We start from the raw sequence: 40,714 nt of genomic DNA on the forward strand, positions 1-40,714 counted from the left end.
CCAGGCTCTGCAGTGCAGACGGCACAAGCCGCTCCCAAGGTTGTTGTCAGCAAACCGATTGTGCATAAGGTAAGAAGCGGTGAGTCTTTATCGCTTATTGCCTCAAAATACGACAGCACAACCAGTGAACTGAAAAGCTACAATAAGCTGCGCTCGACTTCGCTGCGTATCGGTCAAAAAATCCGTATTCCCGGCGGTAGTGAAACGGCTAAGCAGACGGTTAAAAGCAAACCGCAAGTTCATAAAGTTCGAAGCGGTGAGTCACTTTCTGTGATTGCCAAACGTTATGAGAAAAGCACCAGTGAGTTAAAAAGCTATAATAATCTGCGCTCGACTTCTCTGCGCATCGGTCAGAAAATTAAAATCCCCGGATCAGGTTATGCCGCTGTCAAAAAGCAGCCGCCTAAGGTACATCTGGTTAAAAGCGGCGAGTCACTGTCGGTCATTGCCAGTCGTTATGGAACAACCAGCCGTGTGTTGAAAAATTATAATAAGCTGCGTTCGACCTCCCTTGCCATCGGCCAGAAAATTAAAATTCCTGCTTCAGGTATTTCGCTTACTAAACATAAAGTGCGCAGCGGTGAATCACTATCGGTGATCGCTAAGCGTTACGGAACAACCACGAGTGCCATTAAAATAAGCAATAAACTAAGTTCAAACTCGCTGGCGATTGGACAAGTTTTAACTATTCCTGTTACTTAATCATTTTTTGGATAACTTCATCTAATGCCAATTCAAATTTTACCTGCCCGCCTCGCTAACCAGATAGCGGCCGGAGAAGTAGTCGAACGCCCTGCATCTGTTGTTAAAGAGTTAGTTGAAAACAGCTTAGATGCAGGTGCAACACGTATTGAAATCGAGATTGAAAAGGGCGGTGCAAAATGTATCCGTATTAAAGATAACGGTAAAGGTGTCTGTAAAGAGCAGTTAACCTTAGCGTTAAGCCGTCATGCAACCAGTAAAATAAGTCATTTAGATGATCTGGAAGCGATTGTCAGCCTGGGTTTTCGTGGTGAAGCGTTAGCCAGTGTCAGTTCGGTTTCAAGACTTACTTTTACTTCTAAACCTACTGATCAGGAACAGGCATGGCAGGCAGTGGCCGAAGGGCGTGATATGAAAGTGGATATTCAGCCGGCTGCTCATCCGCAGGGCACCACGGTGGAAGTCCTGGACCTGTTTTTCAATACTCCGGCGCGCCGTCGCTTTTTAAAAACAGAGAAAACAGAATTTCAGCATATCGATGAACTGATCCGCCGTATCGCGTTAAGCCGTTTTGAGATCTCTTTTATTTTAAAACATAATGGTAAAATAATTCGTCAGTACCGGGCCGCACAAACACAAATCCAACAGGAAAAACGCCTTGCATCTATCTGCAGCGAAAGTTTTGTTAAAGGCGCGCTGCACTTTCAAGGTAGTGATAATGAACTGAAAATCTCCGGCTGGATTTCAGACAGCTTATCGGCCAGAGTTTTGAGTGATGTTCAGTATTGTTATATCAACGGCCGTATGATCCGCGACAAGCTTATTAATCATGCGATTAAGCAGGTGTATGCCTATACTCTGCCGCCGGGGAAATTCCCCGGTTACGTTATATATATTGAATGTAATCCCGATCAGGTTGATGTCAATGTGCATCCTTCAAAACATGAAGTACGTTTTCATGAGGCGCGCTGGGTACATGATTTTATTGTCAGTACCCTGAGCAGCACTTTAAATGAAGGGCCTCTGCTCAACCCGGATGAAGCTGGCAGCGTGCAGACTAAACCCGCGGAGCATTTTTATCAGCCGCCGCAACAGTCTGAAACCGGTACGCTGCAGGAAACTTACACTGCGCCGCCTACAAGCGCCTCTGCTCCCTCTTATTCCCCGAGTTATAGCCCGGGTTATACAAAAACGCCGCTTGATGAGGCGCAGGTAAATGCTTATTGTGACTTTGTTGCTGAAGCACATTTAAGCAGTCCGTCTGCACTGCCCTTAGCACCTGAACAACAGGTTAGAGCTCCTCATACGAGTGTTTCAGCAGGTGCGCAGTTTGCACAAACATTATGCTTAGTTAAAAATGAATATTTGCTGCTTAAAATAAACCCTTCTCAACAGATACTGCAGACGACTTCACCGCTGCTGGTACTGTCTTTAAAGCAGGCTGAAGCCGTCGTTAAACAGTTTCAGTTATTTGACGCCTGGACAAACGGTGAAGTCATTTCACAGCCTTTATTACTGCCGGTGCGTGTGCAGCTTGACGCTGCTTTATTACAAATATGTGAAGATTTTCAGGAGCTGTTTAAACGTTTAGGTTTTGCTTTTAAAGTCCAGGGAAGTAAGTTGATTATCAGCAAAGTACCTGCATTACTTCGCCAGGCGCCGGTTGCTAAAATATTACCTGATTTATTAACTTACTTAACTTCTCTGGATAAGACGTTAAATGAGTCTCAGGTAAATGATTTTTGTGCTTTTTTAGTAAAAACGCAGCAGAAGTATCAGCTTGAAAGCTGCCAGTGGACAGAAAAAACAGCTTTATCACAGTTAGATTTATTACTGTCTCTTTTTTCCGGGAATATGAGTTTGTATCAGGATATTCTCTTTCATGAACCCGATTTATCACTCTTAGTACAAGGTTTTTCAGATGAGTAAACAAGCGACTGCTATTTTTTTAATGGGCCCTACCGCTTCAGGGAAAACCGATTTAGCGATTCGACTTGCACAGGAGTGCCGTTGTGAAATTATCAGTGTAGATTCTGCATTAATATATAAAGGCATGGATATCGGCACCGCAAAACCGACACAACAGGAACAGGCACTTGCACCGCACTCCTTAGTGGATATTATTGATCCGCTTGAATCTTATTCTGCCGGGGATTTTCGTGATGATGCGCTGCGTTTGATGAAAGAGATAACAGACCGCGGCAATACACCGTTATTAGTCGGCGGCACCATGCTTTATTACAAAGCATTGCTGGACGGCTTGTCTCCTCTGCCTAGCGCAGATCCTGAGATTCGCGCACAAATTGAAAAACAAGCCGCCGAGAAGGGCTGGCAGGCCATGCACGATTTACTGCAGGAGATCGATCCGGTTTCTGCAAAGCGTATTCATGTTAACGATCCGCAGCGTTTATCACGTGCGCTTGAGGTTTACCGTATTTCCGGTAAAAGCATGACGGAATTAACGCAGGTGAAAAGCGATCCTATTCCCTATGATGTAAAACAGTTTGCTATCGCACCGGCTGAAAAGACCGTTCTGCATGAGCGCATTGAACGCCGTTTTCAGTTAATGCTGCAGGGCGGATTTGAACAGGAAGTGCAGGCACTGCACGATCGAGGCGATCTGCACCTGGATCTTCCCTCAATGCGCTGTGTTGGTTACCGCCAGATGTGGGAGTATTTAGACGGCAGCATGGATTACGATGAGATGGTTTTTCGTGGTGTTGTTGCAACCCGGCAGCTGGCTAAAAGGCAAATGACTTGGCTTCGAGGCTGGAAAGATGTAACTTGGCTGGAAAGTGGCTGCGAACAGAATTTTGATCTTATCAAATCGGTTTTATAAAAACGCCAAAACATTTGCCTGCGGCAAAGCTTTTTATCAAAGGATTGGGGCTTTGAGGCTGGAAAGATGTAACTTGGCTGGAAAGCGGCATTTCTAATACGGACACGATTTTACTAAAAAGCTATTGTTAACCTGTTTTTTAGCTGATTATCGTGTTTTGGTAGTGTCTGTTATAAGCTGTAAATACAGTTACTTGTTTAGAAAGTGTTATGGATCAAAATTTTGAGTATTGAAATCGGTTTTTATTTAACCATTGTTTATACTGGTTTCGCTTTAAAATAACTAATAACAATAATAAGGAACAATGATGGCTAAAGGACAATCATTACAAGATCCGTTTTTAAATACGCTGCGTAAAGAACGAATTCCAGTGGCTATTTATTTAGTAAACGGCATTAAGCTGCAGGGACAGATTGAATCGTTTGATCAGTTTGTTATTCTGCTAAAGAATACTGTAAGCCAGATGGTTTACAAACATGCTATTTCGACGGTTGTTCCTGCGCGGTCCGTACCAACTATCCCGCATGTTGAAACACATGATTAGCCTGTTCTCAGGTTTTTAATTATTTATTCTGGCTTGCCTTTGTGCAGGCCATTTTTTTATCTAATCCTCAGCATGGTTATGTTAGGATTAACAATTCGTTATTTTCCCCCATTTTCTTCTTAATTGGAGCTTTATTTGTTTGATCGTTACGAAGCCGGTGAACAGGCTGTATTAGTTCACATTTCTTTTTCTGATGACAATAACAAAGAAGACCTAGATGAACTAAAGTTACTGGTTAGTTCTGCTGGTGTTAATGCACTGGACACAGTCACAGGTCCGCGAAAATCACCACATGCCCGTTATTTTGTCGGTACTGGTAAAGCCCAGGAAATTGCAGATGCCGTACAGACTCTGCAGGCTGATGTGGTTATATTTAACCATGCTTTAAGTCCGGCTCAGCAGCGTAATTTAGAAGCGTTGTGTGAATGTTTAGTGTTAGACCGAACTGCGCTTATCCTGGATATATTTGCTCAGCGGGCACGTACCTATGAAGGGAAATTACAGGTTGAGCTTGCGCAGCTGCGTCATCTGTCAACGCGTCTTATTCGCGGCTGGACGCATTTAGAACGCCAGAAAGGCGGGATAGGTTTACGTGGTCCGGGTGAAACACAGTTAGAAACAGACCGACGCTTATTACGGGCGCGTATCAGCACCATTAAATCCCGTCTTGCAAAAGTAGAAAAACAACGGGAGCAGGGGCGCCGTTCACGGCAGCGTAACGAAGTGCCGACTATTTCATTAGTGGGTTATACCAATGCCGGTAAATCTACCCTGTTTAATCAGATTACTGATGCTGATGTTTATGCCGCCGATCAGTTATTTGCAACGCTGGATCCGACACTGCGTAAAATTGATGTTGAGGATGTGGGTAACTGTATTTTAGCGGATACTGTTGGTTTTATTCGCCACCTGCCGCATGATTTAGTGGCCGCCTTTAAAGCGACACTGCAGGAAACGCGTGAGGCGACGCTGCTGCTCCATGTTGTTGACTGTGCTGATGAGTGCTATCACGATAATATCAATGCCGTTGAAAATGTGCTGGCAGAAATTGACGCCGGAGAAGTGCCGCAGTTGATGGTGATGAATAAGATTGATGCGCTTGAAGATGTTCGTCCCCACGTTGATTACGACGATCAGGGCAAACCGGTGCGTGTCTGGTTGTCAGCACAAAGCGGTGCTGGTATTGAGCTGTTGTTTGAAGCATTAACTGAACTTTTAAAAGGGCAGATTCGTTCCCTGCGTCTGGCGATTCCGCCGGCACAGGGTAAATTACGTGCATTATTTTACCAGCTGGACTGTATCGAGCATGAATCTTATGCTGAAAATGGTGATTGTATACTGGATATTCGTTTGAATAATATTGACTGGTCACGCTTGATAAAACAGCAGGGCGCCTCAATAGAAGAGTATATCGTTAACATTAATTAACATGCTGCCTACATAATATGTCATGTTCGCTTTATTATTACAGTGAACATTGCTACATTGCAGTTAACAATTTGTTTGTATTACTTAATCGGGAGCTAAATATGGCTTGGAACGAACCGGGTAAAGATGATAAAAAAGATCAAGACCCGTGGAAAAACAATGATAAAAAGAACGATCAGGGACCGCCGGATTTAGATGTCGTTTTCCAGAAACTAGCAGACTTATTTGGTGGTTTATTTGGTAAGAAACCATCTTCAGGCAGCGGCGGCAGTAATAGTAATGGTGGTAAATTTGCCGTGATCACAGTATTTGCTGTGCTTGCTATTGTCTGGTTTGTCAGCGGCTGGTATACGATAAAAGAATCAGATCGCGGCGTAGTTTTACGTTTTGGTGCTTACAATTCGCAAGTTGAACCTGGACTGCACTGGAATCCTAAATTTATTGATCAGATAATCCCGATTAACGTCGAAGCATTCCGTACCATGCCGACAACTGGTTTCATGCTGACTGAAGATGAAAACATTGTTAATGTGGCGATGGAAGTACAGTATCGAATTATTGCTCCTGAAAAATACCTGTTCAGTGTAACTAATGCTGATGACAGCTTACTACAGGCGCTTGACAGTTCATTACGTTTTGTTATCGGTCATTCAACCATGGATGACGCATTAACAACAGGTCGTGAAACGGTACGTCAACAAAGTTGGGAAATGCTGGATAAAATTATCGAACCTTATGATCTGGGTATCGAAATTGTCGATGTCAACTTACAGCAGACACGTCCGCCTGAAGAGGTAAAAGACGCCTTTGATGATGCGATAGCCGCACAGGAAGATGAAGAGCGTTTTGTACGGGAAGCTGAAGCTTATGAGCGGGAAAGAGAACCGATTGCTCGTGGTCAGGTGAAACGTATTGAACAGCAGGCACAGGCTTATAAAGAAGGTATTATCCTAAAAGCGCAGGGTGAAGTTGCCCGCTTTAATAAATTATTACCTGAATATAAAGCTAGCCCGGAAGTTACGCGTCAGCGTCTTTATCTTGAAACCATGGAGTCAGTGTTAAATAACAGCTCTAAGGTGTTAATTGATAATAAGGCCGGCGGTAATTTAACCTTCCTGCCTCTGGATAAATTAATGAGCAAGCAGAACACGACTCAGAGTAACGCTGTTTCTGAGATTGAAACACGCTCTCGAGCTGATGAGAAAGCAGATAAAGATGAACGTTTATCCGGCAGTGACCGATTCTCTCGTAACAGCAGTCGTACAGGGAGAGATTACTAATGAAAAGATTCTTAATAATACCTATCGCGCTGGTTCTGATCTTTATGAGCAGTGCATTTGTTGTTACTGAAGGGCATCACGGTATCGTAATGCAGTTCAGCAAGGTTAAACGTGATGCTGAAGGTCTGCCGGTTGCCTACCCTCCAGGTTTACATTTTAAAGTACCGTTTATTGATTCTGTTCGCATTATGGATACACGTATCCAGACACTTGATGATCAGGCTGACCGTTTTGTAACATCGGAGAAAAAAGATTTGATTATCGACTCCTATGTTAAATGGCAGATTGATGACTTAGCTGTTTATTACCTGGCAACCGGTGGTAATAAGATGCAGGCTGAAGCGTTACTTAAGCGTAAAATCAATAATGGACTGCGTAGTGAGATTGGTTCGCATACCATTAAAGATATTGTTTCGGGTAAACGCGGTGAAGTAATGGAAACGGCACTTAAACGTATGGCCCGTTCATCAGAGCTGGGGATTCAAGTTGTTGATGTACGTATCAAGAAAATAAACCTGCCTGATGAAGTCAGCAGCAGTATTTACAAGCGTATGCGTGCTGAACGATTAGCGGTGGCTAAAGAGCACCGTTCTCAAGGTCAGGAAAAATCAGAAGTGATCCGCGCAAATATCGACCGTAAGATTTCGATTATGCTGGCGACAGCAAATAAAGAGTCTTCAGAGGTTCGTGGTGCCGGTGATGCACAGTCTTCGAAAATATTTGCAGACTCATATACTCAGGATCCAGAGTTCTTTGCCTTCCTGCGTAGTATGAAAGCTTATCAGAAGAGTTTTTCTGATAAAGATGATGTGATGGTCTTAAGTCCTGACTCTGACTTCTTTAAATATATGAATAGTAAAGGTTAATATTTATTATCCTGGTTTTTAAAGGGGCGGTTTACCGCCCTTTTTTGTGCCTGTAATAAAGACAGCTGCGATTTGTTTATTAAAGATATTGAAATACAGGATTAATGTTTGCTAAAATCCTTTCTCAATTCGCTAGAGAAATGTGATTCTGATGGGAAAAAACGTAGTAATTCTTGGCACTCAATGGGGTGACGAAGGTAAAGGTAAGGTTGTAGACCTACTGACAGACAAAGCGCAATGGGTAGTTCGCTATCAAGGTGGACACAATGCGGGTCATACACTTGTAATTGATGGAGAGAAAACAGTTCTTCATCTGATTCCATCAGGCATCCTGCGTGAAAACGTAAAATGCGTTATCGGTAACGGTGTTGTTTTAGCACCTGATGCTTTGTTCAAAGAGATGAACATGCTTATCGAACGCGGCATTCCTGCAAAAGAACGTCTTTCAATCAGTGAAGGCTGTCCTCTTATTCTTCCATACCATGTTGCACTAGATGTAGCGCGCGAAAAAGCACGCGGCAATAAAGCAATCGGTACTACCGGTCGTGGTATTGGTCCGGCATACGAAGATAAAGTTGCCCGCCGCGGTTTACGTGTTGATGATCTATTCGACATGGCATCATTTGCAGTGAAACTTAAAGAAGTAATGGAATACCATAACTTCCAGCTGGTTAATTACTACAAAGAAGAAGCGGTTAGTTACGAAGATGTGCTTGCACAGATGACTGAAATGGCTCCTTTATTAATCAGCATGGTTATCGATGTAACTGATGAGTTAGATAAAGCCCGTTTACGTGGTGATAATATCTTATTCGAAGGCGCTCAAGGTACGTTACTTGATATCGACCACGGTACATACCCGTACGTAACTTCTTCAAATACAACTGCCGGCGGCGTAGCTACGGGCAGTGGTTTTGGTCCAACACACCTTGATTATGTGTTAGGTATTGTTAAAGCTTACACAACACGTGTTGGCTCCGGTCCATTCCCGACTGAATTATATGACGGTATCGACAAACTTGATCCTGCCGGTAAACATCTTGGTACTGTAGGTCATGAATTTGGTGCTACAACGGGTCGTTTACGCCGTACAGGCTGGTTTGATGCTGTTGCAATTAAACGTGCCGTGCAGCTGAATAGTATTACTGGTTTCTGTTTAACAAAACTAGACGTATTAGACGGTATGGAAGAGATTAAAATCTGTACTGGTTATACAATGCCGGACGGTAAAGTGGTTGATGTACCGCCTATGTCTGCAGACGGTTACGAAGTCGCTGTTCCTGTTTACGAATCTATGCCGGGCTGGACTGAAAGTTCATACGGCGTAACTTCTTACGATGCATTACCAGAAAATGCGAAAGCATACATCAAACGTTTAGAAGAAGTTACCGGTGTACCAATGGATATTATCTCTACTGGTCCTGACCGTAACGAAACAATGATTCAGGTTAACCCGTTTAACTAATCATCTGTCTAAAGCTTAATAAAAAAGCCCTTATCACTGCAAAGTGATAAGGGCTTTTTTTATCTCAATTTCTCCCCTCCGTTGAGTATGTCTTTTCTAATTTATCTTCTAATCTATTGTAATTAATAGGAGCTTTGTTGTTCTGTGTATTAAGTATATCTTTCAGCGAGAGCGTTCCTGCGGCTGACAAACAAGGGATAGTGATATGAGTAAGATTGATCGTAAACAAGTTGTGTCTTTAATTGAGCTGATTGGAGGGCAGGATAATATCGCCAGTGTCAGTCACTGCCTGACACGCTTACGTTTTGCCTTAATTGATCCGGAACTAGCAGATCTGAAAAAGATTGAAAAGATTGCCATGGTCAAAGGCTGTTTTACCAATGCCGGACAGTTCCAGGTGGTCATTGGCACTGAAGTTGATCAAGTCCATAAAATATTAACCGAGATAACAGGCGGCAAAGGGGCCGATAAAGAAGCAACAAAGCTGGCTGCACGACAGAATATGAATCTTCTTGAGCGTTCTATCTCGCATATGGCGGAAATTTTTGTACCGCTTTTACCGGCCATTATAACCGGCGGTTTAATCCTTGGTTTTCGTAATGTGATCGGTGATATCCGCATGTTCGACGGCAAAACCCTGGTTGAAATAAGCCAGTTCTGGGCGTCGCTTCACTCTTTCCTATGGCTGCTTGGTGAAGCTATTTTCCACTTTCTACCGGTTGGTGTCTGCTGGGCGACGGTAAGAAAACTGGGAGGAACACCGATTCTGGGTATTGTACTGGGTATTACGCTGGTTTCGCCGCAGTTAATGAATGCTTACGGTATTGGTTCGGGAACCCCGGAGGTCTGGGACTTTGGTTTCTTTGCTATGGAAAAAGTAGGTTATCAGGCGCAGGTTATCCCGGCAATATTAGCAGGCATGGCACTCGCAATGATTGAAACCAATCTTAAGCGCATTATTCCAGCGTACTTGTATTTAGTGGTTGTACCCTTTGTATCGCTGCTTACCGCCGTTGTATTAGCACACTCTATTATCGGCCCCTTAGGCCGTGAAATCGGTGACGGCGTAGGTTATGTTGCTAAGGCCGCGATGACCGGGGATTTTGCTGTTTTAGGCTCGATGGTTTTTGCTTTCTTTTATGCTCCTTTAGTTATTACCGGTATTCACCATACGACTAATGCAGTTGATCTGCAGTTAATGCAGGATCTTGGAGGTACTCCAATCTGGCCGCTGATTGCATTGTCTAATATTGCCCAGGCATCTTCTGTAGTGGGTATTATCTGGATCAGTAAAAAACATAATGAGCGTGAAATATCTGTGCCTGCCGCTATATCTGCTTATTTAGGTGTTACTGAACCCGCTATGTACGGCATTAATTTAAAATATAAATTCCCTATGTTATGCGCAATGGCCGGCTCTGCACTGGCTGCCGGCATCTGCGGTTTCGCCGGGGTAATGGCTAATGGTATCGGTGTCGGCGGGTTACCCGGTATATTATCAATCCAGCCGCAGTATTGGGGGGTGTATGCCCTGGCTATGCTGGTCGCTGTAGTCGTGCCGATAATACTAACACTGCTGCTGTATAAACGCGCTCAAAAAAGAGGGGATCTTGAAGATCTTGAGTTAATTGAAGATGAATTAGAAGCTGTAATTCGTTAACTGTTGATGCAGATGTTATCCCGTGAGTGTGAAGTTGTAATCAGGGGAGAGCAGACTAAGAATAAACCTGAGAGTGAATATATGAAAACACAACAGAAACAGTGGTGGCATACAGCGGTTGTTTATCAGATTTATCCTAAAAGCTTTTGTGACAGCGGCGCTAAAGGCACTGGTGATATTAAAGGTATTATCTCTAAACTTGATTATCTTAAAACTCTGGGGGTTGATGCGCTCTGGCTTACTCCTGTCTACCAGTCACCAATGATTGATAATGGTTATGATATTTCTGATTATTACACTATTAACCCTGATTTCGGCTCTATGGATGATTTTGATCTGCTCTTGAAAAATGCTCATTATAAAGGGATGCGTATTATCCTGGATATTGTGGTTAATCATACCTCGACCGAGCATAAATGGTTTAAATCTGCGCTTGCCGATAAAAACAGTCAATACCGTGATTATTATATCTGGAAAGATCCGGTCAACGGCCGGGAGCCGACTAACTGGCAGTCAAAGTTCGGCGGCAGCGCATGGGCGTTAGACAAGAAAAGCGGGCAGTATTACCTGCATCTTTTCGCCCGAGAGCAGGCTGATTTAAACTGGGAAAACCCCAAAGTGCGTGATCAGGTAAAAGGTATAATCAGCTTCTGGGCCGAAAAAGGAGTGGACGGTTTCCGCCTTGATGTTATTAACCTGATCTCGAAACAGCAGGAGTACCCTGACGATCGGCACGGGGATGGACGTCGTTTCTATACCGACGGTCCGCGAGTACATGAATTTCTGCGTGAAATAAGTGATGCGGTATTTAATAAATACGGCTCTGTGACGGTGGGAGAAATGTCTTCGACGTCACTTGAACAGTGCCGCCGCTATTCGGCACAGGATGGCAAAGAGCTGTCTATGGTGTTTAATTTCCATCATTTAAAAGTCGATTATGTTGACGGTGAAAAATGGACGTTGGCACCTTTTGATTTTTTACAGCTGAAAAGTATTTTTAACCACTGGCAGCAGGGTATGTATGAAAGGGGCTGGAGTGCACTTTTCTGGTGTAATCATGATCAGCCTCGTATTGTCAGCCGTTTAGGCAATGCTCAAACGTACCGGCTTGAGTCTGCAAAAATGCTGGCTGCTTCAATTCATATGATGCAGGGAACACCGTATATCTATCAGGGAGAAGAGATTGCAATGACCAATCCTGGCTACAGCTCAATTGAGCAGTACCGGGATCTTGAAAGTACTAATATGTACGATATTATGCTTAACCGCCAGGGGAAAAGTAAACAAGAGGCCCTGGCTATTCTTGCTCAGAAATCACGTGACAACTCCAGAGCGCCGATGCAGTGGAACAGAGAGGCTCACAGCGGCTTCACAAAAGGTATACCGTGGCTAGGGGTCGCAGATAATTATAAGCAGATAAATGCACAGCAGGCGCTTGCTGATAAAAATTCAGTTTTTTATTTCTACCAGCGCCTGATACAGCTGCGTAAAGAAGTTGAAGTGATTACTAGCGGGGATTATCTCGATTTAGCACCAGATCATGCGCAGATCTTTTGTTATCAGCGCCGTAGTGAGCATCAGATACTTATCTGCGTTAATAATTATTACCCTGAAAGAGTTGAATACGAACTGCCGTTAAATTTAGCTGTCAGCACAGGAAAATATATACTGGCCAATTACCCGAAGGTATTAACAGAAAAACCTATGCGTCTGCTGAAACTCAGACCTTATGAATGCCGTGTGCTGCTGATTGAATAATAAAAAAAGCCCCGGGCAGTTTTAAATTACCAGGGGCTTTTATTTTTTCTGTCGCAGATAGTTATGCGGTACGGGCTGCTGCCAGGTGCGCCAGGCTGATTAGTGCCTGTTTGTATTCATTGTCTGGCAGAATACTTAAGGCTTCGATTGCTTTATCCGCTTCTTCCATGGCGCGCTGTTTTGTATACTGCAGTGCGTTTGTTTCATGCAGTGCCTGCATTATCTCATCAAAGTGTTCCATGCCGTTGGCTTTTTCTATGGCCTCTCTAATTAAGCTTACCTGTTTTTCACTGCCGTGCTTAATAGCATATAAAAGAGGCAGTGTTGGTTTGCCTTCAGCGAGATCATCACCGGTATTTTTTCCCATCTCCTGCGCGTCTGAGCTGTAATCCATGACATCGTCGGTCAGCTGGAAAGCTGTACCTAAGTATTTTCCGTAATTAAGCAGCGCTGTTTCAATCTCTGCCGGCTGCTCGCTTAATACTGCAACCAGCTGGCTGGCCGCTTCAAACAGTTTTGCTGTTTTATAATAAATAACGTCCATATAACTTTCTTCTGTTGTATCCGGATCGTTACAGTTCATTAACTGCAGTACTTCGCCTTCAGCAATGATATTGGTTGCTGATGATAAAATAGTTAATACTTTTAAATTCTGTAGTTCAGTCATCATCTGAAAAGAACGTGTATGCAGGAAGTCTCCGACCAGTACGCTGGCCGCATTGCCGAATAAAGCATTGGCAGTTTTTTCGCCGCGGCGCAGGTCGGATTCATCAACAACATCATCGTGCAATAATGTCGCGGTATGAATAAATTCGATGATTCCTGCAAGTTTTGTGGTTTTATGATCATGGACATTCAGGGCTTTGGCCGCTAAAACGGTAATCAGAGGACGGATGCGTTTTCCGCCGCTGTTAATGATATAAAACCCAAGCTGGTTGATTAATGCAACATCAGAGCTTAATTGTGCCATGATCAGTTCATTGACTTGATTCATTTCAGTTAAAGAAATTTGCTGAATTTGTTTAATATTCATGGTCTTGATGTTCCGAATTTTAACACTTAAAAAATAGTGCATATTATTGCCCTTTATTGTCATTATCACAACTCCGTTAAGTGCGATTTATATAACTAAATTTTTGCTCCTATTATCCTTTGCAAAGCTTGAAACTGGCTTTGTAAGTTGTTGATTTTAGTTGAAAATTTGTATTGTTTGTTTTTTGTTCGATGAACCGTGAGGCAGTTGTTAATTTTTTTACTGTATTTTTCCTAAATATGATTGCCAAAAGATGTACTTTGCCGTAGACTCCGCCTCCATTGTGATTAATAAGTGTGCTCTCGAAGCTTGGTTTCTTAATGAAACAGCACGAGACGCCTGAACGGAGTAATAAACATGTACGCTGTTATCCAGAGTGGTGGCAAGCAACACCGTGTTGCTGTTGAACAAACTCTTCGTTTGGAAAAACTAGACGTAGAAGCCGGTGCAACTGTAGAATTTGATAAAGTTCTTCTAGTAGCTAACGCTGAAGACGTTAAAGTTGGTGTTCCATACGTAGACGGCTGTAAAGTAACTGCTGAAGTAGTTTCTCACGGTCGTGGTAAAAAAGTAAAAATCGTTAAGTTCCGCCGTCGTAAGCATTCGCGTACTCAAGCGGGTCATCGTCAGTGGTTTACTGAAGTTAAAATTACTGCAATTAACGCTTAATTAGGAGTTATTAAAAATGGCACATAAAAAAGCTGGTGGTAGTACTAATAACGGTCGCGATTCAGAAAGTAAACGCCTAGGTGTTAAACGTTTTGGTGGCGAATCAGTATTAGCGGGTAACATTCTTGTTCGTCAACGTGGTACTAAATTCCACGCTGGAACTAACGTAGGTCTTGGTAAAGACCACACTTTATTCGCTAAAGCGACTGGTGTAGTTAAGTTCGAACAGAAAGGTCCTCAAAACCGCAAATTTGTAAGTATCGTAGCTGAATAATCAGTTTCGATTTAGCATTCGAAAAGCCTCGCTGATGCGGGGCTTTTTTTTTATTTATAATTTTATATAAATAAAGTATTTATTTCTATTTCTACATAAATATGTGATCTATGTTGAATAGAAATGAGTATAATTATTCGCATTAAAGGTTTGCCTGTTTAAGGTAGGCATATTGTTTTTGGAGATTGTAATGAAGTTTGTTGATGAAGCAAAAATAAAGGTTGACGCTGGAGACGGCGGCAATGGCGTTATCGGCTTCCGTACAGAAAAATATATCCCTCGCGGCGGCCCGAACGGCGGTGACGGTGGTGATGGCGGCGATGTTTACCTGCAGGCAGATGAAAATCTGAATACGCTGGTTGATTTCCGTTTTGTGCGTTTTTACAATGCCGAGCGTGGAGAAAACGGCCAGACCCGTGATTGTACCGGGTCACGTGGTAAAGATAAAATTATTACCGTGCCTATTGGAACACGTTGTCGCGATGATGATACCGGAGAAATCCTTGGTGATTTAACCACGAACGGACAAAAACTAATGGTTGCTAAAGGCGGCTTCCACGGTTTAGGTAACGCGCGCTTTAAAACTAGTACTAACCGTGCTCCTCGCCAGAAAACTGATGGTACGCCGGGTGAAGTTCGTAATCTGCTTTTAGAGTTATTATTACTTGCTGATGTGGGTATGTTAGGTCTTCCTAATGCCGGTAAGTCTACTTTTATCCGCAGTGTTTCAGCTGCAAAACCAAAAGTAGCTGATTACCCGTTTACAACATTAATCCCGAATCTGGGTGTTGTAAGTATGGGTTATGGAAAAAGCTTTGTTATTGCCGATATTCCGGGGTTAATTGAAGGCGCTTCTGATGGTGCTGGTCTAGGAACACGTTTCCTGCGTCATTTAGAGCGCTGCCGTGTTTTACTGCATATGATTGACTTATTGCCAGCAGACGGCAGCTGCCCTGCTGAAAATGCACTGGTTATCATTGAAGAGTTAAAAAAACACAGTCCGAAACTGGCAAGCAAACCACGCTGGTTAGTGTTCAACAAAACGGACCTTCTATTAGAAGATGAAGCTGAAGAAGTTATGCAGCGTGTTAAGGATGCGCTTGAATGGGACGGCCCGGTTTATAAAACAGCCGCTATTTCTAAAACGGGTACAAATGATGTCTGCCAGAGTGTTGTTAGTTACTTAGAAGAGTTACCAGCTGAGTTTACGCCGGAAGAAGAGCGTGCACAGGTTGAATTCCAGTGGGATGATTACCATGAAACTGCGATGGATGATGCTAACGCTGACTACGATGATGACGACTGGGATGATGATGACGAAGAGATGATGGAAGTTATCTACGTTAAGGAATAGCAGGTTATTAGATAACCTTGTAATTCTTCATCTAAGTATATAAAAATGCCGTTTAGATTATTTCTAAACGGCATTTTTTTGAACTGTCTATTACAAAAGTATTTTTAGTTCTCTTAGGTAGTGTGTAAAAGCTTCCGCAGGTTTAATGCCGAAGTCATGTACGTCGCCTTGTTTTTTCATCAATGCTTGATAGCCGCCTTTACCACTGGACATATAACCGGTAGTGACGATGGAATAGAGTTTATCCATGTGCAGATCTGATAACTCTCCCTGTGCATTGTGCTGGTATACTTTACTGACACCATCGCTTAACTCTGTGCTGTGCAGTTTCATAGACAGATTTGAAAAATAAGGGTAGCTTCCCGTACTTCCTGCAGGATCTACGCTGCTTTTCACTGCGCTGTTAATCGCTTCAAATAAAGCTTTTCCGCTGATCTGATAAGACTGTACTGAAATTGCAAAGGGCAGTAGTTTACCGGAAATATCTGCTGCGCTTACCGCTGACTGTAGTAGGTGAGTTCGTACAGCACCTGCATTAATAATAGCAAAATCAACATGCTTATTATTTTTTCTGGCGTAATGCAGAAAAGACTGCGCGACGATAGGCGCAACTTGACTGCCGCCTTGCGCATCGGGAATTCTCAGGTGTCGTTTGCTGGTTAATACATGACCGACAATATCATTTTTAAAATGCTCTATTTCAGGGCGAAAATGAGTGTCTAATAATTTTTCAACCCGGTCACTGCGGTTTTCAAAGCTGATATTTTCCTGCTGTGCAAGATAGTGCTCCGCTGCCTTTAAGTTATATTGTTGTGCAGGGCAGTTAATCGTCAGGCTGTTTTTCTCCAGGAGCAGTTTATTACCGCCGCTGATGGAGATTATTGTTCCTGAGGCAGTCAGTGTAAGCTCTGCACATCCGGCTGCCATAGCATTGTGTCCTGCCTGCACGATATAGCAGTTATTGACCGCTTGTGCATAGGCTGTTTCCTGAGCCAGACCGACATTGGAAAAATCACCCTGCAGGGTGTGACTGTGTCCGCCGATAATTAAACTGATACCGTCGACGGCTTCTGCTAAGCGCTTATCTTGAGCATAACCAAGGTGGCTGATAACAATAATGCAGTTAATGCCTGCGCCTTGAATTTCACTGACCATAGACTGAGCACAGCTGATATGATCGCTAAAATCAACAGCGGGTCCCGGGCTGGCAATAGTATCCATGTCCGTAATACTTAAAGCAAAAACAGCAATCGATAAGCCGCTAATAACCTTGATTATGTAGGCGGGGCCTTTGTGATCATTAGACGAGCACAGCAGCCTGCCGGAGCATTTCTCCAGTGCTGAACCGCCGTCTTTTTTTAAGCTCATATTAGCTGACAGTAACGGAAAGTCGGCCTGATCAATAAATCGGGCCAGCAGCTTGTCACCCGTATCAAGTTCGTGATTGCCGACAGCCATTGCATCAAGCTGCATTGTATTGAGTACTGCCGCATTAGCCCTTCCTTTAAAGCATGTGAAGTACACGCTGCCTTCAAAAGAATCCCCTGCATGAACAAATAGAAAGCCGGCTTCCTGCTTCTGCGCTTTGTTTCTTTCTTTACGGGCAAACGAATCGATCAGTGAGTAACCACCGCAGGCAGCTGTTAACTCTGTCTTGTGTCTATTGAGCGGAATGTGCATCTGTAAAGGAGAGGGTTCAAAATGTGAATGGGTATCATTGATATGAACTATCTTAAGCTTTATTTCACTATTGTTTTTGTGCAATGTCACCTCTGGTTGTCTGCTTTGATATTGAATCATTTTAACCTGTTTTTAACCTTGATGGTAAATATACTTTATGGCAGTTGTAATGACGGGGCTCCGCTGCTGCTTATCTTTTTGTTATACCCGTTATCATTCAAGATGCAAAAATCAGCAAGTCGTAAGGTAAACAGATTCTAGGCGTGAAGGTGAAGATCTAACGGGTTAAATCGAGACATCACAATAACGAAGATGATTATCTTACGGCTTGCCCTGCGGGTCGCCAGCTCGAAAACCAATACTGCGTTGCAGCATTCGATAAGGGCTAGCCATTTAAAGATTAAAGTCTTTATTTTAATCTTACCGACAGAGGATTAACGTAGTTAATCGCTCGAAAGGTCATCATGCTGCGCCTTGTCTTGGTGTCCCAGCTTGCGACTGATAAATGCATTTTGATTGGTAATGGGTATATAAGAGTGAATATCATTTAATTTCAATTTAAAAGTCATGTTCTGATATTATCGAAATATATAATCCTAAGTTCAGGGATAACTGTTTAGTACTAAGGAGTAGTCATGGTAGAAAAAGTAGAGTTATATTTGCAGCAGCTGCTGATGTCGCTGCACATCGGTAACTGGATGGGTAATTTTATTGTCGTTTTAGTTATTACTCTGTTAATACAGCTGTTCTGGCGTTCTTTTTCCAGAAAAACAGAGCGCTTAATAACCCGCACCAGTAACTTTTGGGATGACATTGTATTCTTTGCTTTACTGCGTCCGGTAAACTGGCTGATTGTATTGATGGGCGGTTCAATGGCGCTGCGTGTTATTGCAGAAAGTGAACAGCTGCTAATCTCCAGTTACCTTCCACTAGTACAGAAAATTTCTATTCTGCTGTTAATCGGCTGGTCTTTCCTGCGTTTTATTCATAAAACGGAACTGACATTTTCTGAGTATGAAGATAAAGACACAACCACGGTTACCGCACTTGCAAAACTCGCTAAGCTGTCAGTGGCAGTTATCATCTCATTATCGGTTATTCAAACACTAGGTGTCAGTGTATCCGGGGTGCTTGCATTCGGCGGCATGGGCGGACTTGTGGTGGGGATGGCGGCTAAAGATCTGCTTTCTAATCTTTTTGGGGCGTTAATGGTTTATATGGATAAACCTTTTAAAGTCGGGGACTGGATCCGCAGTCCGGACAAATCAATTGAAGGGACCGTTGAGTCGATCGGCTGGCGTGTTACGCGTATCCGTACTTTTGATAAACGCCCTTTATATGTGCCGAACAGTTTGTTTACTCAGATTGTGGTTGAAAACCCGTCGCGTATGAGTAACCGTCGTATTAAAGAGACATTTGGTCTGCGTTATAGTGATGTGCATTTAATTGACGCTATTATTAAAGATGTCCGGCTCATGCTCGAATCCCATACGGATATTGATCAGAAGCAGACCTTAATTGTTAACTTTAATTATTTTAACAATTCCTCCTTAGATTTTTTTATTTACACATTTACCAAAACAACTAACTGGGTTTTATTTCATGAAATAAAGCAGGATGTACTGCTTCAGGTAGCGGATATCGTTGCATCACACCAGGCTGAATTTGCATTTCCAACAAGACAGCTGCATATAGAACAAGTACCTGAACAGCTTAAATAACAGAGAGTTAACCCAGCGTGCCGGGTTAACTCAATTATTAAGTTAGATAGGTTTTTGCCTCTTTTTGCACATTTTCTAATTCATCTAATAATTCTAATAACTCCGGCTCTAACAAATCCGGAGTAATTCCCTGTTTTAGTTCTTTTTCAATCAGTCCGGCAATTTTCTTAAGTTTAGGTACGCCGCTGTAACTACAGCCTCCATGGAACTTATGAATAATCTGCGCAAAATGTACGTTGTCTATCTTCCCGTTAATGGCTTTATCAGCCTGTTTTCTGATTTCATCAAACTCATTAACCAGCATGCCTAACATCTCTCTGGCGAGATCTTCTTTTCCAGAGGATTGTTTTAGAGCCAGTGTCCAGTCAAACGATCCGCTGACATGACTGGCTTTCGGGAGCTGCTGTACAGGTGTCTGCGGGGCGTTTTTTTCTATTACTTGTGCTTCGGGGGTCCATTTATTTATGAGCTGCTGCAGGGCGCTTTCATCGATTGGTTTGGCCAGGCAGTCATCCATACCCTGCTGTAAAAACTGTTCTTTTTCACCCGGCAGTACATGAGCAGTTACCGCAATAACCGGTGTCTCGCTATTGGTTTTATCATCTTTAATCTGCAGGCAGGCGCTGACGCCATCGAGCACCGGCATCTGAATATCCATGAAAATCAGGTCAAAATGCTGTGATTTAGCGTGTTCTACAGCCTGCTTACCGTTAATACAGGTTGTTACCCGGCTGGCTCTGTCTCCCAGCATTGCTGAAATAAGCTTTAAGTTTGCCGGGTTATCATCGACAGCCATGACATTAATATCTTTTCTCACCAGTGGCGGTAGATTTTTATGAGAAGGCATTTCGCTGATATGCTGTTTATCTGAAACAAGTGCTTTAGCTAGGTTTTTATGATTTATCGGTTTACTTAAGCAGTGTTTAATGCCGCTTTTCATTAGTATTTCATAAAGACTCGGATCGCTTGAATTAAGCAGTACGACTATGTTATCGGTAAATTGATGTGCCTGCTCAATATGGTTGAACAGCGGCTGCAGGTTTTCACTATGGCTGTGGCCGATAATAATACTGTCATATCGTTTGTTTAATAAACGTTTTAACTGAGGCTCGGTTTCTGCTAGTGATAACTCAGTCTGCCATTGATTGAGCAGTTGTGAGCAGGCGCGCGCAGCATAGTGGTTATTTTCATAAACTAGCACTGATTGTTTCTGTAAACGTTCGATAGGTAAACTGATTAAAGGGGTGCGTGTGTTTTTTTCCAGTTTAATGGTGAACCAGAAAGTTGACCCCTGATCCGGAGTTGATACTAAATCAATGCTGCCCTGCATCTGTCTGACTAATTTTTGAGTGATCACTAGACCTAAACCGGTACCGCCGTACTGGCGTGTAATACTGGTATCTGCTTGCCCGAAGGCTTTGAACAGCTGCGCCTGCTGCTTCTCTGAAATACCAATTCCGGAATCTGAAATCATCATTTTCAGGGTAACTTTTTCATCGCTGTCGTGCTCATCTTCAATGCGCTGTATCTGTACCTCGATGTTGCCGTTTTCAGTAAATTTGATCGCATTACCGATTAAGTTCGTTAATATCTGCTGGATACGCATGGCGTCGCCAAGCACTTCGTGTGGCACTTCCGGATCCACCATCATGCTCAGTTCAAGCTGTTTTTCATGTGCGCTTGGTGCAAGCAGGTGCATGGTTTCATCAATACAGTCACGCAGGTCAAAGGGTAGAACTTCCAGGTTTAATTTACCCGCTTCAAGTTTAGAAAAATCGAGAATATCATTAATGATATTAAGCAGATTACCTGCTGAGCGTTCAATGGTCTGCAGATAATCAACCTGATTGCTGCTGAGTTGTGTTTTCAGCAGCTGTCTGGCAAAGCCGATTACGCCGTTAAGCGGTGTACGTAATTCATGACTCATATTGGCTAAAAATTCTGATTTGACCTGGGCTGCCTGCTGAGCGTCTTTTCGAGTAATATCCAGCTCAATATTCTGCACCTCCATCTGGTCCATTGTTTCTCTTAACTCACTGGTTGCCTGGTCGATACTGTCCTGCATCTCCTCGTGATGTTTGGACATTGCCAGCGCCATCTCGTTGATGCCGTGCTGGAGCAGGTCGATCTCGCCTGAATAGTCGCCTTCTACCCGGGAATTTAACCGTCCCAGACTTATTTTTTCAACAACAGAAACCATTTCAGAAATCGGCGCGGTTATTCTTCGCGCCTGTTTAAATGCCAGGTATAAGCTGCCGAGGAAACCTAATATCATAATACCGAAGGATAGTGCGGTATCTCGGTACAGCAGCAAGTCAACCTGATCTGTGTTGATTTCCATGGCGACATAACCCACTATTTTACGGGGCTGATCAAAGGTTAACTGGTATTCTAAAAAATTAGTTTCGTCGATGATCGGGCTATGAATTACTATGGTGTCTTTGTAGTGATAAACCTTGGTGATTTCCGGGATCTTCTGCTCGTTTTTAATGCGAAGCTGCTGAAAATTACGGTGGTAGTTACTAGTCACGAAAAGTTTGTTCTGTGCATCAAAAATAGCAATGCTGTTGATCATAGGACTGTTTTTACGATGGGTTGCACCGATTAGACGTCTTAATATGGTGCGTGTTTCATCCTGCATACCGTATTCACTGGCGATTGCCAGCGGCTCGGTAATATTAATCGCCCGGTTGATTAAAAAATCGTTAGCCTGCTGATAGCGGTGGAAGGAGAAGTAACTCGCTAATAAACCACCGATAAGAATGGTGGGTAAAATCGTAAATGCAATAACCTGTGCACGAAGTCCGTATTTAGTCATAAGTAATGTTTCTAATCTTGAGTTTATCAGCAAACAGCGGTGCATTTTCAGGATCACTGAATTGAATTTCTATGCGTTTTGCTTATAAGTAATGAATGCTTTTATTTTGTTTTATGTGACAATAGCATTATCGATAAATATATATGCCCAATAGGGTACCGCTATCATGGCATAGCTAACTTCACCTGTGAATAACTTATGGCTCAGTTCTTTAAAGCATCACGCACAAATAGTGCAAAAAACCGTATTATAAAAAATGTCAAAATTGAAAAATTGGACCATCAGGGCCGCGGCATGGCATTTTTTCAAGATAAACCTCTTTTCGTTGACGGTGCACTTAGCGGTGAGCTGCTGGATATTCAAATAATAGAAAGTAAAAAACGCTACAGCAAAGGTGCGCTTAAAAAAATTATTGAAAGCAGTGAAAAGCGTATAGAGCCAACCTGCCCTCATTATCAAGAGTGCGGCGGCTGTCATCTGCAGCATGTCGGCCATATCGAGCAGATAAATATAAAATCGGCAGGTTTAACGGCTTTATTTAAACGTTTTGCCGGACAGGCTCCTGCGCAGCTTGAAGAACCCGTTGCGGATCAGGAATGGGCATACCGCCGTACCGCCCGCTTTGGACTGCAGTATAATAAAAAAACTAAAAAGGTAGAGATGGGCTTTCGCCGCTCGCAGAGTAATTCTCTGATTGTTCAGAAAGTCTGCCCTGTTTTACAGCCTGAATTAGAACGCCTAATTTCACCTTTAAAGGTTCTGCTGAATTCTCTGCATAGTAAGGTCGATTTAGGTCATATTGAATTAATGTTTGCTGAGCAGGGCGTTGTGGTTTTACTACGTCATTTAAAAGCGCTGCCGAAAAGCGATGTACAGTTAATTGAACAGTTTTCCGAGATTCATCAAGTGAACTTTTTCGCGCAGGCATCGACTAATTCATGTGTTTGTCTGGCTGGACAAGAAGAGCTGAGTTATCAGCTTGCCGAATGGGACTGCAGACTGACATTCAGCCCGACAGATTTTTTACAGGTAAACAGCAAGGTTAACCAGAAAATGGTCTCGCAGGCGCTTAACTGGCTGGCACTCAATAAAGACGATCATGTTTTAGATCTTTTCTGCGGCTTAGGTAATTTTACACTGCCGATTGCTAAAAAAGCGGCTGCCGTTGTCGGGGTTGAAGGCATACAGAAGATGGTTGACCGTGCTGCTGAGAATGCATCTTTAAATAAGATAACCAATGCCAGTTTCTACCAGGCTGACTTAAGTGCTGATAACTTAATAAGGCAGGAGTGGGCAGCCCGTAAGTTTAATAAAGTATTATTGGATCCAGCCCGCGCGGGGGCATTTGACTGCATGACTTTTATTGTTTCGCAAGAACCGTCTCATATTGTTTATGTTTCCTGTGATCCGGTTACTTTAGCCCGGGACAGTCAGCAGCTGCTTGAACAAGGATATAAGCTGCTTAAGTTAGGTTTATTAGATATGTTTCCACAGACCGGGCATATGGAGTCGATGGCTTTATTTGTCCGAGCAAAATAATAGTATTGATTTCTTATATGCAGAATATCGTGTTTTCTTTATTTCGGAGTTAGTTTAATGGTTTCAGTTCGAGATACGCATTTTTATCAAACAGCACAAAAAGATCCGAATAAATGGGTGACCACACTGGGCCTGAGTGGTTCGGATCAGAAAGTTTTATTAAACAATTATGAAAAAATAATTGCTTTGTGTGTCCAGCCGGAGCAGCTTCCGCTGTTAGAGCTGGGTACAGAGATGGTTGAGATCCTGGTTACGCTGAATATGGATATGGATACCCTGAATGCCGCCTTAATATTCCCACTTCTGGACCATAAGATATTAACACAGGAGCAGGTTGATGAACTGTGGGCGAAGCGCATTGCTAAATTAGTTAATGGTGCCACGGATATGGAAGGTATTCGTGCACTGCAGAGTCAGGGGCCTTTGAAAAGTAGCGCTGCTCAGGTCGACAATCTACGTCATATGTTATTAGCTATGGTTGAAGATGTGCGTGCTGTAGTTATCAAACTAGCTGAGCGGATCTGTTATTTACGTCAGGTTAAACATGCCGATGAAGAGAAGCGGGTACTAGTGGCTCGTGAGATATCATCAATTTATGCGCCGCTGGCCAACCGTCTCGGTATCGGCCAGTTAAAGTGGGAGCTGGAAGATCTTTCATTTAGATACCTGCAGCCGGAAGTTTATAAAAAAATAGCTAAGCAGCTTGATGAAAAACGTATTGACCGTGAAAACTATATTCAGGATTTTGTTGATAACGTAAAAAATTCACTCAAAGAGATGCATGTACACGGAACGGCTTACGGACGCCCCAAGCATATTTATAGTATTTACCGAAAAATGGATAAAAAAGATCTTCAGTTTGAAGATCTTTATGATGTGCGTGCAGTACGGGTTGTTGTTGAGCAGCTGCAGGACTGTTATGCCGCGTTAGGGGCGATTCATACCCAGTGGCGTCATATTCCCAGCGAGTTTGATGATTATATCGCTAACCCTAAAGCGAACGGTTACCAGTCTATTCATACTGTAGTGCTCGGTGATGAAGGTAAAGCGATAGAAGTACAGATTCGTACCCAGCAGATGCATGATGATGCTGAACTCGGTGTGGCCGCCCACTGGAAATACAAAGAGGGCAGTGCCGGCGGTAAAGCCTCGGGCGGTTATGAAGAGAAAATTGCCTGGTTACGTAAACTTCTCGCCTGGCAGGAAGATATCACGGACAGTGAGAATGTCGTTGATGAAATCCGCAGCCAGGTCTTTGACGACAGGGTTTATGTTTTTACTCCTAAAGGTGAAGTTATCGACCTGCCGGCAGGAGCAACACCGCTGGATTTTGCTTATTATATTCACAGCCAGGTTGGACACCGCTGTATTGGTGCAAAAATAGCCAATCATATTGTGCCTTTTACCTATCAGCTGCAGACCGGTGATCAGGTTGAAATTCTAACTCAGAAAGAACCTAACCCGAGCCGCGACTGGCTTAATCCTAATCTTGGTTATATTCATGCCCCGCGGGCAAGACACAAGGTTGCCACCTGGTTCAGAAAGCAGGACCGGGATAAAAATGTACAGGCCGGGCGTGAACTGTTAGAGGTTGAGCTGAGCAAGGTAAAATTAAAACTAAGCGATGTAACTCCAGCCATTGAACGTTTTAATGTCGGCACAGATGATGATATTTTTGCGGGAGTCGGGAATGGGGACCTGCGTATCAATCAGCTGGTGCATTTTTTAGATAATCACTATCACCAGCAGACATTAGAGCAGCAGGATTTAGCCGCGCTTGAAGCATTACAGAAACGTAAGAAGAGTTTTACCCCTAAATCGACGGGTAATAATATTATTATCGATGGTGTCGGTAATTTAATGCATAGCATTGCGCGCTGCTGTCAGCCGATTCCCGGGGAGCTTATTGAAGGTTATATTACCCAGGGGCGAGGGATTTCAGTGCACCGTCAAGAGTGCGAACAGCTTGCGGATCTGCGTGATGCTCATCCTGAACGTATTATTGAAGCTGCCTGGGGAGATGCACATTCTTCCGGTTATACATTAACGCTGCGTCTTGAAGCAAGTGACCGCAGCGGCTTATTAAAAGATATTACTACTCTGTTATCTAATGAAAAAGTCAATTTGCTGGGGGTTAACAGTATGACTAATATTAAAAATCAGTCTGCGATTATTGATATGAATTTAGAAGTTTATAACAGTGATGAAATAGGTAAATTACTGACTAAGCTAAAACAGTTAAAAGATGTCTCTGATGTGCGCCGCTTGTAGTCAATAAACATTTGAACTGCCCCCCCTATGCCCTTAAGCATAGGGGGACTTTCCTCGTTTATATTGTGCCAACCCCTCGGCTTTTATTACCGTCTGATTTTCTATCCTTTCAAATTAATTGTTAATACCGGGAATAAATGCCGCCTCACTTCAAGTAATGATCAAATAATCAGAAAAAGGTTAGCAACAGTTTATCTTGTTGTGATAGATTTGGTGAGATTATGATTAACCTGGCTAAGGATAGAATGGTTATTGATTTACAGTCCGATATCGTACTGGCTTTGCTGAATCTGGAAAACTTAATTGTGGAAAAACCACAACAGGCAGAGAAAAAAGTACTGAAAGCATATTCTAAAGCTGAAGAGCAGGGAGACGGCTGTGCACAGCTGCTGGCGACCATACAGCTGGCGCGCATTTCCTGGCATCTTATGCAGTATAAAAAAGGCCTGCGCCTGTGCGAACGTGCTGAACAATTATTACTTCCTGAATTTGAATCTCAATACTTAGCTGAACTTTATCATATCTACGCTCTGCAGCATTGGGGCTTAGCCCGTTTCCGTTCGGCACATCATTTTTGGAATATGGCGATGGAAAAGTCGCTGGTCCATAATCAGCTGCCGGTGCAGATAGAGTCATTAATTGGTGTTGCAAATATCTGGCGCATTAATCAGGAAAGCGAACTTTCTTATTCTGCGCTGTCTTTAGCGATGACTTTGGCTGAGCAGTTTGAACTTAACTTTCTGGCAGGAAAAAGTGCAATTTTATTAGCGTCCTCCCTATGCTCTCTCGATCAGTATTCGTTAATGTTAGAAGTATTAGATAAAGCCGAATCTTTTCTGCAAAATTGTCAGGATCTTGCCTGGCGCGCGCAGATACAGGAGTTAAAATGCCAGGCATTATTAAATTTGGGTCGGCTGAGTGAAGCTGAACTAGCTGCTCATGAAGCTTTAAGTATTACCGTTTCCAGCAGAAAAAGCTGGTTGGAAACCTCACCTCCAATCTGTGCTGCGCAGGTAGCAGTTGAACAGCTTCGCTTTGATAAAGCCCGCCAGCTGTTAGATACAGCTGAAAGTACCGCTTTACGTTTTAACCAGTTTGAGCTGCTGGCGAAACTCTACCGGCAGCGTTTTGAGCTGGAAAAACACTTAGTTCAGATAGAGTGCGCACTTCGCTATTATAAAAAATATCGTAAATATGAAGTTAAATTCTTACAGGTGCAGAGTATTGCTTTAGGTAAAGATAAATGTAACTTAACAGTCGAACTGCTGAATAATAAAGCTCAGCATTTAATCGAACGTTTAGAAGCAGAGGCATTTGATGTCAGGGAAAGCGGCTTTACTGCTTTTCGAGAATCTTCAATCTGGCTGTACTCCTGTGAGCGGGCTTCGCTTCATAAAAATAGCCACGTATTTGTTTTTGAACTCAATAATGAAAAAGATCTGATCACTTTTTTCCCCTTTGCGCATGCCTTATGCCGTTCTCATGAGGTGATAACCCGCTTTAAAAACAGCTGTCTGGCTATTTTGTTTCAGTTGGAATCCGGGCAGCAGTCTAAAATGTACGACTCATTAACGGCTATGCTGGCTGCTTTCCCCTGGTGGAGAGGTGAAGAGAATAACCATACACATACTGTAAAGCATTTTTATCCGGCAGACTTTTTAAGTTATTTAGACAACAAAGAGGGCTGTAATTTATGAAAAGCGCATCACATTTACGACCTGTTCATCAGGAGGTTCAGGAGCAGCAGGCCAATCGTGCGCTGTTTTTATGCCGCCAGTTTATTGATGATAAAGATCAGAGGGACAGGGAAAAACTGCGTGGAGAGTTTCTTTTATCGGAGATTCTTACTGACTTAGGTGAAGATGAAGAAATTTTACCGGCTGTAGAGTACGGCTGCTGTAGTTTTTCTGTCAATACTCACTCGGTTGATAAATTACAGATATTGGCAGAATTAAGTAACCGCCGGCATGATGCAGGCTTGTATCAGGAAGCCGCCGAAGGCTGGTTAAAGGTCGGGGCTTATAGTGCAGAATTAGGTGACGTTAATTATTTCGTACAAGCACTGCTGGGTATCGGTCGGCAGCTGCAGATTATAGGTGATCATTGCGGTGCTCTTAAATATTTTTATAAAGCTAAATCCCTTACGCAGAGTATGAGTTCAGCAGTTGTTCGTGCAAGATTAAGCTTTCATCTTATAGCCAGCTGTATTTCTGTGCACAAATTAGATAAAGCGCAGATATATTTAGATGCCTGTAAACATGATGAGGTTGTATCGGGAACTGCTGAATTTAAAGCGCTTACTCATTTGTACCAGGCAATAATTCAGCGTAAAAAAGGTAATATTCGCGAAGCTTTAGCCGCTATCCGTTTAGCCAAAGAACTGGTGACCAAAGGTCTGGAAAATGGGGTCAGAAATCTGATCCAGCTGGAGTTAGGCTGGTGTTTTATTGCTTCTGATAATGCGCAGAAAGGTATCCGGTTATTAGGAATGCTGCTGGTTAACAGTGCCGGAAACAGCAGTTTTTTATTAGAATTAAATATCCATGAAGCGTTAAGTGATGCTTATGCCGGTATTGATGATTTTGATAAAGCGTTGGAGTGTGAGCAGAAAGCGCATCAACTGCACTTGTTGTTAATTAATAAAATATCTGTTGGTAATCTCAACTGTAACTGTTCTCAAAAGCTGGAAAGAATGGAGCGTCTGCTCACCATTCAGTGTACTCAACAGGAGAATATGCATTTAAAGCAAAAGGTTGAAGGGCACTTTTCGCTTGTTGAACGTCTACAGCAGGATGCATTTACCGATCCTTTAACACAGGTATTTAACCGCCGCTGGTTAGATGCAGAGCTGCAGAACAGAACGGGAATTTATGCCGCGTTATTAATTGACGCGGACTATTTTAAAACAGTGAATGACAATTTTTCACATCAGGTCGGCGATCTGGCTCTAAAACGTTTAGCATCACTGCTGCTGCAGGAAGTGCGCAAAATTGACAGTGTAATACGTTATGGCGGAGAGGAGTTTCTGGTATTGCTGACCGAAACCTCAGTATTAAAAGTTTCTCTTCTGGCAGAGCGGTTACGCGATTGTATTGAATCAGCTGACTGGATGGATCTGCTCCCGGGACGTCCTTTGACGATAAGTATCGGAGGCGCTGTTAAATCTATTGATGAGTCTGGAGATATGTTGTTAAAGCGTGCCGACAGTGCCCTGTATCAGGCAAAGGAGCAGGGCAGAAACCTTTTTTGTTTCAATGAAGGGCCCGCCGACTGCGATATATTGTCATGATAGTGCGCATGAGATAATCAGATAAAATCACTTGCTTGCCTGAGAGGGAATGCTGTTTTTATACCGCCCTAGAAAAGGCAGGGGGAAAGCACCGCGCAGATAATATTTAGCCGCTGTCATACCAATTAACATGCTGGCAAGAAACATCATAATAGTGGATGAGCCTCCTCCCAGACTGGCCATAACCGGTCCGGGGCAAAAACCAGCCAGTCCCCAGCCTATACCGAAAATAGCTGATCCGGTTATTAATGTCGCGTCAATTTGTTTATTTGATGCCCAGCTTAATTTTTCTCCGTTTAATGCATTGCTGCGTTTTTTTATCAGTAGATGATAAATAGGTGTAAAAACGGCAAGTGCGCCGCCCATTACAAACATAAGACTAGGATCCCAGTCGCCGCTTATATTTAAAAAAGCGATTACCTTAGCCGGATCTACCATGCCTGAGATGATCATACCGGATCCAAATAAAGCACCGCAAATCAGTCCAACCAGAATTGTAAACATTATAAAACTCCTAAGCGGCTGCGGATAAAAACGACGATAACTGCCGCTGCCATAAATATCAGGGTTGCTGTTATTGAACGTTTCGAAAATCGTCCTAAACCTATGATGCCGTGACCACTGGTGCAGCCGTTGCTCAAACGTGTGCCGAACCCAACCAGAAAACCGGCTGCTATGATAGAAAGAACAGGCTGTTTGATCAGCTCAGGAAGATCGATTGAAAAAGGCTGCAGAATAAACATACTTAATACCATGCCCGTAAGAAAAGCTAAACGCCAGCTGAACTCTTTTTTTTTCCTGGTGAATAAACCACTGATAATGCCGCTGATACCAGCTACCTTTCCAGAAAAAAGCATAAGAACTGCCGCTGACAGTCCAAGCAGTGCGCCGCCTGCTAAAGCTGACCAGGGGGAAAAATTCTCCATATATATCTCCGAACTAATAAGGGTAATGTGTCTACTCTGTTGGACAAAAAGCCTGCTGCAGAGCGTTTAATAACAGGCTGACCCGCGAGTCTGCAATGGAATAGAAAACCTGCTGTGATTCTTTTCTGACAGTAACAAGGTTGTTTTTTCTTAAAACGCTTAAATGCTGTGAGAATGCTGATTGACTTAATTGTGTGTGTTTACGTAATTCGGTTACGCTCATTTCGCCATCGGATAACAGACATAGCACCACCATCCGGTCTTTATGAGCCATTAATTTCAGTATTTCACTTACTTCGCCGGATTTTTCATGTATCAGTGCTAATTTATTTTTCATTGTTATTCCTTGTCTCATTAAGTTGAAGTGTACCTCAGATCGTTACATTAGCAAATGGTAATTTAGATAAATATAAATTAGACTTTGCTAATTCAAATGTTTATTATTAATTCATAACGTACTTTAACCTTAAGGCAAAGTACTATTTTTTATTGTAGTTCTGCATGAATGAAAACATTTCGGAGTAAACAATGGCTAAAAAAGTATTAATTATCGGCGGTGTTGCCGGTGGTGCATCGGCGGCCGCTCGAGCACGACGTTTAGATGAAAGTGCACAGATTATTGTATTTGAACGAGGTCCGTACATCTCTTTTGCCAACTGTGGTCTTCCGTACCATATAGGCGGCGAAATTGACTCAAGAGATAAGCTGCTGCTGCAGACGCCGGATAGTTTTAATAACCGTTTTAATGTTGACATTCGGGTGCATAATGAAGTGCTGGCTATCGACAAACAAGCTAAAACTATCACTGTTAGAGATACTGTCGCAGAACTAACCTACACCGAGTCATATGACGCCCTGGTATTGAGCCCGGGGGCTGGTCCATTTGTTCCCCCTATTTCCGGTATAGACAACCATTTAACTCACACTTTACGTAATGTGCCTGATATGGATGCCATTATCAGTTCAATTGAAATCAATAAACCTGAGCATGCTACGGTATGCGGCGGTGGCTTTATTGGTTTAGAGATGGCTGAGGCACTGCGTTTTCGAGGAATTGCTGTTACGCTCGTTGAGCTTGCACCACAAGTGATGGCACCCGTTGATATGGAAATTGCAGCCGTCCTGCATGAAGAACTGCAGTTACAAAAAGTTGAATTAAAGCTGGGCAAAGCACTGCAGGAAACAGCCCCCTGTGCACCCGCTGATAAATCTTTAACGTTGAGACTCAACGACGGCTCCACACTGGAAACCAATCTGCTCATTATGGCGGTAGGCGTAAAGCCGGAAACATCGCTGGCCGAACAAGCTGGCTTAGAAACTGGTGAGTTAGGCGGTATAAAAATAAATGAGTTTATGCAGACCAGTGATGCTTCAATTTTCGCTGTAGGTGATGCTATTGAAGATCCTGAGTTTGTAACAGGTGATGCAATGTTGGCACCGCTAGCCGGCCCTGCAAATCGTCAAGGACGCTTAGCCGCTAATAATATTTTTGGTGCCGCTGAAAGCTATAAAAGGACACAGGGCACTGCAATTTGTAAGGTGTTTGACCTAGCAGTTGCCTCTACCGGCCTCAGCGAAAAAACACTGCAGCGTAAAGCCATGCCCTATGAGAAAGTCTATGTACATGCCGCAAGTCATGCGGGTTATTATCCCGGCGCGCATCCGGTGACTTTAAAACTGCTGTTTAATCCTGAAACAGGTGCTATTTTAGGTGCGCAGGCGGTTGGTAAGGATGGTGTTGATAAACGTATTGATGTTATCTCTGTTGCGCAGCGTGCAGGTTTAACTGTGTATGATCTGCAGGATTTAGAGTTATGTTACGCACCTCCGTTCGGCTCTGCACGTGATGTGGTTAACCAGGCCGGCCTGGTGGCATCGAATGTAATGAAAGGTGATGAAGTTATTTTCCATAGCGAAGAGCTTGAGTCGCTTTCTGATAAGCAGATGCTGGTGGATGTACGTACACAAGCCGAAGTTAGTAATATGGGCCTTATTCCGGGGGCATTTAATATTCCGGTGGATGAGCTGCGTGCTAACTTGATCAAGCTTGATAAAAACAAAGAGATATTAATTTACTGCCAGGTAGGATTACGTGGTCATGTAGCATCACGTTTATTAACTAACTTAGGTTATACAGTGAAAAATTTAAGCGGCGGCTTTAAAACCTGGAAGGCGTTTAATTATTAACTGCTGTCAGCTATGGATAAAAGGGAAGCATTGCTTCCCTTTTTAGTTGTTATACAATTTCATTCAAAAAAGTACTTTATAGCTGTTTTCAAACTTTAGGTGTTAGAAGAATACTTTATAGTTGAACCATACAGATGTCTCTGAATCCATCTCTGTTTTTTTAGAGCTGCTTTCAATGCTGCCTGTCGTAGTATCAAACTTAACTTGTCCCCAGCGCTTGCCATCAGCAGAGAATGGTGTAGAAACCATTAATGTTGTTTTTACTGTACTAACTTCTAGATCACCACCAAGGTAAGTTAGCTCAGGGTAGGCTGCGAGAAATGTGCCGTCTTCACCGGTTTTCCATACGGCGTAAAGCGCAGCTGAACCGCCTGTAATACTGCTATCATCGACGCCATAGCTGCGGGCAAAATCTTCGTCGTATTCACCGGCTAGAACAGCACCGCGGGCAAAGAATGTCAATGAATCAGCAGGGGTACGAATCATGGCAATACCACCTAGAGCCGCACTGGTAAACATATCATTGTCAATTATATCAAGTGATGCAGCGATACGAGGTGTCGTCGCATTGTCAAAGCTAAATACATGGAAATATTGAAGACGGGCATCTTGATAAGCTCCGTCTCTATCCATCGTCCCCTCTAATAACGTCATCGCTGTCTGACCATTGTCAAATGCGTAAGATAATGAGCCCGTTAATTTAACATCGCCTTTGTTGCTTAAGCCTACAATCGCAGTACTGCTTGCACGTGTCATATCCGAGGCATCAAAATCTTGCTCTTCAGCCATAGCTAATGGTGTTACCATGCTGACAGCCAGTGCTGTACCAATAATTTTTTTAAATGTCATTATATACTCGATGAATAGTGTAGTAATTGTTTAGAATAAAATTTAGCTGTTTATTCATCACCACGGGGCTTTCATAGTGAAATCTTTTATGATGTAAATAAACTGCCGTTACAAAGATCTACCCGCTATCAGGGATGCTGTTAGCAGGCATTGATAATGAGGGGTAACCTATTTCATATCTTTTATGAAACCGCGCATGTAACCAGCAACATTGTGATTTTCAACACGGTTACTGAACCATACCGCTACTGTATTTTTGTCTGGAGAAACGTATAAACCTTGACCACGCATACCGCCTTTATAAAGATCCCCATCTTTAAATACGGCGTCAAACTGATAGCTGCCGCCAATTGGTTCATCAGGGAACATACCAATAAAGCCAGTGTGTGCAGGGCTCTCTTTATAAATGCCAGGCTTAACTGATTGTTGAATATGCTTCACTATAGAGTCTGGGACTATCTGCTCTTTAGCTGTCGCTGACCATGAGTCGGTGAATAGCATTGCAAAACGAGCCATGTCTTCGATGTTAGAGTTAAATAACCCGTGTGCGACTTCATAGCCGTCAGGTGTCAATGTGAAGTAAGAATCGCCTGTCATACCGGCCTTTGCCCAGACTCTTTCTTCAAATACTTCTGAGAACGTTTTGTTTTCGACCGTTGATACTAGTAGTGCCAGCATCTGAGTATTAGCCGAGCTGTATTCAAATGCCTGGCCCGGTGCTTTGGCTTTAGGGATATTGATTAATGTGTCGTAATAATCTTTCGCTTCACCCGTTTCTGCTAACATCATCTTGGTGATCCAGGAATTTGGATTCGCACGGGCGGCATCGTTCTCTTCGTGATCCATACCTGACTGCATGTTAAGTACGTCAATGACTGCAACATCTCCCCAGTCTTTGCCTGTTAATGCTGGAATGTAGGTTTTTAGTGGTTTGCTGACATCTATTTTACCTTCTGCTTCCAGCATCGCGACTAGTAGACCAGCGGTAGGTTTTGCGTTACTCATCCATACATGCTTAGTATTAGCTGGAATGTTGTATTTTTCGAAAATGACCTTACCGTCTTGAACGATCATCATTGAATTTAAAGAGGGATTTTCACCATTAAATAGATCGTTTAATTTTGTATCGTTAAATGTCGCGTTGTATACCAGGTCTGAATTGATATATGCTCGCTCAAGCGGCAGGGCAACACCTGCTTTTTTTACCGATGCAGTTGGTAATACTTGATCAAGGTTTTCCCAATACCAAGATGCTTGTTCGCTTGGGTACATGAAACTGACCATGCCAAAATCTTCAACATATTTTTGACGTTCTTCCGTCGTGATAGCTGCTGCATTTGCGCTGCTGAAGGCTACTACAGCTGCGATTAAAGACTTTTTAAACATTGGTAACTCCTGATGTTGTTAGGGATGTTTTTTTGTATTCAGGAATCTTAAGGGAGATGATAGGTAAACTCCCTATCATTTTCTGACATTATTTTTTCAATGAGTTGTATGTTTAACTAGGTGTCGTAGAGGGAGAATGGTGTCTACTTGTACTGATTGATATACTGCATAGGTGTTAATCCGATCTGCTTTTTCATTGCTCGTGTTAGGTTTGCAGGTTCAGTGTAATGAAGCTGCTCTGCGACTTTATTAACACTGCTGCCTTGTAATAGAAGCTGCTTGGCTTTGTTTATTTTTATGTTATTTAGGTAGTCTCTAAATGAGCTGCCGTCATCGCTGAATAGCCTCTGAATAGTTCGCTCTGAAAGGCCGAATAAGTGTGATAATAAGTCTAGATTGAAGTTTTCTAATCTCCACAACGCGTTAACTACCACTTTGATTTGCTGCAGCGCTTTTATAGATAAATTAGGGCTGTAATTGGGAAGCGGTATTCGTGCAGCATCTAAATTGTAAGTGACTGGAATATAACTTCTATCCATGCAGCATAAAACTCGGCCCATGCGCGTGTTTTTTGCCAGTTGGGAGGTGTCAGAAATATTGGGCTCTAAGGCAATATAATCAGGCTTCCACTCTGCACCTTTGTATTGTTTTAAAAACTTGATGATTCGTGCCGTTGTGAAAAGATGTGAATGCTTGAATCCTCGATTTGATGAAAGTAAGGCACTCGAATGATAAATTCGTAATTCACTATTCACGTACTCAAGTTCAAAACCAAAATGCGATCCTTGTAAGTATTGCAGTTGAGCCAAGGTGACTAAACAGTCTAATAATGTTTCCTTCTGCTCAATCAGTTCCATAAGCTGAGGGTGTATATCCATCATTTCATCAGAGCAGCCAAGCACAAAGCCTAAATCAACAGACTTGGTCAACTGAGCGCTAGAATCAAGAATATGGCCTAAGGAGTATGCGGGTAAGTAAAGCTGTTTATTTTCAAAATCCTGCTTGCCAAGCCCTAACTGAGCGAGGACTATTTGGGGATCCTTTCCATGTTGTTTCATTATATTTAAAAACGGCAATGCTATGCATGCACGACTGAGTGCGTATCTGCGTGACATATAAAACCTCTATAGCGAATGTCCTCAAATGAAAAAAGCAGTGTTTTTGTCATTAATTAACTCTGCTTGGACATAGCGTGAAATGAATAAGTTCAATCAGGGAATGAAATAATGACTAGCAAGTAAATAATTATACTCTAGAACTTAAGTGAGAGTATTGAAGCAACTGGGAAGGCGGGGTGTAAAGAAAAATCATAGCCACTGTGCTTTGCATACGCTGTTTTACGAACTCCCTGTATGCTCAGAAAGCATACAGGGCACGGTTCATGCTGACAAACTATACAAAATCGATCGGATCCACGTCAATAGACCAGCGTACTTTACGGCCTTCCGGCAGAGCATCTAACTTATGTAATGCCTGGTTTAAGGTTTTTGTAATCAAGCTGCGCTGATCACTCTGTATTAATAACTGAAAACGATATTTTCCGGCTCGACGTTCCATTGAAGCTGGAATTGGCCCTAGAATTAAGACTCGCTGCGCGGTTTTATTCTGCTCACTGACCTGATTGAGTATCTGCTTACACAAAGCTAAAAAGTTTTCAGCTAAGGTTGCGTTGTCGGATTCTGCGCGCAATAAAGCCTGAAATGAACAGGGTGGCAACTGAGCTAATGCGCGCTCCTGCAGGGCATTACGTGAAAATTCCAGATAACCGTTATTGACCAGATCCTGCAGTAAACTGTGCTCCGGGTGATGGGTCTGCAGTACTACCTGGCCTTTTTTCTCTTCACGTCCGGCACGTCCGGCGACCTGGGTAAACAGCTGGGCTAAACGTTCACTGGCACGGTAGTCATTACAGAATAGGGCGCCGTCCACATCAATTAATGCCACTAAAGTTACATCTGGAAAATGATGGCCTTTCGCTAACATCTGCGTACCCAGCAGGATTTTGTATTTACCGTTATTAATATCGGTCAAATACTGATTAAAACTCTCTTTCTTACGGGTATTATCCCGGTCAATACGTACAACGGCATGCTCAGGAAAGATCTCATTAAGCGATTCTTCTAACTGCTCTGTGCCGACCCCCGTTGAGATTAACTGTGTTGAACCGCAGTCATTACACTGCCTCGGGATAGGCAGGGTAGAAGTACAGTGGTGGCAGTGCAGATAATTTGCGGATTTATGATAAGTATAAAAGGCATCGCAGCGCTGGCATTTTACTAACCAGCCGCACTCATGGCACATTAAAACCGGCGCATAACCACGGCGGTTTAAAAATAAAATCACCTGATTATTTCTGGCCAGATGTTGATGCATCAGCTCGATTAACTGCGGTGATAAGCCGGATTTCAGCGGCAGACCTGCCAGGTTAATTAAGCTGCTGGCTGGTGGTTTAGCATTACCGGCACGTTCAGTAAGATGCAGATGCTGGTATTTCCCCTGTAATGCATTATGCAGTGTTTCCAGGGAAGGCGTTGCCGTGCCTAATACAACGGGAATCCTTTCTAACGAAGCGCGTTTAATCGCAAAATCACGGGCATGGTAGCGAAAACCATCCTGCTGCTTAAAAGAGGCATCATGCTCTTCATCAAGAATAATAATGCCGAGGTTTTTAAAGTCAGAAAACACCGTACTGCGTGTGCCTATGATAATTGCGCCGCTGCCCTGTTTAGCATGCAGCCAGGTATCGAGCTGCTCACGAGAATTTAAAGCAGAGTGCTTTAGGTAAACGGGTACATTAAAGCGTGCCTGAAAACGTTTGACTGTCTGTGGTGTCAGACCTATTTCTGGTACTATTATCAGGGCTTGTTTGCCGGCCTGAAGTACGGGGTTAATGATATTGAGATAAACCTCAGTTTTGCCGCTGCCGGTAATACCTTCCAATAAAAAACATTTGAATTTGCCGGCCTGCTGATTAACTGCACTGATAGCAATGGCTTGCTCCGGGGTTAAATTCGGCTTTTGTGTACTTTCTGAGAATGAATCTGACCAGTTTGTATTTGTACTGGGCTGAAGCTCTACGGATTCAATGAGCCCTTTATCCTGCAGGATCTTGAGAGTAGGGCGGCTGACCCCTTGTTCTTTAAGCGCTTGAGTGGATAAGCAGGAGTTCTGCAGCAGTGATAAAACCTCAAGTTGTTTTTTAGCCCGTTTAAAATCATCTAAATTAAAATCAGAGCCGCCTAACTGCCAGTGTTCACTGCCTTTAAAAGCGGTTTCTTTGCCCTGGCGTAATTGAGTTGGAACAGCCTGCTGAAAGACATCTCCAAAAGGGTGAAGATAATAAAAAGAAGCCCAGCGCAGCAGTGACCAGAGGTTTTCGCTTAACAGAGGCTGCTGATCAATCAGCTGGCTGATCGCTTTTAGTTTGTCTACAGCGTAATCACAGTGCGGATTAACTTCACAAATTACGCCGATCATCTGTCTTTTACCGCCGAAAGGAACACGTACACGACAACCAGTCAGGCTGTTTATATCGGTTTTTAACAGATAGTCCGGCAGTAAATAATCGAACTGTTTATGTAGTGGAATCGGCAGTGCAACACGACAAATTATAGGCTGGCTCATAAACTCAATCAGTTAAAAGTAAAAAAACATTGTAACGTTTTTGAACCTGAGAGTTAAACAAAAAGGGCTGCTGTCGGGATTTGAATAAAAAATAAAACTTGATGGGATAAATTGAGAAAAGCCTTATACGGCAGATATAAAAGAACCACCCTTAGGTGGCTCTTTATCCTTTAAAAGGAGAGGTTTTAAAGGATTAAACTAGTAATTTTTTAGCCGCGTCAACAACAATTGAAATAGCGCTAACTTCAGTTTTCTTCATTGTCGCTTCATCAGGAATCTCCTGCTGAGTACGGTTTACAATAACACCGGCAACACATGCTGCACGCCAGCCTTGTGATGCACACATAGTGAATAACGTAGATGATTCCATCTCGTAGTTAAGTACACCAAGATCCTGCCACTCCTGCATAGAACCTTTAAACTGGCGAGTGATACGGCCTGAAACAGTATCGTAACGCTCCTGGCCAGGGTAGAAGGTATCAGAAGAAGCTGTTACACCGATATGTGGTTCAACACCAGCATCACGACAAGCTGCTACCATTGCAGTTGTACATTCAAAGTTAGCTACCGCAGGGAATTCCATTGGTGCAAAGTGCAGGCTTGCACCGTCAAGACGTACAGATGCCTGAGTTACAATAACATCACCAACATTTACCTGTGGTTGAATTGCACCTGTTGTACCAACACGTAAGAAAGTTGTTACGCCTAACTGCGCCAGCTCTTCTACTGCAATCGAAGTAGAAGGACCGCCGATACCTGTAGAACAGATAACCACGGCTTTACCATCGATATAAGCAAGGTAGCTGGTATATTCGCGGTGACTTGCAAGGAAAGTCGCACCTTCCATTAATTCAGCAATTTTTTTAACACGCTCAGGATCGCCTGGGACGATTGCTAAGCTGGCGCCGTCTAACATTTTTTTGGTTAAGCCTAAGTGAAATACATCTGACATTGTAAAACTCCTTTGAGTAAATTGTGGTTACAACAGACGAAAAGGCTGTTTGCCTTTGTGCTTCGTCTGTTGATATTTTTAGGGTTTATAAACTATTAGCCGCGTCAACGACATTTTCAACTGTGAAACCAAACATTTCAAATAACTGTTCAGCTGGTGCTGATTCACCAAATGTTGTCATGCCGATAACTTTGCCGTTCAGGCCTACATATTTGTACCAGTAATCAGCAATACCTGCTTCAATTGCAACACGCTTAGCAATAGCAGAAGGTAATACAGATTCTTTGTATTGTGCGCTTTGTTTTTCGAAAACATCTGTACAAGGAATAGAAACAACACGTACTGCTTTACCCTGAGCTGTCAGCTTAGCGTGTGCCTGTACGGCTAATTCAACTTCAGAGCCCGTTGCAATTAAGATGATTTCAGGTGTTTTTTCACTATCTAATAAGATGTAACCACCTTTAGCAACATCGCTCAGCTGCTGTGCATCACGCGGCTGCGGCTTAAGGTTTTGACGGCTGAAGATAAGTGATGTAGGGCCGTCAGTGCGCTCGATTGCAGATTTCCATGAAACCGCCGATTCAACACTGTCACATGGACGCCATGTGTTCATATTCGGCGTTAAACGCAGGCTGGCAATCTGCTCTACCGGCTGGTGAGTAGGACCATCTTCGCCAAGACCGATTGAGTCATGAGTAAATACCTGGATAGCACGCTGCTTCATTAATGCAGACATACGTAAACCGTTACGCGCGTATTCCATAAACATCAGGAATGTTGCGCCGTAAGGAACGAAACCTTTGTGCAGTGCCATACCGTTAATGATTGCTGACATAGCAAATTCACGTACACCGTAATGCAGGTAGTTACCAGATGCATCATCAGCTGTAATTGCTTTAGTACCAGACCACATAGTTAAGTTAGACGGTGCTAAATCTGCAGAGCCGCCTAGCAGTTCAGGCAGCATAGGCGCAAATGCTTCGATACAGTTTTGTGATGCTTTACGTGTTGCAATGTTAGCTGAGTCAGCTTGTAAATCTCTGATGTACTGGCTTGATTTTTCAGCCCAGTCTGCAGGCATTTCGCTGTTGATACGACGCTTGTATTCAGATGCTAATTCAGGGAATGCAGATGCATAAGCTGCAAATTTCTCATCCCAGGCAGCTTCCGCAGCCTGACCGTCTGTTTTATTATCCCAGTCAGCGTAAATATCTGCAGGGATTTCAAAATCACCGTAGTTCCAGCCTAATGCTTTACGTGTTGCAAGAATTTCATCAGCACCTAGTGGAGCACCGTGACAGTCGTGTGTGCCCTGCTTGTTAGGTGAACCAAAACCGATAGTTGTTTTACAGCAGATAATTGTAGGTTTAGTTGTTTCCGCTTTAGCTGCAGTGATTGCAGCTTTAATCTCGGAGCTGTTATGACCGTCAACAGAGATAACATGCCAGCCGTATGCTTTGAAACGTGCCGGAGTATCATCTGTAAACCAGCCTTCAACTTCACCATCGATAGAGATGCCGTTGTCATCCCAGAATGCAACAAGTTTACCAAGACCTAAAGTACCCGCTAAAGAACAAGCTTCATGGGAGATACCTTCCAT

General features: G+C 43.1%; 31 protein-coding genes. 19 read left to right on the top strand and 12 right to left on the bottom strand.

All coding sequences use genetic code 11. The annotated features are described in order from the left end of the window. From G327_RS25060 to treC, 10 genes are all read left to right on the top strand, one after another. The coding region (locus G327_RS25060; protein ID WP_019616172.1) for a LysM peptidoglycan-binding domain-containing protein at positions 1 to 702 on the top strand (702 nt) is incomplete at its 5' end. Between the two features lie 24 nt (positions 703 to 726). After that, positions 727 to 2,631 carry a DNA mismatch repair endonuclease MutL gene (gene mutL, locus G327_RS0117855; RefSeq protein WP_019616173.1) on the top strand — a complete coding sequence of 635 codons (1,905 nt, stop codon included), beginning with the start codon at positions 727 to 729 and terminating at the stop codon, positions 2,629 to 2,631. Continuing rightward, on the top strand, positions 2,624 to 3,541 hold the full coding sequence (gene miaA, locus G327_RS0117860) for a tRNA (adenosine(37)-N6)-dimethylallyltransferase MiaA (RefSeq protein ID WP_019616174.1): 918 nt from the start codon (positions 2,624 to 2,626) through the stop codon (positions 3,539 to 3,541). Before mutL ends, miaA begins: the two co-directional genes overlap by 8 nt. Before the next feature lie 307 nt (positions 3,542 to 3,848). Continuing rightward, complete coding sequence (gene hfq, locus G327_RS0117865) at positions 3,849 to 4,085, top strand: RNA chaperone Hfq (protein WP_019616175.1); 237 nt, start codon at positions 3,849 to 3,851, stop codon at positions 4,083 to 4,085. A 135-nt stretch (positions 4,086 to 4,220) separates the two neighbouring features. Further along, positions 4,221 to 5,513 (top strand): ribosome rescue GTPase HflX, encoded by a 1,293-nt coding sequence (gene hflX / locus G327_RS0117870; protein WP_019616176.1) that lies wholly within the window; start codon positions 4,221 to 4,223, stop codon positions 5,511 to 5,513. A 101-nt stretch (positions 5,514 to 5,614) separates the two neighbouring features. Then, on the top strand, positions 5,615 to 6,793 hold the full coding sequence (hflK, locus tag G327_RS0117875) for an FtsH protease activity modulator HflK (protein ID WP_019616177.1): 1,179 nt from the start codon (positions 5,615 to 5,617) through the stop codon (positions 6,791 to 6,793). Further along, positions 6,793 to 7,659: a protease modulator HflC gene (gene hflC, locus G327_RS0117880; RefSeq protein ID WP_019616178.1), complete on the top strand. Its 867-nt coding sequence runs from the start codon at positions 6,793 to 6,795 to the stop codon at positions 7,657 to 7,659. The genes hflK and hflC overlap by 1 nt, the downstream gene beginning before the upstream one ends. Before the next feature lie 151 nt (positions 7,660 to 7,810). Beyond that, positions 7,811 to 9,124, top strand: coding sequence for an adenylosuccinate synthase (locus G327_RS0117885; RefSeq protein WP_019616179.1), 1,314 nt, complete (start codon positions 7,811 to 7,813; stop codon positions 9,122 to 9,124). Between the two features lie 205 nt (positions 9,125 to 9,329). Then, positions 9,330 to 10,784, top strand: coding sequence for a PTS trehalose transporter subunit IIBC (gene treB, locus G327_RS25065; protein ID WP_019616180.1), 1,455 nt, complete (start codon positions 9,330 to 9,332; stop codon positions 10,782 to 10,784). An 81-nt stretch (positions 10,785 to 10,865) separates the two neighbouring features. Beyond that, positions 10,866 to 12,542 (top strand): alpha,alpha-phosphotrehalase, encoded by a 1,677-nt coding sequence (treC, locus tag G327_RS0117895; protein WP_026339430.1) that lies wholly within the window; start codon positions 10,866 to 10,868, stop codon positions 12,540 to 12,542. A gap of 61 nt (positions 12,543 to 12,603) precedes the next feature. Here the strand turns inward: treC and ispB are convergent, their stop codons facing one another. Continuing rightward, entirely contained in the window at positions 12,604 to 13,575 is a 972-nt protein-coding gene (ispB, locus tag G327_RS0117900) for an octaprenyl diphosphate synthase (protein ID WP_026339431.1), read from the bottom strand. Positions 13,576 to 13,932: 357 nt separating this feature from the next. Here ispB and rplU point away from each other — a divergent pair, with 357 nt between their 5' ends. The 3 genes from rplU to cgtA all read left to right on the top strand — a co-directional run bounded on the left by rplU (position 13,933) and on the right by cgtA (position 15,872). After that, complete coding sequence (gene rplU, locus G327_RS0117905) at positions 13,933 to 14,244, top strand: 50S ribosomal protein L21 (RefSeq protein ID WP_019616183.1); 312 nt, start codon at positions 13,933 to 13,935, stop codon at positions 14,242 to 14,244. 16 nt (positions 14,245 to 14,260) lie between these two features. Next, positions 14,261 to 14,518: a 50S ribosomal protein L27 gene (gene rpmA, locus G327_RS0117910; RefSeq protein ID WP_019616184.1), complete on the top strand. Its 258-nt coding sequence runs from the start codon at positions 14,261 to 14,263 to the stop codon at positions 14,516 to 14,518. A 190-nt stretch (positions 14,519 to 14,708) separates the two neighbouring features. Continuing rightward, entirely contained in the window at positions 14,709 to 15,872 is a 1,164-nt protein-coding gene (cgtA, locus tag G327_RS0117915) for an Obg family GTPase CgtA (RefSeq protein WP_019616185.1), read from the top strand. Positions 15,873 to 15,962: 90 nt separating this feature from the next. Here cgtA and G327_RS0117920 read toward each other — a convergent pair whose 3' ends face one another. After that, entirely contained in the window at positions 15,963 to 17,672 is a 1,710-nt protein-coding gene (locus tag G327_RS0117920; RefSeq protein WP_019616186.1) for a bifunctional metallophosphatase/5'-nucleotidase, read from the bottom strand. A 515-nt stretch (positions 17,673 to 18,187) separates the two neighbouring features. Between G327_RS0117920 and G327_RS0117925 the strand changes: the two genes are divergently transcribed. Further along, on the top strand, positions 18,188 to 19,273 hold the full coding sequence (locus G327_RS0117925) for a mechanosensitive ion channel family protein (RefSeq protein WP_019616187.1): 1,086 nt from the start codon (positions 18,188 to 18,190) through the stop codon (positions 19,271 to 19,273). A 37-nt stretch (positions 19,274 to 19,310) separates the two neighbouring features. Here G327_RS0117925 and barA read toward each other — a convergent pair whose 3' ends face one another. Further along, positions 19,311 to 22,091, bottom strand: coding sequence for a two-component sensor histidine kinase BarA (gene barA / locus G327_RS0117930; RefSeq protein ID WP_026339432.1), 2,781 nt, complete (start codon positions 22,089 to 22,091; stop codon positions 19,311 to 19,313). 198 nt (positions 22,092 to 22,289) lie between these two features. On the opposite strand from barA, the gene rlmD reads away from it, so the two are divergent. The 4 genes from rlmD to G327_RS0117950 all read left to right on the top strand — a co-directional run bounded on the left by rlmD (position 22,290) and on the right by G327_RS0117950 (position 29,190). Then, entirely contained in the window at positions 22,290 to 23,630 is a 1,341-nt protein-coding gene (rlmD, locus tag G327_RS0117935) for a 23S rRNA (uracil(1939)-C(5))-methyltransferase RlmD (protein ID WP_019616189.1), read from the top strand. Positions 23,631 to 23,687: 57 nt separating this feature from the next. After that, positions 23,688 to 25,901, top strand: coding sequence for a GTP diphosphokinase (relA, locus tag G327_RS0117940; RefSeq protein ID WP_019616190.1), 2,214 nt, complete (start codon positions 23,688 to 23,690; stop codon positions 25,899 to 25,901). Between the two features lie 245 nt (positions 25,902 to 26,146). Next, entirely contained in the window at positions 26,147 to 27,598 is a 1,452-nt protein-coding gene (locus G327_RS0117945; RefSeq protein ID WP_169337247.1) for a hypothetical protein, read from the top strand. Further along, positions 27,595 to 29,190 (top strand): GGDEF domain-containing protein, encoded by a 1,596-nt coding sequence (locus G327_RS0117950; protein ID WP_019616192.1) that lies wholly within the window; start codon positions 27,595 to 27,597, stop codon positions 29,188 to 29,190. The genes G327_RS0117945 and G327_RS0117950 overlap by 4 nt, the downstream gene beginning before the upstream one ends. 27 nt (positions 29,191 to 29,217) lie before the next feature. Here the strand turns inward: G327_RS0117950 and G327_RS0117955 are convergent, their stop codons facing one another. The 3 genes from G327_RS0117955 to G327_RS0117965 are packed head-to-tail and all read right to left on the bottom strand — an operon-like array spanning position 29,218 to position 30,453. Continuing rightward, positions 29,218 to 29,694, bottom strand: coding sequence for a YeeE/YedE family protein (locus G327_RS0117955; protein WP_019616193.1), 477 nt, complete (start codon positions 29,692 to 29,694; stop codon positions 29,218 to 29,220). Then, on the bottom strand, positions 29,694 to 30,116 hold the full coding sequence (locus tag G327_RS0117960; RefSeq protein ID WP_019616194.1) for a YeeE/YedE family protein: 423 nt from the start codon (positions 30,114 to 30,116) through the stop codon (positions 29,694 to 29,696). Before G327_RS0117960 ends, G327_RS0117955 begins: the two co-directional genes overlap by 1 nt. A 31-nt stretch (positions 30,117 to 30,147) precedes the next feature. Then, the gene (locus tag G327_RS0117965) at positions 30,148 to 30,453 is read right to left on the bottom strand and encodes an ArsR/SmtB family transcription factor (RefSeq protein ID WP_019616195.1); all 306 of its coding nucleotides are present in this window, start codon (positions 30,451 to 30,453) and stop codon (positions 30,148 to 30,150) included. A 191-nt stretch (positions 30,454 to 30,644) separates the two neighbouring features. On the opposite strand from G327_RS0117965, the gene G327_RS0117970 reads away from it, so the two are divergent. After that, positions 30,645 to 32,303: an FAD-dependent oxidoreductase gene (locus tag G327_RS0117970; protein WP_019616196.1), complete on the top strand. Its 1,659-nt coding sequence runs from the start codon at positions 30,645 to 30,647 to the stop codon at positions 32,301 to 32,303. Positions 32,304 to 32,405: 102 nt separating this feature from the next. On the opposite strand, the gene G327_RS0117975 is transcribed toward G327_RS0117970, so the two are convergent. The 6 genes from G327_RS0117975 to tkt form a co-directional block, all read right to left on the bottom strand. Continuing rightward, positions 32,406 to 33,152 (bottom strand): hypothetical protein, encoded by a 747-nt coding sequence (locus G327_RS0117975; protein ID WP_019616197.1) that lies wholly within the window; start codon positions 33,150 to 33,152, stop codon positions 32,406 to 32,408. 168 nt (positions 33,153 to 33,320) lie between these two features. Then, complete coding sequence (locus G327_RS0117980; protein ID WP_019616198.1) at positions 33,321 to 34,538, bottom strand: serine hydrolase domain-containing protein; 1,218 nt, start codon at positions 34,536 to 34,538, stop codon at positions 33,321 to 33,323. Between the two features lie 143 nt (positions 34,539 to 34,681). Beyond that, entirely contained in the window at positions 34,682 to 35,653 is a 972-nt protein-coding gene (locus tag G327_RS0117985) for a helix-turn-helix domain-containing protein (protein ID WP_019616199.1), read from the bottom strand. Between the two features lie 277 nt (positions 35,654 to 35,930). Continuing rightward, positions 35,931 to 38,162 carry a primosomal protein N' gene (gene priA / locus G327_RS0117990; RefSeq protein ID WP_019616200.1) on the bottom strand — a complete coding sequence of 744 codons (2,232 nt, stop codon included), beginning with the start codon at positions 38,160 to 38,162 and terminating at the stop codon, positions 35,931 to 35,933. 193 nt (positions 38,163 to 38,355) lie between these two features. After that, on the bottom strand, positions 38,356 to 39,114 hold the full coding sequence (gene udp, locus G327_RS0117995; RefSeq protein WP_019616201.1) for a uridine phosphorylase: 759 nt from the start codon (positions 39,112 to 39,114) through the stop codon (positions 38,356 to 38,358). A gap of 85 nt (positions 39,115 to 39,199) precedes the next feature. Further along, positions 39,200 to 40,714 (bottom strand): transketolase (tkt, locus tag G327_RS0118000; RefSeq protein ID WP_019616202.1); only part of this gene is annotated, 1,515 nt, incomplete at its 5' end.

Source organism: Psychromonas ossibalaenae ATCC BAA-1528 (assembly GCF_000381745.1).
Taxonomy (GTDB): domain Bacteria; phylum Pseudomonadota; class Gammaproteobacteria; order Enterobacterales; family Psychromonadaceae; genus Psychromonas; species Psychromonas ossibalaenae.

What these genes read in the sequence shown, in the direction of transcription:
- mutL (WP_019616173.1), top strand. Translation starts at nt 727, where the DNA reads ATGCCAATTCAAATTTTACCTGCCCGCCTCGCTAACCAGATAGCGGCC.
- miaA (WP_019616174.1), top strand. Translation starts at nt 2,624, where the DNA reads ATGAGTAAACAAGCGACTGCTATTTTTTTAATGGGCCCTACCGCTTCA.
- hfq (WP_019616175.1), top strand. Translation starts at nt 3,849, where the DNA reads ATGGCTAAAGGACAATCATTACAAGATCCGTTTTTAAATACGCTGCGT.
- hflK (WP_019616177.1), top strand. Translation starts at nt 5,615, where the DNA reads ATGGCTTGGAACGAACCGGGTAAAGATGATAAAAAAGATCAAGACCCG.
- hflC (WP_019616178.1), top strand. Translation starts at nt 6,793, where the DNA reads ATGAAAAGATTCTTAATAATACCTATCGCGCTGGTTCTGATCTTTATG.
- G327_RS0117885 (WP_019616179.1), top strand. Translation starts at nt 7,811, where the DNA reads ATGGGAAAAAACGTAGTAATTCTTGGCACTCAATGGGGTGACGAAGGT.
- treB (WP_019616180.1), top strand. Translation starts at nt 9,330, where the DNA reads ATGAGTAAGATTGATCGTAAACAAGTTGTGTCTTTAATTGAGCTGATT.
- treC (WP_026339430.1), top strand. Translation starts at nt 10,866, where the DNA reads ATGAAAACACAACAGAAACAGTGGTGGCATACAGCGGTTGTTTATCAG.
- ispB (WP_026339431.1), bottom strand. Translation starts at nt 13,575, where the DNA reads ATGAATATTAAACAAATTCAGCAAATTTCTTTAACTGAAATGAATCAA.
- rplU (WP_019616183.1), top strand. Translation starts at nt 13,933, where the DNA reads ATGTACGCTGTTATCCAGAGTGGTGGCAAGCAACACCGTGTTGCTGTT.
- rpmA (WP_019616184.1), top strand. Translation starts at nt 14,261, where the DNA reads ATGGCACATAAAAAAGCTGGTGGTAGTACTAATAACGGTCGCGATTCA.
- cgtA (WP_019616185.1), top strand. Translation starts at nt 14,709, where the DNA reads ATGAAGTTTGTTGATGAAGCAAAAATAAAGGTTGACGCTGGAGACGGC.
- G327_RS0117920 (WP_019616186.1), bottom strand. Translation starts at nt 17,672, where the DNA reads ATGATTCAATATCAAAGCAGACAACCAGAGGTGACATTGCACAAAAAC.
- G327_RS0117925 (WP_019616187.1), top strand. Translation starts at nt 18,188, where the DNA reads ATGGTAGAAAAAGTAGAGTTATATTTGCAGCAGCTGCTGATGTCGCTG.
- barA (WP_026339432.1), bottom strand. Translation starts at nt 22,091, where the DNA reads ATGACTAAATACGGACTTCGTGCACAGGTTATTGCATTTACGATTTTA.
- rlmD (WP_019616189.1), top strand. Translation starts at nt 22,290, where the DNA reads ATGGCTCAGTTCTTTAAAGCATCACGCACAAATAGTGCAAAAAACCGT.
- relA (WP_019616190.1), top strand. Translation starts at nt 23,688, where the DNA reads ATGGTTTCAGTTCGAGATACGCATTTTTATCAAACAGCACAAAAAGAT.
- G327_RS0117945 (WP_169337247.1), top strand. Translation starts at nt 26,147, where the DNA reads ATGGTTATTGATTTACAGTCCGATATCGTACTGGCTTTGCTGAATCTG.
- G327_RS0117950 (WP_019616192.1), top strand. Translation starts at nt 27,595, where the DNA reads ATGAAAAGCGCATCACATTTACGACCTGTTCATCAGGAGGTTCAGGAG.
- G327_RS0117955 (WP_019616193.1), bottom strand. Translation starts at nt 29,694, where the DNA reads ATGTTTACAATTCTGGTTGGACTGATTTGCGGTGCTTTATTTGGATCC.
- G327_RS0117960 (WP_019616194.1), bottom strand. Translation starts at nt 30,116, where the DNA reads ATGGAGAATTTTTCCCCCTGGTCAGCTTTAGCAGGCGGCGCACTGCTT.
- G327_RS0117965 (WP_019616195.1), bottom strand. Translation starts at nt 30,453, where the DNA reads ATGAAAAATAAATTAGCACTGATACATGAAAAATCCGGCGAAGTAAGT.
- G327_RS0117970 (WP_019616196.1), top strand. Translation starts at nt 30,645, where the DNA reads ATGGCTAAAAAAGTATTAATTATCGGCGGTGTTGCCGGTGGTGCATCG.
- G327_RS0117975 (WP_019616197.1), bottom strand. Translation starts at nt 33,152, where the DNA reads ATGACATTTAAAAAAATTATTGGTACAGCACTGGCTGTCAGCATGGTA.
- G327_RS0117980 (WP_019616198.1), bottom strand. Translation starts at nt 34,538, where the DNA reads ATGTTTAAAAAGTCTTTAATCGCAGCTGTAGTAGCCTTCAGCAGCGCA.
- G327_RS0117985 (WP_019616199.1), bottom strand. Translation starts at nt 35,653, where the DNA reads ATGTCACGCAGATACGCACTCAGTCGTGCATGCATAGCATTGCCGTTT.
- priA (WP_019616200.1), bottom strand. Translation starts at nt 38,162, where the DNA reads ATGAGCCAGCCTATAATTTGTCGTGTTGCACTGCCGATTCCACTACAT.
- udp (WP_019616201.1), bottom strand. Translation starts at nt 39,114, where the DNA reads ATGTCAGATGTATTTCACTTAGGCTTAACCAAAAAAATGTTAGACGGC.